The sequence below is a fragment of the Isoptericola sp. S6320L genome, from assembly GCF_023015685.1.
Taxonomy (GTDB): domain Bacteria; phylum Actinomycetota; class Actinomycetes; order Actinomycetales; family Cellulomonadaceae; genus Isoptericola; species Isoptericola halotolerans_A.
In genome coordinates, this window is the sequence record NZ_JALKAT010000014.1 from 1 (window position 1) to 56,976 (window position 56,976).

The window sequence follows — 56,976 nt, forward strand, 5'->3', positions numbered from 1 at the left end:
GCCGTCGGACCTGGTGTCCGGCGGCGGCCGTCGTGCGCCTGCGGGCGTCAGTTCTGCTGCTGGCCGTCGGACGCGGCGGCGATCTGCGCGCGCACCTCGTCCATGTCGAGACCCTTGACGGCCTCGACGACCTGCTTGAGCTGGGGAGCGGGCAGGGCGCCGGCCTGGTTGAACACCAGCACGCCCTCGCGGAACGCCATGAGCGTCGGGATCGCCGTCACGCCGGCGGCCGAGGCGATCTGCTGCTCCGCCTCGGTGTCGATCTTGGCGTGCACGACGTCGGTGTTCGCCTCGCTCGACGCCTCGAACACAGGCGCGAACTGGCGGCAGGGCCCGCACCAGGAGGCCCAGAAGTCGACCAGCACGATGTCGTTGTCCTTGATCGCCTGCTCGAACGTGGTGTCGGTCAGCTCGACGGTAGCCATGCGTAGTCCTCTCGTGGGGGTTTCCTCTCTGGCACAGCGCACGCACCCGCCCAGGTATTCCGCCGTCACCCGGCTGCCGCGCGCCGGGGCGGGCCGGCGTGGTCCACGTCACCACCACTGGCCCGCCAGCGCACGCCGCGACCGCCGTCAGGCTGGTAGAAACGAAGGGTGACCGACACCGCCGAGTTCCCTCCGGACGACGAGAACGACCACCCGACCGGGCCGGCCGGGTGGCTGACGCCCGAGGAGATCGCCGCCGTCAGGGCGCAGCTGCCGCTGGTGTACGTCGACGCCGTGCCCGTGCGGGTCGACGAGTCGGGCGACGTGGTCTCGGTCGGGCTGCTGCTGCGCGCCAGCCCGCTCGGCAGCATGACGCGTGCGCTCGTCACCGGCCGCGTCCTGTACCACGAGCGCGTCCGCGACGCCCTGCTGCGCCACATCGAGAAGGACCTGGGCCCCGTCGCCCTGCCGCAGGTGCCGACCTCGCCCCAGCCGTTCACCGTCGCCGAGTACTTCCCGACGCCGGGCATCACGCCCTTCCACGACCCGCGCCAGCACGCGATCTCGCTGGCCTACGTGGTGCCCGTCAACGGCGACTGCCGGCCCCAGCAGAACGCCCTCGACCTGGCCTGGCTCACCCCCGAGGAGGCGTGCAGCGACACCGTGCAGGCCGAGATGGTCAACGGCCAGGGCGCGCTGGTCCGTCAGGCGATGGCCCACGTCGGGCGTCTCGACTGACCACGTCGAGGTAGCGCACGGCCCGTCGAGGTAGCGCAGGGCACGTCGAGGTAGTGCTCACCCCAGGTCGAGGACGGGCCAGGCGGCCAGGTCGGCGCGCATCCGGCGGTCGTGCGTGGCGACCACGACGGCCGCCGACGTCCGCTCGAACGCGATCGTCAGCGCGTCGACCAGGTCCACCGACAGGTGGTTGGTCGGCTCGTCGAGCACCAGCAGGTGGGGCGCGTGCAGCAGCGCGAGCGCGATGTCGAACCGGCGGCGCTGGCCCACGCTCAGCTCCCGCAGGGGGCGGTCCAGCTCCTCCTCGGTGAGCAGGCCCAGCGCCGCCACGGGGACCAGGTGCTCCGGGTCCAGCTCGCCCCGGTCCAGCAGCGCGAGCGCCTCGGCCGCGTAGGCGTCGAACCCGGACTCCGACGAGCGCCGGGCGTCGGCGCCGCCGTCGGGCACCCTGCCCTCCTGCCCGACGACGCCGATCCGCACCCCCTCGCTGGAGGTCCTCGTCCCCCGCGCCAGAGGCAGGGTGCCGGCGAACGCACCGAGCAGGGTCGACTTGCCCGTGCCGTTGGGGCCGACGACGAGCAGCCGGCCCGACGGCGGCACCGCGAGCCGCGTGCCGGGCAGGTCGAGCCGCACCCCGCCGTCGGGCGACTCCACCCGCGGCGAGCGCAGGTCGACGAGCGGCTCGGCCGGGTCCCAGCCCGGCGACAGGGCGGGCAGGTCCGGGAAGGCGAGCTCCAGCGGCGGGGGCGGTACGTCGACCGCTTCGGCCTTCAGCTTCTCGACGAGCCGGTCGGCGGCCTTGACGTGGATGCGTGCGCGCGTCCCGCGGCGGTGCTTCTGGGACCCCTTGGGCGGACGCCACTCGTCCGAGAGGCCCTCGTAGGACCGGTCGAGCCGGAACGCGAGCTCGTCGGCGCGCTGCTGCTCGGTCCGGTAGCGCTGCTTCCACCGCTGCAGGGCCTGGTTCTTCGCGAACCGGTAGGAGAGGTAGCCGGGCTGCCCGTACAGCACCGGCACCCCGTCCATCGACGGGTCGAGGTCGAACACCGCGGTGACGACGTCGTCGATGAGCTCGCGGTCGTGCGTGACGAGGACGACGCCGCCGTGCCACCCGACCACCGTCTCGGTGAGGTAGTCCAGGCCGGAGTCGTCGAGGTGGTTGGTCGGCTCGTCGAGGAGCAGCAGGTCGGCCCGCTCCGCGAGCCGGCAGGCCAGCCGGACGCGGTAGCGCTGCCCGACGGACAGCGTCTCGAGCGCCCGGTCCCGGTCGCGGACGGCGCCGAGCCGGGTGAGCGCCTCGTCGACGCGGCGATCGGCGTCCCAGGCGGCGAGGTGCTCGGCGCGCGAGAGCAGCGCGCCGAGTGCGGCCAGGTCGCCCGACTCGTGGTCGAACGCCGCAGCGGCGGCCTCCAGGTCGGCGGCGAGCCGCCGTAGGTCGGCCAGCGTGGCGTCGACCAGGTCGCCCACCGTCACGCCCGGCGGCGCGGTGAGCTCCTGCTCCACCATCCCGACGGACCCGGTGCGTCGCACCTCGCCCGACGACGGTACGAGGTCGCCGGCGAGCAGGTGCAGCAGCGTGGACTTGCCGGACCCGTTCTCCCCGACCACGCCGAGCCGGACGCCCGCCGAGACCCTGAGGTCCACCCCGGCGAGGACGGGACGGCCGGGGTACGCGAACGCGAGATCGGTGGCGACGAGATGCACCGCACCAGGTTAGGCGCGGTCGACGTCCCGACCCGACCACAGGTCTCCGCACTCGACAGCCAGCGCGCCGTGGCCGGCCAGGTATCGGCCCGCTCCGGTGTCGCCGGCCAGCACGGCGCGTACCCCCGCCCAGTGCGCGCGACCCAGCAGCACGGGGTGTCCGGGGCGCCCGCCGTACACGGCGCGGGCCAGGACGTCCGCCGGCGTGGTCGCCACGCGCGCGGAGCGGTCGAGCACGCGCCGCACGGCTTCCGGCGACGCGTCGGGAGTGTCGACGGGCGTGAGCACCAGGGCGTCGGTGTCGCTCGTGGCGGCGGCGTCGAGGCCGGCGCGCAGGGTGGCGGCGAGCCCGTCGGCCCAGTCCTCCACGCCGAGCGCGCGGGCCGGCGGCGGCACCAGGGCGGCGACCTCGTCCCCGCGCGCGCCGACGGCCACCAGCACGTCGTCGCACCCGGCGTCCTGCAGCATCCGCACGGCGCGGAGCACCCAGGGTTCACCCGTCGTCGTGCGCGCCAGGCCCTTGGGTCCGCCGAACCGGGACCCTGCTCCCGCGGCGAGGACGAGCCCTTTCACCCGCACGGGCTCTCCCTTCGTTGCCGCGTCATCGCAGCGTAGCCCGCCGGAAACATGCTCTCGGCACACTTCAGTCCATGCTTGACATGGCGCGGGACCTGCTCCCCCTCGTGCGATCCGGGACGGCGGTCGCCACGGTGACGGTGGCACGCGTCGCCAGCAGCGCCCCGCGCGGGGTCGGCGCGGCGATGGCGGTCACCGGTGACGGCGCCGTGCTCGGGTCGATCTCGGGCGGCTGCGTCGAGGGCGAGGCCGTCGTGCTCGCCCACGCGGTCCTCGCCACGGGCCGGGCGCAGACCGCGCGGTTCGGGTTCGACGACGCCACCGCCCACGCCGCGGGCCTCGCCTGCGGCGGGCAGGTCGACGTCGTCGCCCAGCGGCTCGACCTCAGCGACACCCGCACGATGCGGGCGCTGGAGGACGCCGCGGCCGACCGGCACGCCGCCGTCGCCGTCGTCGTCTCCGGACCCGAGACCGGCCGCACGCTCGACGTCGCGACGGCCATCGACGCGACGGCGGCAGCCGCGCTCTCGGACCGCGCCAGCAGGCTGCTGCCCGGCGCGTCCCGGGGCGAGGACCTGCTCGTCCTGCTGCACGCACCCCGCGCCCGCCTGATCATCCTCGGCGCCGGTGAGCACGCCGCCGCACTGTGCCACGTCGGGGCGGCGGCCGGGTTCGCCGTGACCGTCTGCGACCCGTGGGAGACGCTGCTGACCACCGCGCGCTTCCCGGCCGCGGACCAGCTCGTGACCGCCCTGCCCCACGAGTACCTGGACCGGCTCACCGGGTCGGAGACCGACGCCCGCACGGCCGTGTGCGTCCTGACGCACGACGAACGCCTCGACGTCGCCGCGATCCGGCGCGCCCTGTCCCTACCGGTCGGGTTCGTGGGGGCGATGGGTGCCCGCGCCACGGTCGCCCGCCGCGCCGCACGGCTGCGGGACGCCGGTATCGACGACGTCGACCTCGCACGCCTGCACTCACCGCTCGGCCTGGACCTGTCCGGCTCCTCACCCGAGGAGACCGCGCTGTCGGTCCTGGCGGAGATCGTCGCCTCGCGGCACGGCGGCTCCGGCCGTCCGCTGCGCGAGGCGACCGGGCCGATCCACCGCGACCGGGTGACCCCGTCCCCCGCCGGCCCCGTCCCTCGCGACGGCGCGCTCCCCGACGGCTCCGCGCCGTCCTGCACCGGAGGTACCCGCCCATGACCCGCACCGTCCTCGAGAACGGCTACGTCGCCACCGTCGACGCCGCGCGCACCGAGCACGCCGTCGGCCACGTCGTGCTCGACGGCGGCGAGATCGTCGCCGTCGGTGCCGGCCGGGCGCCGGAGCACCTGCGGGCGGGCGCCGAGGTCGTCGACGCCTCCGGTTGCCTGGTCACGCCGGGGCTGGTCAACACCCACCATCACCTGTACCAGTGGCTGACCCGGGGGTACGCCCAGGACTCGATCCTCTTCGACTGGCTGACCGCGCTGTACCCGCTGTGGTCACGCATCGACGCCGGGCTGACCGGCACCGGCGCGGCTGGGGCGATGGCCGTGCTGGCGCGGTCGGGCTGCACCACCGTGGGAGACCACCACTACGTGTTCCCGCAGGGTTCCGGCGACATCGTCGGCGCGATCGTCGAGGCCGCGTCCCGCGTGGGCGTCCGGCTGCACGCCACCCGGGGGTCGATGGATCTCGGCGCGTCCCAGGGCGGGCTGCCGCCGGACTTCGCCGTGGAGACGACGGACGCGGCCCTCGCCGCGTCCGCCGAGGCCGTCGAGCGGTACCACGACGCCTCGCGGGACGCGATGGTCCGGGTGGCGATCGCCCCGTGCTCGCCGTTCTCGGTGACGCCGGACCTGCTGCGCGAGGCCGCGGTGCTCGCCCGGTCGCTCGGCGTGCGCCTGCACACCCACGCCTCGGAGACCGTCGAGGAGGACGCCTACTGCCTCGAGCACTTCGGTACGTCGCCGACGCAGTACCTCGAGGACCAGGGCTGGCTCGGCCCGGACGTGTGGATGGCGCACTGCGTGCACCTCGACGCCGCGGCGATCGGGCGGTACGCAGCCACCGGTACCGGCGTGGCGCACTGCCCGTCGTCGAACGGCCGGCTCGCGGCGGGCATCGCGCCCGTGCGGTCCCTGCTCGACGCCGGGGTCGCGGTGGGCCTCGGCGTGGACGGTGCCGCGTCGAACGAGTCGGGACAGCTCGGCGTCGAGATCCGCGAGTCCGTGCTCATGAACCGGCTGCGCACCGGAGCAGACTCGATGAGCGTGCGCGACGGGCTGCACGTCGCGACCATGGGCGGCGCCCGCGTGCTGGGTCGCCAGGACGAGATCGGCTCGCTCGAGGTCGGCAAGCTCGCCGACGTCGCCGTCTGGCGGGTCGACGGGGTCGAGCACGCCGGCATCCTCGACCCCGTCGCCGCGCTGGGACTGGGTGCCCTGCCCCCGCTGAAGCGCCTGTACGTGGGCGGACGCACCGTGGTCGAGGACGCCACGCTCGTCACGACCGAGGAGCCGAAGCTCGCCCACGAGGTGGCCCTCGCCTCGCGCGAGCTCGCCGAGCGGCTCTGATGGACATCACCTCCGTCACCGGGTTCCGCACGGCCCGCACCCGGGACGACCTCGCCCTCGCCCCGGGCGAGGTGTTCCTCGGTGGCGGCACCTGGCTGATGAGTGAACCGCAGCCCGGCACCACCGGGTTCGTCGACCTCACCACGCTCGAGTGGCCCGCCCTGGAGGTCCGCGACGAGGGCCTGCGCATCGCGGCGACCTGCACGATCGCGACGCTGCGCGCCTGGGCCGAGGGACGCGGGCCCGTCGCTGTCCCGGCCGACTGGTCGGCGGTGTCGATGATCCCCGTCGCCGCCGACGCCCTGCTGGCCTCCTTCAAGATCTGGAACACCGCGACCGTCGGCGGGAACGTCTGCCGAGCGTTCCCCGTGGCCGCGATGGTGTCGCTGGCCGTCGCACTCGACGGCGTCGCGGAGGTCTGGGCGCCCGACGGCCGGAGCCACCGCCTGCCGGTCGCCGAGCTCGTCACCGGCGCCGGGCGGACCGCGCTGGGACCCGGCGAGGTGCTGCGCGCGATCGAGCTGCCCGCCCACGCCCTGCGGTCCCGCGCCGGGCTGCGCAAGATCGCCCTGGCCGAGCTCGGACGCTCCGGCGCCGTCGTGACCGGCCGCCTCGACACGGACGGCGCCGCCGTCTTCACCGTGACGGCCGCCGTCGAACGCCCCGCCGTGCTGCGCTTCGCCGCGCTGCCCGACGCCGACACGCTCGCCGCCGCCGTCGGCGGCCTCGCGGGTTACTACTCCGACTCCCTCGGCGCGGCGGACTGGCGCCGCGGGGTGAGCGTCGTGCTCGCCGCACGTCTGCGGCGAGAGCTCGCCGGCCCCTCCGCCGACCACGACACCGAGGACCCCGAGGACCACGCATGAAGATCGACGTCAACGGCACCGTGCACGACACCGCGCCCCGTCCCGGGCAGTGCCTGCGCACCCTGCTGCGCGAGCACGGGCACACCGAGGTCAAGAAGGGCTGCGACGCGGGCGACTGCGGGGCCTGCGCCGTGCTGCTGGACGGCTCCCCGGTGCACTCGTGCGTCGTACCCGCCCCGCGGGCCGATGGCGCCCGCGTCACCACCGCCGCGGGCCTCGCCCCGGGTGGCGAGCTGCACCCCGTGCAGGAAGCGCTGATCGAGGAGTTCGGCTTCCAGTGCGGGTTCTGCACGCCCGGCATGAGCGTCACCGCCTCCTGCCTCACCGCCGACGACCTGCCCGACCTCGACCGGCGGCTCAAGGGCAGCCTGTGCCGCTGCACCGGCTACCGCCCGATCCGCGCGGCGATCCGTCACGCGCTGGGCGACGGCGGCGCGACCCCGCCGGGCGCGGACGGCCGGGCCGCGCAGGAGGGCGGGGCCGACGACGGCGGTCCCGCGGCCGGCGTCGGACGCTCCGTCTCCCCCGAGCCCGCCCGGCGCGTGGTCCAGGGGCGCGAACCGTTCACGTTCGACACACCGGAGGCCACCGGCACCCTGGTGCTGCGCGTCCTCGGGTCGCGCCATGCCCACGCGCGGATCAGCGCGATCGACACCGCCGCCGCCCGCGCGCTGCCCGGCGTCGTGGCCGTCCTCACCCATGCCGACGCTCCGCAGAAGCGGTTCTCCACGGCGCGCCACGAACACCGCACCGACGACCCCGACGACACCCGGGTGCTCGACGACACGGTTCGGTTCGTCGGCCAACGGATCGCCGCCGTGGTCGCCGAGACGGCCGAGATCGCCGACGCCGCGCTCGGCCTCATCGACGTGACCTACTCCCCGCTGCCGTCCGTGCTCGACCCGGAGGAGGCCCGGCGACCCGACGCCCCGGTGATCCACCCCGACCGACCCGCCGAGGCCCTGGCCGACCCCGACCGGCCGAACGTGCTCGGGAGCCTGCACGCCGGCATCGGCGGCGACGTCGGGGCGGCCCTCGCCGCGAGCGCCGTCACCGTCGGCGGCACCTGGCACACGGGCCGCGTGGCGCACGCCCAGCTCGAGACGCACGGTGCGCTCGGGCGGCTCGACGACGACGGACGGTTGGTGATCCGTTCCAGCACCCAGGTGCCGTTCCTCACCCGTGCCGAGATCGCCCACGTCTTCGACCTGCCGACGGAGCGCGTGCGGGTGTACGCCGCCCGGGTCGGCGGCGGGTTCGGCGGCAAGCAGGAGATGTTCGTCGAGGACCTCGTGGCGCTCGCGGTGCTCACCACGGGCCGGCCGGTGTCGTACGAGTTCTCGCGCACCGACGAGTTCCGGCGCGCGGCGCTGCGCCATCCGTTCCGGGTGGAGGTGACGCTCGGGGCGACGGCGGACGGGGTGCTGACCGCGATGCAGGTCGACGTGCTCAGCAACACCGGTGCGTACGGCAACCACGGCATCGGCGTGCTGTTCCACTCGGTGGCCGAGTCGATCAACGTCTACCGCTGCGCCGTGAAGCGCGTCGACGCCGAGTCCGTCTACACGAACGCGGTGCCCTCGGGAGCGTTCCGCGGGTACGGGCTCGGACAGGTGATCCTCGGTGTCGAGTCGGCGATGGACCTGCTCGCCCAGCGTCTGGAGATCGATCCGTTCGAGCTCCGCCGCCGCAACGCGGTCCGCGACGGTGACCCGCTGCTCACGGTCGACGACGAGCCCGAACCAGACCTGCGGTGGGGCAGCTACGGGCTCGACCAGTGCCTGGACCTGGCCCAGGACGCGCTGCGGCGCGGCAACGGGGTGGAGGCGCCGGCCGGCTGGCACGTCGGCGAGGGCATGGCGATCGCGTTCATCGCGGGCGCGGCCCCGGGTGGCCACCACGCGCACGCCTCGGCGTCGCTGCGACCGGACGGCACGTTCGCGCTCTCGGTGGGCACGGCCGAGTTCGGCAACGGCACCAGCACGGTGCACCGGCAGATCGCGGCGTCGACCCTGGCCGCGACGCCGGACCGGATCGAGCTGCGCGCCTCGGACACCGACCTGGTGGAGCACGACACGGGCGCGTTCGCGTCGGCGGGCACGGTGGTGGCGGGCAAGGCGCTCTCGCGCGCCTGCACGGCGCTTCGCGGTCTGATGGTCGACGTCGCCCGGCAGGTGACCGACGACGGTGCACCAGCAGCGGGGGCGGAAGCGCGGGCGGAGCTCACCGCCGAGGGCGTCCGGGTCGGCGAGCGGCTGGTCGGCTTCGCCGAGATCGTCGCTGCGGCGGGCGGCCCGGGCCACCAGGAGCTGACGACCCACGGCAGCGACGACGGCAAGGAACGCAGCCTGGCGTTCAACGTGCACGCGGTGCGGGTCGCCGTCGACCCGGACACCGGATCGGTGCGGGTGCTGCAGTCGGTGCAGGCCGCTGACGCCGGGTTCGTCATGAACCCCGCCCAGTGCCGCGGCCAGGTCGAGGGTGGCGCCGCGCAGGGTCTCGGCAGCGCCCTGTACGAGGAGGTGCTGCTCGACGAGTCGGGCGCCGTGGCCAACCCGGCGTTCCGGACCTACCGCGTCCCGCAGTCGGCGGACGTCCCGGACACCGAGGTCTACTTCGCGGACACCTTCGACGCGATCGGACCGTTCGGGGCGAAGTCCATGAGCGAGTCGCCGTACAACCCGGTGGCTCCTGCCGTCGGCAACGCGATCGCGCGGGCGATCGGCCGACGGCCGTACCGCCAGCCCTTCACCCGCGAGCGGGTGTGGCGGCTGGCCCAGGAGGACGCGGACATCCACGCCACAGGGTGAAGTGATCGCTTAACCGACCGGTAACGCCGTCACGCTCGGGGCGAAACGTCGGCTGGCTACGTTGCCGTTCGTCCCTGTCGGTCGAGGTCGAGCGGAGTTCCACCCCATGGCAGTTCACAGCACCCCTGCACGACGTGCCCGAGCCGGTGCCGTCGCCGCGATCGCCGTCGGCGCCCTCACGCTCGGCGCCTGCGCCGGCGAGGAGCCGGCCGCGTCCACCGCCGAGGGCGACGACGTGTCGTACGGCGAGATCAGCGTCCAGTACTCCTGGATCAAGAACGAGGAGTTCGCCGGCGAGTTCTACGCGGAGGAGAACGGCTACTACGACGAGGCCGGCTTCGACGAGGTCGTGGGGATCTCCGGCCCGGACACCGGCGTCGCCAAGCTCCTCTCCGGCACGGTCGAGGTGGCTCTCAGCGACGCCGCCTCCATCGGCGCCGCGATCGCCGAGCAGGAAGCGCCGCTGAAGATCATCGGTGCCACGTTCCAGAAGAACCCCTTCACGATCCTGTCGCTGGCCGAGGGTGCCGACATCTCCTCCCCGGAGGACCTGGTGGGCAAGACCATCGGCGTGCAGGACTCCAACGCCTCGGTGTTCGCCGCGCTGCTGAAGGCCAACGACATCGACGAGAGCGAGGTCACGGTCGTCCCCGTCGACTTCGACCCGACGCCCCTGATGAACGAGGAGGTCGACGGGTTCATGGCCTACCTCACCAACGAGGCCCTGACCGTCGAGCTCGCCGGCTACGACGTCACCAACCTCGCCTACGCCGAGAACGGCGTGCCGTACGTCGCCGAGACCTTCAGCGTCACCGACCAGTACCTGGCGGAGAACCGCGATCTGCTCAAGGCGTTCCTGACCGCCGAGATCAAGGGGTGGACGGACGTGTTCACCGAGCCGGCCGACGACACCGTCGCGCTCGTCGAGAAGTACTACAGCGCCGCGGCCAGCGAGTCCGAGGACGGCCTGGAGGCCGTCTTCGGTGCCCTCGACCCCGAGAAGACGGCGATGGGCCTGGAGGCCGAGAAGGAGCTCATCTCCACCTCCGAGACCGAGGCGAACGGCCTGTTCACCATCTCCGAGGAGCTCCAGCAGGAGACGGTCGACTCGCTCGCCGCCGCCGGGTGGGACGTGAGCACCGACGAGCTCTTCGACACCTCCATCATCGACGAGATCTACGCCGAGCAGCCCGACCTCGTCGACTACCTCCCGTAGGGAACCATGAGCCACGACACCACGTCGAGCGCCCTCTCCCCGGGGCTGCCGCAGGAGCCTGCGGCAGCCCCGGGGGGCACGGGCATCCACATCGACGGCCTGACCAAGACGTTCCGCACCGGTCGCCGCGAGGCCGTGACCGCACTGCAGGACGCCCACCTGCACACCGAGAAGGGCTCGTTCCTCGCGCTCCTCGGGCCGTCCGGGTGCGGCAAGTCGACGATCCTGCGGGTGCTCGCCGACCTCGAGCACCCGACGTCCGGCGAGGTGTTCGTCGACGGCAAGACCCCGGCACAGCTGCGGCGGGACAGCGAGCTCGGCATCGCCTTCCAGGACCACGCGCTGCTGCCCTGGCGCAGCGTGCTGACCAACATCCGCCTCGTCTTCGAGATCGCGGGCCGCACGGTCGACAAGGCCTACGTCGACGAGCTCGTCCAGCTCGTCGGGCTGACCGGCTTCGAGAAGGCCAAGCCGGCCCAGCTCTCCGGCGGCATGCGCCAGCGGGTGTCCATCGCCCGCGCCCTGGCGCTCAAACCGTCGGTGCTGCTGCTCGACGAGCCCTTCGGCGCGCTGGACGACATGACACGGCAGAGCCTCAACCTCGAGCTGCTGCGCATCTGGACCGAGAAACCGGCCACCACACTCCTGGTCACGCACGGCATCTCCGAGGCGATCTTCCTCTCGGACCGTGTCGCGGTCATGTCGGCCCGCCCCGGGCGCATCAAGGAGATCATCGAGGTGGACCTCCCCCGCCCCCGCACGCCCGAGATGATGCGGACCCCCGAGTTCCACGCGCTCGTCGACCGGGCGTCCGAGATCCTGTTCGGCACACGCGGCGCTGCTGCGGAGGTCTGATGCCACAACGCACCCGCATCCCCGGCTGGCTCGCCGGTCTCATCGGCGCCGTCGCCCTGATCGGCGCCTGGTGGGTCTTCTCCGCCACGATCTTCCAGCCCCCGCCCGGGACCACGTTCACGCCGGTCCCCTCGCCGTGGGTCGTGTTCGCCACGATCGCCGACGACGGCCTGGCTGCCTACCGCGGGGTGTTCTCGGTGACGATCACCGAGGCGCTCATCGGCTTCGCGTGGGGCAACGGCGTCGCGCTGCTGCTCGCCGCGACCGTGCTGCTGGCGCCTCGCATCGAGACCGTGGTCACCCAGATCGCCGTGGTCAGCTACTGCCTGCCGGTCGTGGCCGTCGGCGGCATCGCGATCGTCGTCCTCGGCGGGGCACCGCGGCCCGGCGAACCCAGCGCGACGGCGATCTTCCTCGCCGCGCTCGCCGTGTTCTTCACCACGGTCGTCGGCGCGCTGCTCGGCTTCAAGTCCGCGGACTCCGCGAGCCTCGACGTCGTGCGGGTGTACGGCGGCACCCGGTTCACCCAGCTGCGCAAGGTACGGATCGTCGCCGCGACCCCCGCGATCCTCAACGCTCTGCAGATCGCCGTCCCCTCGGCGTTCCTGGGCGCGGTGCTCGGGGAGTACATGGGTGGGATCGACCAGGGAGTCGGCATCACGCTGATCCGGCTCCAGGGCGAGCTCGACTCGCCCCGCGTGTGGGCCGTGTTCCTGCTCACCGCCGCCGTCGCCCTCGTCGGCTACGGCATCGTCGGCCTGATCTCACGACTGGCCACCCCGTGGGTGGCGGGACGGAGCACCTCATGAGCGCCGTGTCCTGGCGCCCCGTCGGCCGCGCCGTCGTCAACGCCCTGCTGACCTTCGCGATCGTCCTGGCCCTCTGGTGGGCCGTCGTGAACCTCACGGGGATGTCGCCCTACGTCGCGAAGGGACCGGGGCAGGTGTGGGAGTTCCTCGTGGCGGGCGAGGACGCCGCGGCGAACCGGGCCGACCTGACGCCCCTGCTCGTGCGCACGCTGCAGGACGCCGCCCTCGGCTTCGTCGCGGGCATGGGGGTCGCCGGCGTGCTCGCCGTGACGTTCTCGCTGTCCCGCACGGTCGAGGCGGGCGTGATGCCCCTGGCTCTCCTGCTGCGCGCGATCCCCCTCGTCTCCATCGCGCCGGTGATCATCCTCATCACGGGCCGCGGGACCCAGGCCTCGGTCGCCGTCATCGGCTCGATCGTCGTGCTGTTCCCCGCCCTGGCCTCGATCCTCTTCGGTCTCAACCGGGCGAGCGGGCAGAGCCTCGACCTCGTGCACGTCTACGGCGGCACCCGCCTGACCGCGATGCGCAAGGTCAACGTCCCCGGCGCGCTGCCGTCGCTGTTCGCCGCGGCGCGCGTCTCCGTCCCGGGAGCGGTCACCGGTGCGCTGCTCGCCGAGTGGCTGTCCACCGGCACCGGCATCGGCGGGTCCATCGTGAAGTTCACGGCGTCCGCCCGCTTCGACGACCTGTGGGCCTCCGTCGCGCTCATCACCATCGTGACGCTGCTGCTCTACAACCTGGTCCAGGTCATCGAGAACGTGGTGCTCTCCCGGATGGCGATGACGACGGCGCAGCGCTGACCTCAGCCGCGGGCGGCCGCGAGCTGCAGCACCGCCTCGGCGAGCGCCCGGGTGCCGGAGGCGACGTCCGCGGCGGAGACGTCCTCGTCCGGGTGGTGACTGATGCCGTCGGGGTTGCGCAGGAACAGCATGCCGACGTCGGCCACCGCGCCCAGGGCCATGGCGTCGTGGCCGGCTCGGCTGAAGATCGTGGCCGGGCCGTCGACGCCACGGTCCAGCGTGGAGACGATGCCCTCGCGCACGGCGTCCTGCAGCAGGGGCGCGCAGAACACCGCGGGGGCGCTGTGGATCTCGCGGGCCCGCCAGCGCAGACCGCGGCGTCCCATGATCGTGTCGAGCTCGCGCTCGATCGCGCCCCACACACGGTCCCGATCGCCGTCGAGCTCGCCGCGCAGGTCGAGGCTGAGGTGCGCCTCACCGGGGACCACGTTCACGGCGCCCGGGTAGGTCTCGAGCTGTCCGACGGTGCCGATCATGTGGTGCTCGGCGCGGCAGATCCGTTCGACCGCCAGGGCGGCCTCGCTGGCTCCCAGCAAGGCGTCGCGACGGCGGTCGTACGGCGTGCCGCCGGCATGGCGCGCTTCCCCTTCCACGACGAGCTGGAACCGCCGTGCCGACGCGATCGAGGACACGACGGCGAGGGACTCGCCGCGTTCGTCGAGCTCCGGTCCCTGCTCGATGTGGGCCTCGAGGTAGCCGGCGAGCTCCTCGGGGCGGCGCGCCGCCTCCCCGACGCGGGCCGGGTCGAGGCCGAACCCGACGAACGCCTCGTGCAGCGTGACGCCGTCGTCGTCCGTCAACGACCACCAGTCGGGGTCCCAGGTCCCCGCGACGGCGGACGACCCGAGCAACGCCTTGCCGAAGCGGGTGCCCTCCTCGTCCGAGAAGGCCACGACCTCGAGCGCGAACGGCAGCGGGGACCGCCAACCCGTCCCGTCGGGGCAGGGCGCGCGCAGCATGCGCACGACCTCCAGCCCCATGAGCACGCCGACGATCCCGTCGTACCGCCCGGCGTCGGGCACGGTGTCGAGGTGCGAGCCGAGCATCAGCGCGGGCACGTCGGGATCCGGTGTCCCGGACGGGGTGACGCGGTCCAGCCGCCCGACCTGGTTGCCGGCGGCATCCTGGCGCGTGGTCATGCCGACCTCGCGCATCCACCGCGCGGCGAGCCGGTTCACGCGGGCGTGCTCCTCGGAGAGGTAGACACGTTCGATGCCGTCGTCCGTGGCGGTCACCCGTGCCAGCTCGTCGCAGCGGTCCATGACCCGCCGGGCGGCGGCGGCGACGGCGCCCGGGTCGGTCCGCAGCAGCGCGGCCATCACGCCCCCCGGTAGACGTCGGCGGCGGCCTCGGTCCCGCCCCCGGCGGGCACGGTGCACCCGAACCTGCGCAGCACCACCTCGAGCGCGGCCAGCGTGGTCAGGACCGCGTCCTGGCGGGCGTTGTAGCCCATGGTGCCGATGCGCCACACCCGCCCGTGCAGCGGGCCGAACGACGTGCCGATCTCGATGCCGAAGTCGGTCAGCATCGCTGCGCGGGCGGCGTCGCCCGGCACACCCTCGGGGATCTCGACGGCGACGACGTTGTGCATCTTGTGCGCGACGTCGCCGAACACGTCCAGCCCGAGCCCCCGCACGCCGGCGAGCATCGCGTCGCCCGCGAGCCGGTGCCGCTCGACGACGGCGTCACGCCCCTCGCCGACGACGACCCGGGCGCACTCGCGTGCCGCGTACAGCATGGAGGTGGCCTCGGTGTGGTGGTTGAGGCGGCGCGGGCCCCAGTAGTCGAGGATCATGCCGAGGTCGAAGTAGTTGGACCGCACGAAGTCGGTCGCGTCCGGGTCGCCCTCCTCGCGGATGCCGGCCTCGACGCGCTTGCGCGACTGCACGACCTCGACGGCCCGCGGCGACAGCGTGATCGGCGCGGAGCCCGAGGGCCCACCGAGGCACTTCTGCAGGCCGGCCGTGGCGGCGTCGAGCCCCCACGCGTCCGCCTCGAACGGGTTACCGCCCAGGGAAGCGGTCGCGTCGGAGTAGAACAGCACGCCGTGCCGGGCGCACAGCGCCCCGATCTCGTCGAGCGGCTGGTTCATCGTGGTCGACGTGTCGCCCTGGACGAGCGCGAGCAGCGTCGGGCGGACACGCCGGATCGCCTCCTCGATCACCGAGACGGGGAACACCTGCCCCCACGGCACCTCGATGGTGTGCACCTCGGCCATCGCGCGCTCGGCGACCTCGGCGAGCAGCAGCCCGAAACGGCCGAACACCGGCACGAGCACCCGGTCCCCCGGACGCACCAGCGAGACGACGGCGGCCTCGATCCCGGCGCGCGAGGTGCCGTCGACGAGCACGGTGGCGTCGTTCGTCGTGCCCCACACCTGGCGGTACAGCTCCTGCGTCTCGGCCATCGACGCGGTCATGAACGGGTCGTACTGGCCGACCAGCGGCGCCGACATCGCGCGCAGCACGCTGGGGTAGGCGGACACCGGCCCGGGCCCCATGAGGAGACGGGTCGGGGGATCGATCGGCCCGGGCAGACTCGATCCGGGCACGCTGGTACCGGTCATGCGGGGAGACCTCCGGTCGTGGTGGTGGTGTCCGTGGCGGGGCCGAGGGCGCGGGCGAGGCGACGGGCCAGGCGGACGAGGGCGACGTCGGCCCCCGCACGCGCGACGAGACTCACGCCCACGGGGGCGGCGCCGAGCGGCGAGATGACGGTGAGCAGGGGGACGGACAGTGCCGGCAGGCCGGCGACGGCCGCCGGAGTGGTCAGGCGCAGGGTCGCGGCGCGGACGGCATCGACCTGGTCGCCGCCGCCGGCACGCGACGGCGCCGGGCCCGGCACGGTGGGCAGGAGGAGGACCGCGTCCTCGACGATCCCGCGCAGCAGGTCGCCCCGGGGCGTCAGGGCCGCCCGGGCATCGGCCTCGTCCTCGGCCGTGATCCGGGCGGCGGCACGGAACCGTTCGGCCACGGCGGGTCCGAGCGCCCCCGGGTGCTCCTGGATCCACGGGCCGTGGTGGCTCCACGCCTCGGCACCCTGGACGGTGCGGAAGGCCGTCAGGTAGGCGTCGGGGTCCCCGATCGAGACGGTGCCGAGCTGCGGCGCCTCGGCGGTCTGCGCGAGCGTGTCGAGCATCTGCTCGAACGCCGCGCGGGTCTCCGGCTCCGCCAGCGCGAGCAGCTCGGTGGGCACGACGAACCGCCAGGGCACGTCGTGGCCGGAGTCGCCGTCCACGCTCTCGGCGGCCCGCGCTCCGGCATCGCCCAGGCACCAGTCGACGACCCGCTGCAGCGCATCGCCGTCGCGGGTGAGCCAACCGACGGTGTCGAACGACGGCGCCAGCGGGAGCAGCCCCTGGCGTGGCACCAGGCCGTGCGTCGTGCGCAGCCCCCACAGGCCCTGGTAGGACGCCGGTACCCGCACCGATCCCGCGGTGTCGGTGGCCAGGCCGATCTCGGCCTGGCCGGTCGCGACGGCGGCTGCCGGCCCGCTGGAGGAGCCACCGGGCAGCGCACCGGGCAGCGCACCGTGGGGCGGGGTGCCGTAGTGGGCGTTGTCGCCGGCGATCGAGTACGCGAACTCGTCGGTCCGCGCGATGCCGCGCACCACCGCGCCGCCGCGCAGCAGGTCGCTGACCGCAGGAGCCGTCGAGGTCTCCGGGCGGCGGCCGTCCAGGTAGGTGGGGTTGCCGGCGCCGACGGGGTGGCCCGCGATCGCGAAGAGGTCCTTGACCGCCACGGCCAGTCCGGCCAGCGGGCCGTCCGACGCGCCGGGGACGAGCGGGTCGCCGACGGTGCGCCAGATCCGCCGGTCGAGCGCCGCCGCCCGGGGGGTGACGTGCGCGGCCGTGATGCGCCAGGAGCCGTCCGTGCGCTCCCACACCTGCGTCTGCAGGCCGGTGCCGCCGGCGTCGTAGCGCGACACGGAGACCAGCAGGGCGACGTCGGGCCCCAGCTCGCGGTACTCGATGCGCTCGATGTGTCGTGGCGGCACTCCCCCACGGGTGCCGCGGAACGCGGAGATCGCCGCATGGCCCACGAGCAGCCCGGCGCCGTCGCCGCGCATCGTGGCCTCCCCGGGGGCGAAGGCGGCGTCGAGGTGGTCGAGGTCGTTCGCGACGACCGCCGCCTCGTAGCGCGTGAACGCCGCGAACAGGTCGGCCGGCACGGCGTCGGCGCCCATGGTGCCGTTCACGCCCCGCTCCCGTCGCTCGGGTCTCCGGAGCGGTCGGCATCGCCGACGGGCACGCCGTCGAAGTCGGACTCGCGGATGCGGGCGTGGACACCGCAGACGACGTCGACCACCTGGGAGATGTCGAAGTCGGTCGCCGCGCTGAGATACGCGTAGGCCAGGTGCTCGTCGAGCCCCCACCGCGCCCGTAGCAGCGCGACGGCGGCACGCACGGCCCGGCGCATCGCCTCGTCGAGGTCCTCGTCGAGCCCGGTGGGCACGAGGTAGCCGCCGGCGCGCGCCAGCGGCCCGGTGACCTCCCCGAACTCTGCGAGCGCCTCCGCCCGCGGGACGACGTCGAACCGCAGCGTCGCGCGCAGCGACGCCTCGAGCGCGGTGAGCGCCACCTCGCCGTCGCCCTGGGCGAAGTGCGGGTCGCCGACGTAGACGAGCGCGCCGTCGACCTGCACCGGCAGGTACAGCTCGGCGCCCTCGACGAGCAGGTTGATGTCGATGTTGCCGCCGTGCGGGCCGGGCGGCACGGAGTGCGGCCGTTCGTCGCCGGGCACGGCGACGCCCATGATCCCCAGGAACGGCGCGAGCGGGAACTCGACGTCCCGCGGGCCGCCCTCGGTCACGGGCAGCGTGCCGACGAGCCGTCCGTCGCGCGCGGCGACGGGACAGAACACGCTGACGTTGCCTGCCCCGCGCGGCAGCTCGCCCGCGAGCGCCCCCTTGCCGTGCCGGTTGGAGACGACGCCGTAGGGCACCCGGGGTGCGAGACGTTCGACGGTGATGCGCAGCAGGTCACCAGGCCGCGCGCCGGTGACGTGGACGGGGCCGGTGACGAGGTGCGGGCCGTCTCGGTCCGGGTCGCGGGCGAGCTCGGTGGCGATCGTGACGGCGTCGTCCAGCACGGCCTCCGGCGGCACGCCGTGGGCGGCGAAGTAGGCGCGTGGATCCTTGCCCTGGTCCTCGAGGAGGCCCTCGTGGCTCACGGTGTCGAGACAGACCGACTCGCCGGGCAGGATCGTCAGGACGGGGGCGTCGGCCGCGCAGGGCAGTCGTCCCCAGGTCACCGTGCGGGGTGTGGCGGGCAGGTAGTGGTCGCCGGGCCGCTCGCCGTGGCCGGGCTGCAGGATCGGTGTCGTCATGCCGCGACTCCCGTCCGCGCGGTGAGCAGCCGTCCGGCCGGCGGGCCGGTGACGCCGTGCGCGTCGGAGTACACCTGCTGCCCGCGCAGCCACGTGCGGCGGACGCGGCCGCGCAGCGCCCGGCCGTCGTAGGCGGTGAGCGGGTTCTTGTGCAGCAGGGCGCGCGCGTCGACGACGAACCGGTCGTCGACGCCGAGCTCGGTCAGGTGGGCGGGCGCCCCGGGTGCGATCGCTCCGAGGCCCTCGAGCCCCGCGACGCCCGCAGGCCCGGTGGTGAACCAGGGCACCACGGTCTCCAGGTCGATGCCGCGGGTGCGGGCCTCGGTCCACACGGCCGACAACCCGACCTGGAGACCGGAGATCCCGCCCCAGGCGAGCCCGAAGTCACCGTCGCCGGCCTGCTTGCGCTCCACGGTGGAGGGCGAGTGGTCGGAGACGACGGCGTCGACGGTGCCGTCGAGCAGGCCCTCCCACAGCAGGTCGCGGTTGGCGGTGTCGCGGATCGGCGGGCAGCACTTGAACTCGGAGGCGCCGTCGGGGATCTCCTCGGCCGTCAGGGTGAGGTAGTGCGGGCAGGTCTCCACGGTGAGGTCCACGCCGTCGGCCCGGGCGGCGCGGATCGCGGGCAGGGACCCCGCGTCGCTGAGGTGCAGGATGTGCGCGCGGGCACCGTGGCGGCGGGCGGCGGCGACGACGGCCGCGACGGCGGCGGCCTCGCTCGCCGGGGGCCGGGAGCGCAGGAACCCGTCGTAGGCGCGGCCGAGCGCGCCGTCGCCGTGGATCAGGGCCGGATCCTCGGCGTGCACGATGAGTCGCGAGCCGAGGCGCGCGACCTCGGCCATGGCCGCGTCGAGCCCTGCGAGGTCGAGGTGCCCGAACTCCGCCACGCCGGACGGGGCGAGGAAGCTCTTGAACCCGTAGACCCCGGCCTCGTGCAGCCCGGTGAGCGAGCCGAGGTTCTCGGGGACGGCGCCGCCCCAGAAGCCGACGTCGACGAGCGCGGCGGGAGCCGCCACGGCCTGCTTGGTCGCGAGCGCCGCGACCGTCGTGGTGGGCGGCAGCGAGTTGAGCGGCATGTCGACGATCGTGGTGACACCACCGGCGGCCGCGGCGGCGGTGGCCGTCCCGAACCCCTCCCACTCCGTGCGGCCCGGGTCGTTGACGTGCACGTGGGAGTCGACGAGCCCCGGCAGCAGCACGGCGTCGCCGGGCACGCGGAGCTCGTGCGCACCCGGCACGGCGGCCTCCTCGGAGAGCACGTCGACGATCCGACCGTCCTCCACGACCACCGCCGCGGGCCGGAACGCACCTCCGACGAAGGCCCTCTCGGCGCGGACGACCTGACGAGGTCCGGTCATGGCGGCGTTCGTGGCGACGTTCATAGGGCCACATCGTGCCGTGAAGTTATTGCTTAACTTCGGCGTCCGGGTTTCGAGCCGGTAACACCGCAGGCCCTGCACCCCCGGGAGAGGCCTCGACCGTGAGCCAGAGCGCGACCGCCACCACCCCGGTGTCGTTGACGACCCGGTGCGGGCGGGTGGCGGCGAACGACAGCGAGCCCCCCGGACCGAGGCGCACCGCACCGTCGGTGAACTCGAACACGAGCTCCCCGGCCACGACGTGACCGCTCTCGTACCCCGCGTGCACCAGCATCGAACCGTCGGCGCTCGACGACGAGCCGGGCGGGTACGTCGACTCGAACCAGGTCACTCCCCGCAGTGGCGCCGGCGAGAGCCTGCGATACGTGACCCCCTGCTCCAGCTGGGCCGGGGTCGTGTCCTCGCCGTGCGCGACGAGCACCCCGGGAAACGGCTCGGCCACCTGCGCACCGTCGTCGTCGGGTCGCCCCACGACCACCTCGACGTCGTCGAAGATGGCCGACATCGGCACCCCCAGCACGCCGACCAGCTCGACGAGGCGCGAGACCGACGGCTTCATCACCCCGGTCTCGATCTGGGACAGCGCGCTCGAGGAGATGCCCAGCTCCTGGGCCACCGAGGCCAGGGACCGGCCGGACGCGGTGCGCAACGCGCGCAACCGGGCACCGATCTGTCTCGGCAGGGGCGGGTCGTCCACGTGGCCTCCAGTCGTCACGGGTGCCGACATCGTAGGCATGGCCCGCGCCGTCAGTGACCACTTCACGAGATGGTGACACGGATGTCACCTCCCGCGTGATCGCCCCGACTTCAATGAGGCCGTCGCCCGCACCCGACGCGAGGAGCAGTGTGCACATCGACGAGTTCGACCACCTGACGGCCACGGCAGCCCGGTCCGACGTGGCCGTGTGGGCAGCCGTGCCCACCTGGGTCGACGCCGTGGTCGCGGGCCGCCCGTACGGTTCGGTCCGCGCGCTGGCCGCGCACGCCGAGGAGCTCGCCGCCCGGTGGGGCCGGACCGAGCTCGACGCAGCCCTGGCCCACCACCCGCGCATCGGCGAGAAGCCTGCCGGGACCGGCGCGGAGGCCGCGGCGTCCCGCCGTGAGCAGGCGAGCATGGCTCACGCCGGCACGGACGTCGAGTCGCGGATGGCCGCCGGCAACCGGGCCTACGAGAAGCGGTTCGGGAGGGTCTTCCTCGTCCGGGCCACAGGCCGCACGCCGGCCGAGATGCTCGCCGAGCTCACCCGTCGGCTCGAGAACGACGAGCCCACCGAGGTGGCCGAGGCCTGCGACCAGCTCGCCCAGATCGCCCTGCTGCGCCTGCGGGCCACCGTCAGCGACACCCCCGAGGCCTCCGAGGAGCACCCGTGAGCCACCTGACCACCCACGTGCTGGACACGACCGCCGGGGTCCCGGCGTCCGGCGTCGAGGTCGTGCTGACCGACTCCGGCGGACAGCACCTCGCGCACGCCACGACGGACGCCGACGGCCGCACGGGGCTCGGCCCCGAGCCGCTGCCGGCCGGGCGCTACACGTTGACCTTCGCCACCGGCCCGTACTTCGCCGAGCGCGACGTGGAGACGTTCTACCCCGAGGTGACCGTCACGTTCGTCGTCGCGGTCGCCGACGACGGCACGAGCCGGCACCACCACGTGCCGCTGCTGCTGAGCCCCTTCGCCTACTCCACCTATCGCGGGAGCTGACCACCGTGAAGATCATCGTCATCGGGGCCGGCGTCGGCGGGACGAGCGCAGGCATCGCCCTGCAGCGGCTCGGCCACGACGTCGTCGTGCACGACCGCATGCGCGAGAACAAGCCGGTCGGCGCGGCGCTGTCGCTGTGGTCCAACGGTGTCAAGGTGCTCAACTGGCTCGGTGTGGGCGACCAGGTCGCCGCGCTCGGAGGCGCCATGGACGACATGGCGTACCTGGACGGGCCGTCCGGCGAGACCCTGTGCCGGTTCAGCCTGGCCCCGGTCACCGAGGCCACGGGGCAGCGGCCCTACCCCGTGGCGAGGGCCGACCTGCAGCAGCTGCTCATGGAGACGTTCGGCACCGAGAACATCCACCTGGGCAAGCAGCTGGTGGCGGTCGCCGACGGCGGCGAGCAGGTCACCGCGACGTTCGCGGACGGCTCCACCGATACCGCCGACCTGCTCCTCGGCGCGGACGGTGCCCGGTCCGTGGTCCGCGAACACGTCACCGCCGCGACCGACGGCGGGGCGCGTCCCCGGCGCACGTACTCGGGCTACACCAACTACAACGGCCTGATCGCGGCGGACGCCGCCGTCGGCCCGCCGAACCAGTGGACGACGTACGTCGCCGAGGGCAAGCGTGCCGCCGTGATGCCCGTGGCCGACGATCGCTTCTACTTCTGGTTCGACGTGCCGCAACCGTCCGGGCTGCCGTACGGACCCGCCGACGGCACGAGCCCGCTCGTGGACGCGTTCGGGCACTGGGCCCCCGGCGTGCAGCGCCTCCTCGCGGCGATCGAGCCCGAGCGGTCGCTCAACCGGGTCGAGATCTGGGACATCGACCCGTTCCACACGTGGGTCCGCGGCCGCGTCGCGCTGCTCGGCGACGCGGCGCACAACACCGCCCCCGACATCGGCCAGGGTGCCTGCCTGGCCCTCGAGGACACCTTCGCGCTCGCCATCAGCCTCGCCACGAACACCGTGAGCGTCGAGGACTCCCTGCGACGCTACGAGCGCAGCCGCACCGGACGAGCCGCCGACCTGGTGCAGCGGGCTCGCGCCCGCGGCCACGAGACCCACGGCTACGACCCCGCCCGGACCGCGAGCTGGTACGAGAGCCTGCGCGGCACCGACGGCACCGACATCCTCCGCGGCATCATCGGGAACATCACCGGCAGCCCGGTCAACCTGGGCGTCGGCACCCTCTGACACCCACCGGTCCCGGACGGGACGGACGGGGTTCCCTGCGGAGCGGGGAACCCCGTCCGTCACCGGGACTACTCGGGAGCAGGCGCCTCCACCCGCGCGGCCGGGTAGCGGATGCCCTCGACCATCTCCTGGACGTGCTCCGACGGTGGCGCGGTGAGCTTCGACACCACCACGGTGACGATGATGTTCACCAGCGCACCGATCGCACCGATGCCCTCGGGCGAGATGCCGAAGACGTGCTCGTGCGCCGACGTCCCGAACACGTCGAGCGTGTAGATCATGTACGACGCGGTGAACACCAGGCCGGAGATCATGCCGGACGCGGCACCGATCGCGTTGGCACGCTTCCAGAAGATCCCCAGCACGAGGATCGGGAAGAACGTCGACGCGGCCAGTCCGAACGCGAAGGCGACCACCTGGGCCACGTACGCCGGCGGGTTGATGCCGCCGTAGATGGCGACCACGACGGCGAGCCCCATGGCGATGCGGCCCACGAGCAGGCGCCGCGACTCCGAGGCCTCCTTCTTGACGACCCGGAAGTAGAGGTCGTGCGAGACGGAGGACGAGATGACCAGCAGCAGGCCGGCCGCCGTCGACATCGCGGCCGCCAGGCCACCGGCGGCGACCAGTCCGACGATCGGCGCGGGCAGCCCGGCGATCTCCGGCGTGGCCAGCACGAGGATGTCGTTGTTGACGATGAGGTCGGCACCCGACTCCGGGTCGTTGCTCAGCGAGGTGATCGTCGACGCGCTGTCGGAGACGGTGACCAGGCCGGTCGCGGCCCAGTTGTTCACCCAGGCAGGCAGGGAGGCGACGGCCACGCCGTCGACCGACTGCATGAGGTTGAGCTTGGTGAACGCGCCCACGGCCGGTGCCGTGGTGTACAGCAGGCCGATGAAGAGAAGCGCCCAGAACGCGGAGAAGCGCGCACCGCGCACCGACCTGGTCGTGTAGAACCGGATGATCACGTGCGGCAGGCCGGCGGTGCCGATCATCAGCGACATCGTCACGAGGAACACGTCGAGCTGCGGCCGGGCGGCGAACGCGTCGGTGTACTGCGACAGCCCGAACTGCTCGCTCAGCGCGTCGAGCTCGGCGAGGATCTGGCCGAACGTCACCTGTGGCACGGGGAAGCCCGTCATCTTCTGCGCGATGGTCCACGCCGGGATGAGGTAGGCGATGATCATCACCGTGTACTGGGCCACCTGGGTCCAGGTGATGCCCTTCATGCCACCCAGCACCGCGTACAGGAAGATGATGGCCGCGGCGACGGCCACGCCGCCCTCGATGGACAGGTTGAGGAACCGGCTGAAGACGATGCCGCCACCGCGCATCTGCCCGACCACGTAGGTGAAGGACACGATGATCGCGGCGACCGCGGCGATGAGCCGCACGTACTCCGAGTACCGGTCACCGACGAACTCCGGCACGGTGAACTTGCCCCACTTGCGCAGATAGGGCGCCAGCAGCAGGGCCAGCAGCACGTAGCCGCCGGTCCAGCCCATGAGGTAGACCGAGCCGTCCGACCCCATGAAGGCGATGAGCCCTGCCATGGAGATGAACGACGCCGCGGACATCCAGTCCGCCGCGACGGCCGCACCGTTGGCGACGGCCGGGATGCCCTGGCCGGCCACGTAGAAACCCTTGGTCTCCTTGACGCGGCTGCGCCACGCGATGGAGAGGTAGATCGCGAACGACAGCCCGACGAAGACGAGGGACCAGACCTGGATCTCGCTCACAGCCGATTCCCCTCTCCGTCGCGCTCGGCGACGCCGTACTCGTCGTCGAGCCGGTCCATGCGCAGCGTGTACACCAGGATCAGGATGATGAAGGTGTAGATCGAGCCCTGCTGGGCGAACCACAGCCCGAGCGGGAAGCCGAGGATCACGATGTTGTTGAGCTGCTCGATCAGCAGGATCCCGCAGACGAACGAGACCACGAACCAGATGCTGAGCAGCACCACCATCAGCCGGAGGTTCTTCTTCCAGTACTCCTGCCGCCAGCCGTTCGCCGGCGGCGGCCCCGGATCTGGTGAGCTCTCGCGCACGCTATCGGTCATCGGACGCTCCCTTCATCGCGTTCACCCCGGGCGCCGTCGCCCGGAGAACGTCCCCGTACCGGTCGAGCGAATCGCACCGTTCGTGCTGCTCACAAGGTTTCGCCGCCCGACGGCGGGGACCGTCCCGCGAGCGGCTCCCCACGCCCCGTGACCGGTACGAGGCCTCCTGGTGACCGTTCGCGGGGCGTGACGGACCGCTCGCCGGACGAACGGGACCGTTCGCCGACCTGCGGGGTCGCCGAGGGGCGGGCGCGCCTACAGTCGGTCCATGGCCTCGACGACGAGCACCCCCCTCGGCAACCTGCTCCGCGCAGGCGGCCGGGCCGGGAAGCCGCGCAAGCAGATCCTGCACCCCGGCAGCGTCGGGCTCCTGGTCGGCGCCCTGACCGTCATCGTCGGGAGCATGCTGCCCTGGGTGATCACGCCCGTCGGGACCATCAACGCCCTGGCTGGACCTGGCTGGTTGACCATGTGCGCCGGCTTCATCGCCGTCGCGGGCGCCCTGATCCCCCGGCGCTGGGTCGCCCTGTCGCACAGCTTCATGGCCGGCGGCACCGCCGCCTTCGTGGCGGGCTGGCAGCTCCTGCGGCTGGTGCAGGTCAGCGAGGCGACGGACGCCTGGGGGCAGGCGATGCCGGGCATCGGGCTGGTGATGACCGTCGGTGGCGCCGTGATCCTCCTGACCACCGGCGTCCGGCTGGTCCGGACGCCCGCCGTCGCGCCGTCGTCGTGAGCGGACGCCCGCCGAGCGGGGGGCCCGGGGCGGGTGCGGGACCCGACGTACCCCTGTCGGCGGGAGCCCAGGCTCCGTAAGGTGCTTGTCCATGGACGACGACGTCGATGCCCGGCACACGCCGGCAGAGGTGGACGCCACCTTCCGCACGCTCCGGCGCGTGGCGGTGGGCTACTTCGTCGTGTTCCTCCTGGGTGTCGCGGCCTTCCCCGTGCTCTCGCTGACGCTGGACTGGTGGTCGCAGGCCCGGCTCGTGGGCGGCATGAGCCCCGGGTTCCTCGTCGCGGCGTTCGGCCTCTACCTGTTCTTCGCCGTCCTCGGCATCGCGGTGTCGCGCCTGACCTCGGCGGTCGAGCACCGCATGCTCGACGACACGCGCGACGAGGGCTTCCCTGTCACCCTCGAGCCGCCCGGCGAGGTCCCGTGACCGGACCGAGCGCGCTGACCCTCGCCGCGGTGCTCGTCCTGCTGACCGTGGTGGCCGTCGTCATGCGGCCGCGCGGCGCCTCGACCGTCGACTTCTACCTGGCCGGGCAGCGCGTCGGCGTGGCGACGAACGCCTGGGCCATCTGCGGGGACTACTTCTCGGCGGCGTCGTTCCTCGGGGTGGCCGCCGCCGTCTACGCCACCGGCCTCGACGGCGCCTGGTACGCCGTGGGGTTCGCCGCCGGGTTCGTGCCGGTGCTGCTCTTCGTCGCGGCGCCGCTGCGCCGGTTCGGCGAGTTCTCGATCCCGGACTTCCTCGGCCGACGGCTCGGCTCGGAGAAGGTCCGGCTGGTGGCCGTCGGCGTGGTCCAGCTCGTCATCCTGTCCTACCTCGTGCCGCAGGCCGTGGGATCGGGCATCACGTGGGAGCTGCTCGTGGGTTCCGGCCTCCTCGGGCTCTCGCCGTACGCCACCGGGATCCTCGTCTCCACGGCGGTGGTCACCGGCCTGGTCGCGTTCGGCGGCATGCGCGGCACCACCTGGACGCAGGCGGTGCAGTTCCTGCTCCTGCTCGGCGCGCTCGTCTGGCTCGCCGCCACCGTGCTGGGCGAGGGCTTCCACTACGGCGACGCCGTCGCCGACCTCTCGACGGAACCCCTGGTCAACCCGGCGGACGACGGCGGCCTGGCCACCGAGCAGAACGCCCTGCACCCCGGCGACGCCGCCGTCTTCGGCCAGCCGGGCGCCCGCTACGGCGGTCTCGGACAGTTCGCCCTCATCGTGACCCTGGCGATGGGCACCGCCGGGCTGCCGCACGTCATGAACCGCTACTTCACGTCCCCGACCGGCGCCGCCGCCCGCACCACCACCGTGTGGGTGCTGTGCCTGGCCGGAGTCTTCTACTCCCTGGCGGTCATGCTCGGCACGGCGGCACGCGAGATCGTGCCGGCCGCCGTCGCGGACCACCCGTGGCTCGCCGAGCTCACGGTGGACGGGGTGCTGCGCGTCCCGGAGCACGCGCTGCCGGTGCTGGGCCGGATCTACGGCGGCGACGCCGGCCTCGGCGTGGTCGCCGCCGGTGCGCTCATCGCGGTGATGTCGACCATCGCGGGGCTGCTGCTCGCCGCCGCGGCGTCGTGGGGGCACGACGTCTACGAGCGGCACATCAACCCCCGGGCCACCCAGCGCCAGGCGGTCCTCGCCGGCCGGATCACCACGCTGGTCACGGCGTGCGCCGCCGCCTGCCTGGGACTGGCGCTGCGTCCCGAGACCTTCGCCGCCGCCACGCCCTCGATCGTCGCGACCATGGTGACGTGGGCCTTCGCGGTGGCCGGGTCGGCCCTGACGCCGGTCTTCCTGCTGGCGATCTGGTGGCCCCGCACGACGGCCCGGGGGGCGGTCGCCGGCATGATCACCGGCATGGTCGTCGCGGTGGCAATGTTCACCGCCGGTCTGTCCGCAGACGGCGGGCTGCTGCGCGACGCGCTGGTCACCCCGACGCTCGTCGCGGCCCCGCTGGCCGCCGCCGTCACCGTGCTGGTCTCGCGGCGCACCACGCCGCCGCCGGACGTGGAGAAGTCGTGGCTGATCATGCACGGCACGGCCGCCGACCGGCACGCCGAGCGCCTGGCGCGGCTCGTCGTGGCGGAGAACCGGCGGCGACGTGACGCCCGGAGGACGCGGCGTGCGCGGGGGTAGCGCGCTGCTGGCCGGTGTCCTGGTCGCGGCCTGGGCAGCGGTGTACCTGATCACGCAGGTGCTGGTCGCTCCCCCGCTCGGGGTGCTGCCGACCCTGGCGTCGGGTCTGGTGGTGAGCACCGTCGTCGTGCTCGGCTACCCGTCCGCGCTGCGCGGACCGCGGGGCGGCCCGCTCGGCGGCTCCACCGCCCGCACCCCGTCGTGGCTCCCTGCCCGCCGGCCCCGGGACCCGCGGGGCATGCGCGACGGGCTGACCATCGCGGCCGCCGGCCGGTCGATGCCGCTGCGCAACGGGCTCACGCCCGACGCCGCCCGCCGCACCGCCCAGCTCATCCGGCCGCTGCTCGGCGGCGACGCCATCGCGATCACCGACACCGAGCAGGTGCTGGCGTTCGTCGGGCCCGGGTCCGACCACCACCACGTGGGCGGCACGCTGCAGACCCGGGTGTCCCGCCTAGCCCTCGGCAAGAAGCGCACCGTCGTGGTGCACGCCCGCGACGGGATCGGCTGCCCGGAGCCGGGCTGCCCGCTGCGCACCGCCGTCGTCGCGCCGCTGGCCGTGGCCGACCGCGTGGTGGGCACCCTGAAGGTCTACCGGGTGCACGACGAACCGGCGCCGCGCGTGCTCGTCGACGACATGGCCTCGATGCTCTCCCTGCACCTGGAGCTGGCCGAGATGGACCGCGAGCGCCACCTCGCCTCCGACGCCAAGCTCGACGCCCTGCGTGCGCAGATCAACCCGCACTTCCTGTTCAACATCCTCAACACGATCGCGTCGAAGTCACGCACCGATCCCGACGAGTCCCGTCAGCTGCTGCTGCGGCTGAGCGACTTCTTCCGCTACGCGGTGCGTCAGGACGGTCACTTCGCGGAGTTCAGCCAGGAGTACTTCTTCGTGCGGACGTACGTCTCGCTGGAGCAGGCCCGGTTCGGCGACCGGTTGCGGGTGCGGTACGACCTGGACCCGCAGGTGCTCACGTCGCGGGTGCCCGTGCTGGTCATCCAGCCCCTCGTGGAGAACGCGATCAAGCACGGGATCGCGGACTCGGTCACCGGGGGCACGGTCCAGCTGCGCGCCCGCGTCGACCCGTTGACGCGCACCACGTCGATCCGGGTCAGCGACGACGGCGTCGGCATGGCCCCGGAGGTCCTGGACCGGCTGCTGGCGGGCAAGCGTCCCGGCACCGCCGGTCCCCGGCACTCGGGCGTCGGGCTGTGGAACATCTCCCAGCGGCTCGACTCGCTGTTCGGCGACCGCTACTCGTTCGACGTCGCCTCGACCCCGGGGAAGGGCACCACCGTGGACCTGCAGATCCCGCTAAGGTGACGCCCGATGCGACCCAAGGCCCTGATCGTCGACGACGAGGCCCCGGCACGGGCCGAGCTGCGCTACCTGCTCGAGGAGATCGGGCAGGTCCAGGTCGTGGGCGAGGCCACGAACGGCGAGGAGGCCCTGCTCCTGCTGGGCTCGCTCGACTACGACCTCGTGCTCCTCGACGTGCGCATGCCCGGCGGGTCCGGCCTGGAGGTCGCCGCGGCGCTGCGCCGGCAGCCTGACCCCCCGAAGGTCATCTTCACCACGGCCTACCCGGACCACGCCGTCGACGCCTTCGACCTCGCCGCGGCGGACTACCTCCTCAAGCCGTTCGACGCCGACCGCCTGCGGCGGGCGCTCGAGCGCGCGCTGCGCCCCGACGACGGCACGTCGGCCGGTGCCGGCCCCGGCAGCGCGGCGTCCGCCCCGCCGTCGGGCGGCGCGGTCCCGGGTGGCGACACCGCGGGCTCCGCCGCCGGCGCCGCGGGCTCGGCCGGGACGGCGGACACCCCGACGCGGGGCGACGTCGAGCCGTTGGTGCGCATCCCGGTGCAGAAGGACGGGCGCACGGTGCTGGTCGACGGTGCGTCGATCGTGTACGCCAGCGCGGCGCGCGGGTACTCCTACCTCAAGCTGGCCGACGAGCGCCTGCTGGTGACCATGTCCCTCAACGAGCTGGAACGACGGCTGCGCGGGCACTTCTTCCGGGCGCACCGCTCCTACCTGGTCAACCTGGACCACGTGCGCGAGCTGGTGCCCGACTTCCAGGGCGCGCTGGTGGTCGTCATGGCCGACCGGCAGCGCTCGCGCGTGGAGGTCTCGCGACGGCACGCCCGCGAGCTGCGCCGCCGCTTCGGCATGTGATCCCCCCACTCCGCCCCCGGTGCCGAGCGTCGAGGTCCGGACCGTTTTGCGGGCCCATTGCGGGCCGAACCTCGACGTTCGGCGGGCCCGGATAGGGTGTGGCGCATGACTTCCCCTCGTTCTGACGGCCGCACGCCCGACCAGCTCCGCCCCGTGACCTTCGCCCGCGGCTGGAGCGAGAACGCCGAGGGCTCCGTCCTCGTGGAGTTCGGCAAGACCCGCGTGCTGTGCACCGCCTCGTTCACCGAGGGCGTGCCGCGCTGGAAGAAGGGCTCCGGCGAGGGCTGGGTCACCGCCGAGTACGCGATGCTGCCCCGCGCCACCAACTCCCGCAGCCAGCGCGAGTCCGTCAAGGGCAAGATCGGCGGACGCACCCACGAGATCTCCCGGCTCATCGGCCGGTCGCTGCGGGCCGTCGTGGACGTCACGGCGCTGGGCGAGAACACCATCGTGCTCGACTGCGACGTGCTGCAGGCCGACGGCGGCACCCGGACCGCGGCCATCACCGGTGCCTACGTGGCCCTGGTCGACGCCGTCGCCTGGGGTGCCCGCCACGGGCACGTCAAGGGTGGCAAGCAGGTGCTCACCGACTCCGTGGCCGCCGTGAGCGTCGGCATCATCGACGGGGTGCCGATGCTGGACCTGCCCTACGTCGAGGACGTCCGCGCCGAGACCGACATGAACGTCGTGACCACCGGCTCCGGCTCCTTCGTGGAGGTCCAGGGCACGGCCGAGGGCGTCCCCTTCCACCGCAGCGAGCTCGACGCGCTGCTCGACCTCGCCACGGCCGGCACCGCCGAGCTGACCGCGCTGCAGCAGGCGGCGCTCGCCCAGGAGCTCTGAGCGTGGCCACCGTCGCGGTCCCGCCGTCGGCCCGGGTCGTCCTGGCGACCCACAACCGCAAGAAGCTCGTCGAGCTGCTGGCGATCCTGCGGGCCCAGCCCGGGCTGGACACCCTGCCGGACGACGCGGTGGTGACCGCCGGCGACGTCGGAGCGCCCGAGCCGGTCGAGGACGGGGTGTCCTACGCCGAGAACGCACTGATCAAGGCGCGGGCGCTGGCGAGGGCCACCGGGCTGCCCGCCGTCGCGGACGACTCCGGGCTGAGCGTCGACGTGCTGGGCGGGGCCCCGGGGATCTTCTCGGCGCGCTGGGCCGGCCGGCACGGGGACGACGTCGCCAACCTGGGCCTGCTGCTCGCCCAGCTCGGCGACGTGCGCGACGAGCACCGAGGAGCGGCGTTCGTCTGCGCGGCGGCGCTGGTCACCCCGGACGGTCACGAGGAGGTGTGCCTCGGCGAGATGCCGGGCGTGCTCGTGCGCGAGCCGCGCGGGACGAACGGGTTCGGCTACGACCCGATCCTCGTCCCCGCAGAGCAGGAGCCGGGGCCGGACGGCCGGCCCGGCACGCGCACGTCGGCCGAGCTGACGCCGGAGGAGAAGAACGCGATCAGCCATCGCGGCAAGGCGTTCCGTGCGCTGGCCCCGGAGATCGCCGCCGCGCTCTGACCCGCCCCCGCCCGCCCGCTCATCGCTGTGGGCGCGATTCTTGGGCTCGATACCCGTACAGAACGGACATCACGGGCCAGAGATCGCGCCCACAACGCTCAGGGGCGACGGCGGGCGAGCCTGGCTACCAGACGCCAGCCGAGCATCGTCACGCCGAGGAACACCGCCGTCACCAGGGCGAAGGACCACGCGAACCCGCCGCCGAACAGCGGCCGCAGCGCCAGCCCCAGCAGCACGGTGGCGAACCAGACCACCACACCGGTCGGCCAGGGCCGCGCCGGCGTCCGCCAGGCGCGGCTCGCCGCCCACCCGGCCGCCAGCCCGACGCCGAACGGCGCACCGACCGCCAGCACGTGCGCCGCGGAACCACCCGAGTCGTGGTTCGCCGTCCCCACGAGGGCGAACACCAGGACGCAGGCGACGTCGGCGACCACGGCGGGCCAGACGCGCAGCCGCCGCGCGGTCACGGCACGCTCGGGCGACGTCACAGCTCGTAGACCACGCCGGTGCGGGCCACGTCCAGCGGCCCGTCGTACTCGCCGCGCGCCTCGGCCAGGGTGTCCGCGGAATCGGTCCAGACCGTCAGGTGGGTCAGCAGCAGCCGCCCCGCCGCGGCCTCGGCCGCCACCTTCCCGGCGCGGCGCCCGGTCAGGTGGATCCCGCTCACCCCGTCGTCGCGACCCTCGAGGAACGCCGCCTCGCACAGCAGCAGGTCGGCGCCCCGGGAGGCCTCGACCAGCGCGTCGCAGTGGTCGGTGTCCCCGGAGAACACCAGGGTCGCCCGCTCCCCCGGGCGGTCCGACGACGGGCCGGTCACCCGCATCCCGTACGCCTCGACCGGGTGGTTGACGGCGAACGGCTCGATCGTCAGCGGCCCGACGTGCACCGGCGTACCGGGCTGCCACGTCCGGAACGCGTACTCGGCGTCCATGTTCTCGCCGCTCTCGAGGCCGTACATCGCCGCCGCGCGCTCCCGCGTGGTCGACGGTCCGTGGACGGCCAGGTGACGCGGCTGCCCGGTGCGGTGCGATCCCCGCTCCGGGTGGTACCGCAGGTAGACGTACAGCCCGGACAGGTCCGCGCAGTGGTCGGGGTGCAGGTGCGAGATGCCCACGGCGTCCACGTCCAGCGGGTCGACGTAGCGCTGCAGCGCACCGAGCGATCCCGAGCCGAGGTCGAGCACCACGCTCCAGTCCCGCTCGCCGTCGTGCGCCTGGACCAGGTAGCAGGAGGCCGGGGACTCGGGTCCGGGCAGGGAGCCGGACACGCCGACGGGTACCAGCCTCATGCCGCCTCCACGAGGTTGACCTCGGGCCCGAGGAACCGCCGCGCGAGCTGCTCGAACTGCTCCGGCCGGCCCGTCGTGGCGAACCGGTGCACGGGCGCCGGGGCGTCCAGGGTGCGCTCCAGGTCGTGCGCCACCAGCTTGCGGTAGACGTCCATGGCGGTCTCCTCCGCCGAGGAGACCAGCGTGACGTCCTGGCCCATGACGTAGGAGATGGGTCCCGACAGCAGCGGGTAGTGCGTGCATCCCAGCACCAGGGTGTCCACGCCGGCCGCCTTGACCGGCGCCAGGTACTCCGCGGCGATCTCCAGCGCCTCGGGGCCCGACGTCGTGCCCTCCTCGACGAGACGGACGAACTCGGGGCACGCCTTGCTCGTGAGCTCCAGCCCGGGGGTCACGGCGAAGGCGTCGTCGTACGCCAGCGAGTCCACGGTGGCCTTCGTGCCGATGACGCCGATGCGTCCGGACCGCGAGGCGACGACGGCGCGGCGCGCGGCCGGCAGGATCACCTCGACCACCGGGATGCCGCGGCGCACGGTGTACCGCTCCCGGGCGTCGCGCAGCGCCACCGCGGAGGCCGAGTTGCACGCGATGACGAGCATCTTCACGCCGTCGTCGACGAGCCGGTCCATGACCGCGAGCGCCATCGCGCGCACGGCGGCGAGCGGCTTCGGCCCGTAGGGGCCGTTCGCCGTGTCGCCGATGTAGTGCAGCTGCTCGTGCGGGAGCTGGTCGAGCACCGAGCGGGCGACCGTCAGACCGCCCACCCCGCTGTCGAAGATCCCGATGGGGGCGTCGTTCACGGCTGGCAGCCTAACGGCGCAGGGCGCTGAGCACCGGGTTCGTGATCCGGGACACGCGTGGTGAGGGCCACAGCCTCACTCGTCGGCACCGCGGCCACGGGCCCGCAGCTCGGCCAGCAGCTCGTCCATCAGCGACTCCTGGGCGAACCCGGCGGCCACGAAGACCCCGCCCCAGTACGAGCGCTGCTCGGCGTCCAGACCGGCGGCGTCCGTCTCGTCCGGGTCCGCACCCTCGGCGTCGTCCACGATCCCCAGCCCCGTGAGCACCTCGTGGTGCAGGTGCTCGATGTCGGCGTCGTCGTCGAGGCCCAGACGTTCGCCGAGCACCAGCCGCACGTCCGTGAGGGCCCCGGCGAACTCCTGGGCGGTGTCGCGGGCGACCACCACCTGACCGTCGGACGACGCGGCGCCCGCACCGCCGTCGTCGGCGGCGGCGTCCACGGTGTCCGCGAACGCCCGCAGGCGGGCGACCTTGCCGGCCGCGAGGTCCGTCTGGGTCAGGTGCCGGAACTCGGCCGCGACGTCCGCGTCCTCCCGGTGCGCGTCCGGCAGGAGCCGCTGCACCGCCGGGTCCCGGGGGACCCGGGCCACCCCGGTGAACGCCACGCCGGCGTCCGCCACCTCGGCGTCGGTCACGTCGTCCGGGAGCCCGGCGTCGGCACGCAGCAGGTCGGCGACGTCGCGGGCGACCCGCGCCAGCACCTCGCGCTCGACCGGCTCCCAGCGGGCGACGAAGCCGGCCGGGGTCGAGCGGAACGGCGTCATGCGCCCGCCTCCGTGCCCGACGCGCCGGACTGCTGCAGCGTGGCCCACAGCCCGAAGCCGTGCATCGCCTGCACGTCCACCTCCATGCGCTCGCGTGGCCCCGTCGAGACGACGGCCCGGCCTTCCTCGTGCACCTGCATCATGAGCCGGTGCGCCTCCGCCTGCGGGTGGCCGAAGTAGCTCTCGAAGACGAAGGCGACATAGCTCATGAGGTTGACCGGGTCGTTCCACACGATCGTCACCCAGGGGTCGGCCAGCCCCGGCACCTCCTCGGTCCGGGTGTCCTCCTGCGTCGCCGAGCTCGTCATCGCCACGGCACCAGCCTAGGTGCTCGTGCTGCTCCGGGGCCCGCCGCACCCTACGGTAGGGGCATGAACGACGCGATCCGGGGCAAGGGCGCCTCGCCGCCCGAGTCCCTCGCCTCCCCGCTGTCGCTGCCGGCCGCCCCGCTGCCGACGCTGCGACCCTCGCTGGCGCTCCTGACCGACCGGTACGAGCTGACGATGCTGCAGGCGGCGCTGGCCGACGGCACGGCCCACCGGCACTGCGTCTTCGAGGTGTTCACCCGGCGCCTGCCCGCCGGGCGGCGGTACGGCGTGCTCGCCGGCACCGGCCGGGTGCTCGAGGCGCTGCCCGCCTTCCGGTTCGGGGAGACCGAGCTCGCGTACCTCGAGCGCGCCGGCGTCGTCGACGACCGGACGCTCGACTTCCTGCGCGGGTACCGGTTCACCGGCACCATCACCGGCTACCCCGAGGGCGAGACGTTCTTCCCCGGGTCCCCGGTGCTGCAGGTGGAGGGCACCTTCGCCGAGGCGGTGCTCCTGGAGACGCTCGTCCTGGCGATCCTCAACCACGACTCCGCCATCGCCTCGGCCGCGTCCCGCATGACGAGCGCCGCCGTCGACCGGCCCGTGCTCGAGATGGGCTCGCGCCGCACCCACGAGCAGGCGGGGGTCGCCGCCGCGCGCGCCGCCGTCGTCGCCGGGTTCGCCGGCACCAGCAACCTCGAGGCCGGCTTCCGCTACGGGCTCGACACCATCGGGACCGCGGCGCACGCCTTCACCCTGCTGCACGACGACGAACCCGCGGCCTTCGCGTCCCAGGTCGAGGCGTTCGGGCCCGGCACGACGCTGCTGGTCGACACCTACGACGTGCCGCGCGGCGTCGAGCGCGCCGTCGAGGCCGCGGGCACGGGACTCGGTGCCGTGCGGCTGGACTCCGGCGACCTGGGCGCGCTCGCGGTGGAGGTGCGCGAACAGCTCGACGCGCTCGGCGCCACGGACACCAAGATCGTGGTCACCTCGGACCTGGACGAGCACGCGATCGCGGGTCTCGCCGCCGCCCCGGTGGACGTCTACGGGGTCGGCACGTCCCTGGTGACGGGGTCGGGCGCGCCGACCTGCGGCATGGTCTACAAGCTGGTGGCCCGCACCGACGGTGCGGGCCGGATGCAGCCGGTGGAGAAGGCCTCGACGCGCAAGTCGAGCCAGGGCGGACGCAAGGCGGCCGCCCGCCGGCTCGACCGCGACGGCCGTGCGGTCGAGGAGGTGCTCGTCACCGGCCCCGACGAGCAGGTGGTCACCTGGGAGCCGGACGGCAGCGAGGGCGGCGCCGAGGACGGCCGGCTGCGACGCCTGCACGTGCCGCTCGTGACCGACGGCGCCGTGGACTCCCGCTGGGTGGGCGCCTACGGCGTCGCCAACGCCGCCACCCAGCACCGGACGTCCCGGGCGGAGCTGCCGCGCGGGGCACGGCGCCTGTCCCACGGCGACGCGGCGATCCCGACGGTCACCTGGCGTCTGTGAGGGACACGGGCACCCTGCCCCGCGCGGCGGCGGAACCTCAGTTCCGCAGCGTCAGCAGACCCGGGCGGTACGGGAGCAGCCCGTAGTCCACCCCGTCGGAGTTGGGGTCGCGTCCCTGGTAGAGCAGCTGCAGGTGGCACGGGTCGACCGTCATGGTCTGGTCGGCGCTGGTGCGCAGGAGCTCGCCGTGGCTGATGTCGTCCGTCCAGGTGGCGCCGCTGTTCGCCCGGCCGGCGAAGGGCTCGGCCTCCGTGGCGGCCTGCGGGGTCCACTGCCCGTCGAGGCTGTCGGCCGTGAAGGACCGGAAGTAGCGGCCGTTCGCGCCGATCGCCTCGACGATCATGAGGTACTCCCCGGTCCCCTCGACCCGGTAGACCTGGACCGCCTCGAACAGGTTGTTCGTGGTGTCGCTCATGACCACGTCGTACGACGACCCGAAGTTCCCCGGGAAGTCCCCGATCGGCATCCGGGACCGGTAGATGTTGCCGTTGTCCCCGGCGAAGAACAGGTACATGTGGGTGTCGTCGGCGATGAGCGCCTGGTCGATCGGGCCGGTCCCGGAGTTCTGGATGGACCCGGTGAAGAGCGGGGCGGGCTGCGACCAGCCGTTGGCGTCCGTCGGGTCGTCCGACGTCCGGTAGATGAAGGGCCAGGCGCCCCACTGGTAGGCGAGGACCCACGTGTCGGCCGGCTCGAAGTAGAACAGCGACGGCGCCACCGTCGAGGACTGCATGCCGTGCTGCGCGGCGGAACCCATCTGGGACCAGTCCCCGAAGACGTCGAAGTTCATCGAGCCCCAGGAGTCACCGAAGTCGTGGGTGGTGGCGTAGACGAGGTGACCGCCGTCGTAGGGGGCCGTGGTGAAGTCCTTGAGCGACGCCCACCCGGGACCCGGCTGCGCGAGCGGTCCGGTGGAGGACCAGTCATAGGACGACGGGAGCTCGCACGTGGATCCCCCGCCGCCGTCCCCGACGACCTGCAGGTCGTCGATGCGGAAGTCGTCGGTGCCGCTGGTCGTCTCGACGTAGAGGGACGCGGACTCCAGCGATCCCGTCCAGGACACCGTGGCCTCACCGGTGAGCTCCGCCCAGCCCCCGGGGCTGACGGCGCCCTGCGCGAGGGTGACGTAGTCGGTCGTCCCCCCGGCGGTGACGCTCAAGGTGACCTTGCCGTCCGGCGTCCCGGTCTCCGTCCGCATCCAGAGGCTCGTGGAGTAGGTCGTGCCGTTCGACAGGGCGGCCGTCACGTCCTGGGCCGGGCCGTTCCAGGAGGCGGTCCGTCCCGTGGACCGCAGCGCCATGCTCCCCCCGTGCACGGGCCACCAGCCGGGGTCGACCGAACCCGCCCCGAAGGCGGTCCAGCCGTTCGTGCCGTCCTCCATGTCGCCGTTGGTGACGAGGCTCTCGGCGGCCAGGGTCGTGGGTGATCCGGCCACGGCCGGATCCCCGGCGTACGCCACCGTCGGGGTCAGCGCCAGCGCGGCGACCACCCCCAGGGCGAGGCGGCGGGCGATGGACTTCTGCATGCTGTGCTCCTCTTCTCACGCCGATGTGATCGCTCACATCCTGCGGGGAGCACGGTTCCGTCGCCATCTGGTGAAACGTTTACGTGGTGGTCAGGCGCCCAGTCCACGGGCGCCGTCACTACTTCTTGCCGACGAACCAGCCCCGCACCATCTCGACGCGCTCGTCGAGCTGGGCGGCGGTCGCCAGCGGGACCTCCGGACCACCGCAGCGCCGTCGCAGCTCGGTGTGCACCGACCCGTGCGGACGCCCGGACTTGCGCGCCCACGCCGAGACCAGCTTGGAGAGCTCCTTGCGCAGCGCCGCCGCGCGACGGTGCTCCTGCTCGGACTGCTCGAGCGCCGCCTCCGACGCCGTCGCCCCCGATCGCCCGCTCGTCTGGGCGGCCTGGTGCTGGCGCAGCAGCGTGGTGACCTGGTCGGCGTCGAGGAGGCCGGGAAGGCCGAGGAAATCCTGCTCCGCCGCCGAGCCGATGTCACCACCGGTGCCGAACTCACCGCCGTCGAACAGGACCCGGTCGAAGGTGGCCTGGGCCTCGAGCGCCTCGAACGAGCCGGTGAGCTCCCCCGACGCCTTCTCCTCCTTGTTGGCCGCGGCGAGCAGCGCCGCCTCCGGGTCGTACTCGATGCCCTGTTCCTCGGCCGTCTGCGGGCGGTCCAGCGCGTGGTCGCGCTCGATCTCCATCCCGTTCGCCAGCTCGAGCAGCAGGGGCACGCTGGGCACGAAGATGGACGCCGTCTCGCCGCGCTTGCGGGCGCGGACGAACCGGCCCACGGCCTGGGCGAAGAACAGCGGCGTGGACGTGCTGGTGGCGTAGACGCCGACGGCGAGGCGCGGCACGTCGACGCCCTCGGAGACCATCCGCACCGCCACCATCCACCGCTGCGTGCCCGCCGCGAACTCGTCGATGCGGGCGCTCGCGCCGTCGTCGTCGCTGAGCACCACGGTGGGGCTCTGGCCGGTGACGCGGGCCAGGTGCCCGGCGTACGCCCGGGCGTCGGTCTGGTCGGAGGCGATGACCAGCCCACCGGCGTCGGGCACGGACCGGCGCACCTCCGTCAGGCGCTTGTCCGCCGCGGCGAGCACGGACGGGATCCACTCGCCGTTCGGGTCGAGCGCCGTGCGCCACGCCTGGGCGTGCATGTCCTTCGTCATCGCGTCGCCGAGCCGCGCCGCGACCTCGTCGCCCGCCCGGGTGCGCCACCGCATCTCGCCCGAGTAGGTCATGAACAGCACGGGCCGCACCACGTGGTCGCGCAGCGCCTCGCCGTAGCCGTAGGTGTAGTCCGCCCGGGAGCGCCGGATCCCCTCCCGGTCCGCCTCGTAGGTGACGAACGGGATCGACGCGGTGTCGCTGCGGAACGGCGTGCCCGTCAGCGCAAGCCGCCGCGTGGCGTCCTCGAACGCATCGCGGACGGCGTCACCCCAGCTCAGCGCGTCGCCGCCGTGGTGCACCTCGTCCAGGATGACGAGCGTCCGGGCCGCCTGCGTGCGGGCGCGGTGCAGCGCCGGCTTGGCCGCCACCTGGGCGTAGGTGAGCGCGACGCCGTCGTAGTGGGACCCGTGGCGGCCCTGGGAGTTCTTGAACGACGGGTCGATGCGGATGCCGACCCGGGCCGCGGCGTCCGCCCACTGGTGCTTGAGGTGCTCCGTGGGCGCGACGACGGTCACCCGGCGCACGATCCCGGCGTCCAGCAGCTCGGTGGCGACCCGCAGCGCGAAGGTCGTCTTGCCGGCGCCCGGCGTCGCCACCGCCAGGAAGTCCCGCGGCGACCGCTCGTGGTACAGCGCGAGGGCCTCCGCCTGCCAGGCGCGCAGGTTCGACGCGGTGCCCCAGGGCGCCCGGCGCGGGAACGCCGGGCTGAGCTGGGACGCCGCCGCCACGGACGGTGACCGCGGCAGCGGCTTGGCCGCCTCGTGCGGCTCGGAGGCGGCTTCGAAGAGGTCGACGGACTCGGGCTCGGGAAGGGACGCGCTCACGTGGTGGAGTCGCCGTCGCCGTCCTGCGGCGCGCGCAGGCCGTCGTAGATCTCCTTGCAGACGGGGCACACGGGGAACTTCGAGGGGTCGCGTCCCGGGACCCAGACCTTGCCGCAGAGCGCGATCACCGGCTTGCCGGACATCGCCGACTGCATGATCTTCTCCTTGCGCACGTAGTGCGCGAAGCGCTCGTGGTCGCCCGGTTCCGCCGACTGCTCCCGCGTGTCGGGGCGCTCGAGGACGCTGGTACCCGGTCCGGTGTCCTGCGAGGGAGGGGTGGAGAGGGGCTCGCTCATGGCCTCCATCTTACGTGCCGGCCACCGACACCGACCGCGCGGCCGGCCGCTACAGACCCTGCCAACCAGGCTTGGACGCGTACGTCTGGCGGTAGTACCCCGCGAGCTGCAGGCGTGACGCCGCGGCCTCGTCGACCAGCACCGTCGCGTGCGGGTGCCACTGCATCACGGTGGCCGGCCACAGCGCCGAGACCGGGCCCTCGACGAGCTGGTGCACCGCCTCGGCCTTGTGCTTCCCCGTGGCCAGCAGCACCAGGTGCCGGGCCTCCATGATCGTGCCCAGCCCCTGCGTCAGGCAGTGCCGCGGCACCTGGTCCACGTCGTCGTCGAAGAACCGCGCGTTGTCGACCCGGGTCTGTTCGGTCAGCGTCTTGATCCGGGTGCGCGAGGCCAGGGACGAACCCGGCTCGTTGAACCCGATGTGACCGTCGGTCCCGATCCCGAGGAGCTGGAGGTCCACGCCCCCGGCCGCCGCGATCGCCTCCTCGTAGGCGGCGCACGCCGCCGGCAGGTCGTCGGCGAGGCCGTCGGGGCCCGTCACCTGGTCGGCCGGCCAGTCCACGCGGTCGGCGATCTCGGTGGCGATGACGTTCCGGTAGCGCTCCGGATGATCGGCCGCCAGCCCCACGTACTCGTCGAGCATGAACCCTCGCGCCCGGGCGAACGACAGCCCTTCCGCGTCGTGTCGCCGGGCCAGCTCGTCGTACACCTTCAACGGGCTCGACCCGGTGGCCAGGCCCAGCACCGCGTCCGCCCGGCGTCGCAGCAGCGCCTCGATCGCGTCGGCGGCCAGGACCGCCAGCTCCTGGGCCGGAGCAATGACTACCTCCATCGCCCTCTCCTTCCTGTTCGTCGCCGTCGGCCACCACGGGCCGACGGCGGCCGGTCACTCGTCCTCGACGTCGCCGTCGAGCATGGGGGTCATGATGCCGTCGTACTTCTCGGCGAGCGCGGGGACGCTGCCGCCGCGGGCGATCTCCTTGAAGAGCTCCTCGTAGATCCCGCGCGACTCGATGTCCGCCCAGCCCGGGGCGGGCGGCGTGAGCTTCGACGCCTCCGCGGTCGCCACGAGGGTGCGGCCGAACTTGTCCCCCGCCATGAGCTCGGTGAACTCGGTGTTGGCCGGGCCGAGACCGGACTCGGCGAGCATCGTCTGGTAGTCGTCGGAGTAGACGATCCTCAGCAGGTCCTCGGAGAGGTCCGCGTTGCGCGTCAGCGCGGAGACCGCCATGTTGGACCCGCCGGCGAACACCGGCGCGACGCCGCCGTCCACGCCGGGCAGCGCGAAGATGCCGAACCGGTCGGTGTCCGCCATGCCGTCGCGCACCTCCTCGTTGTTCTCGTCGCGCACGAGGTCGCCGATGGACCAGCGGGCCCAGGACGGCGCCATGATGGTCGCCGCCGCGGGCTCGCCGCCCCCGACCCCGTCGTTGAGGAAGTCCCAGTAGGCGACGTCGACCTCCGTGGCCGGCAGGTAGGAGGCGTTCTGGTAGATGTCCTGCCAGGCCTCCAGGCCCGCGACGGTGTCCGGGTCGGACAGCGTCGAGACCCAGGCGCCGCCCTCCTTGACCGCCAGCTCGCCACCGTGGGCGAAGACCCACGAGATCCCGTTGCGCCAGTCCTGCCCGCCCATCGCGAACCCGGCCTGGTTGCCGTCACGGAGCGCCTTGACGGTCTCGCCGAACTCGTCGAGCGTCTTCGGCACCTCGGCGCCGGCCGCCTCCCAGACGTCCTTGCGGTAGAAGACGTAGCGGGAGCCGAAGTAGTACGGCAGGGCGTACACCGTGCCGTCCACCGAGCCCGCCTCCACGAAGGACTGCAGCAGGTCGTCCCCGCCGAGCTCCTCGTACAGCTCCGGGGAGATCTCGCGGAACGCGCCGTCGCCGGTGAAGGTCGGCGCCTGGGTGTTCCCGAGCTCGACGACGTCGGGCGTCGCCGCCGGGTCGCCGAGGGAGGCCTCGAGGTCCTCGACGAGCGTAGGCCACTCCTTCTGCTCGATCGTCAGCGTCGCACCCGGGTTGCGCTCCTCGAACGTCTCCACGAGAAAGCTGCGCAGGTCGTCACCGGTGTCCGCGCCCACCAGCCAGAGGACGATGTCGTCGGACGACTCGGGGACGACCTCCTCGGGACCGCAGGCGGACAGCACGGGAGCGAGCGCCAGGGCCGCCGTCAGGGCGGCGGCGCGTCGTCGGATCACAGGGGGGTTCCTCTCGGTCGTGGCGGAAGCGTGTGCCGGGGCGCGCGGGATCCCGCCGCCGGGCCGCGGGCGGGTGGTCAGCCGGCGAGGTCGCGGGCGTGCGCGACGGCGCCCCGCCCGACCACCGCGGCACCCACCGCGCCGACGGCGACCCGGCCCGGTGCGAGCCGCACCCGACCGGGCAGGTCGAGCGAGCGCAGGAACCCGGACGCCGCCGACTCGTCGACCAGGGCGTCCCGGACGACGTCGAGGAGCGGCTGCCCGAGCTGGGACACGCCGCCGCCGAGCACCACGTGCTGCACGTCGACCGTGAGCACGAGCATGCGCACGGCCGCGGCGACGGCCCGCGCGTAGGTCGCGCGCGCCACGAGGGCGTCGGGGTCGCCCGCGGCGGCCGCTTCGAAGAGCTCGACCGGGGCGGGGCGGCCCGTGGCCGTCGGCCACAGGGCCGTGACCGCGGAGCCGGAGGCGTACAGCTCCAGGCAGCCGCGCTGGCCGCACGCGCAGGGTGGGCCGGCCGGGTCGACGGGCACGTGCCCGATCTCCCCGGCGGCGCCGTGGCTCCCCCGCCGCAGCCGCCCGTCGAGCACGATGCCGGCCGCGAGCCCCGTCCCGAGCGCCAGGAACGCGAGATCGGTGGGGGTGCGGTCCCCCGCCTCGGCCTCGACCAGGTGCGCCGCACCCACCGCGGCCACGTTCAGGTCGTTCTCCACCCCGACCCCGACGCCCCCGAGGCGTGCCGAGAGCAGGGTCGAGAGGTCGAGCGCGGCGCCGTCGAGCCCGAGGTTGACGGCGTGCCGGACCGTACCGGCGCCGGCGTCCACGAGGCCGGGCACCCCGACCCCGACCCCGGTCACCGCGTCGAGCGTGACGCCGGCCTGCCGGACCACGCCCTGGACGGCGCGGGCCGCGCCGTCGACGACGCCCACCGGGCCGAGCGCGGTGCTCAGCCGGGACTGGGCCAGGACCTCGCCGTCGTCACCGAGCAGGACGGCCAGCGTCTTCGTGCCCCCGATGTCCAGGCCCACGCTGAGGCGGGGCGACGCCATGGGCGTCGCCGCTGCGATGTTGCTCACGTCAGCCCTTCACCGCTCCCGAGACCAGTCCACCGGTCATGCGGCCCTGCACGAAGAGGAAGAAGATGATGACGGGGATGGCGACGAGCACGGAGCCGGCCATCAGGGCGCCGTAGTCCGTCGCCTTGGTGGCCTGCTGGAAGGTCCGCAGCCACACGGGCAGCGTCATCGACTCCGGCCTGGACATGATGACCAGGGCGAGCACGAACTCGTTCCACGCCTGGATGAAGGCGAACACGCCGGTCGAGACGAGCCCCGGCGCGAGCAGCGGGAAGGTGACCTTCCAGAAGGCCCGGGTGCGCGAGCAGCCGTCGATCATGGCGGCCTCCTCGAGCTCGACCGGCACGGCCGTCACGAACCCGCGCAGGGTCCAGACGGTGAAGGGCAGCACCATCGCCACGTACAGGATGGTCAGGCCGAGCACCATGTTGAGCATGCCCCAGCCGTCGATGAGCTGGAAGTACGTCAGCAGCATCGCCTCGCCGGGGATCATCTGGACCACGAGGATCGCCACGATGAACTGCTTGCGTCCCCGGAACCGGTACCGGCCGATGGCGACCGAGGCGAGGAACGCGATGACGAGCGCGGCGACCAGGGTCAGGAACGTGACCGTGAGCGAGGTCTGGAGCGCGGGCACGAAGTCCGCACGGGTGTCGTCCGTGACGGCCCGGACGTAGTTGTCGACCGTGAAGTCGGAGCCGGGGAAGAAGGTCGGGACGGTGGCCCGGACGAGGTTCGTCGGCAGGAACGACGAGGAGACCATCCAGTAGACCGGGAACACCGAGCAGACGAACACGACGACGGCGACGACGCCGAACAGGACGTTCGCCACGACGCGCTGCGGCGGGACCGGGCGCTTGGTGCTGACGACGACGGGGGCCGGCGTCGTGGTCGGGGCGGGGAGGGTGGAGGCAGCCATGGTCAGTCGTCCTCCTTGAGCGTCTGGCGCACGTAGTACAACGAGATGAGGAGCATGATGAAGACCATCACCACGGCTGCTGCGGCCGCGAAGCCGAAGTCACCGCTGGCGGTGCCCTTCTGGTAGATCCACACGCCCAGGGTGGAGGTCTTCTCGTAGAGCCCGCCGATGCCCTGCAGGGCGTAGACCTGGGCGAAGACCCGCAGGTCCCAGATCACGGACAGGACGATCAGCACGATGATGATGCTGCGGACGAACGGCACCTGGATCTGGAAGAAGCGCTGGCGGGCGTTGGCGCCGTCGAGCTGCGACGCCTCGAGCGTCTCGGCAGGGACCTGCGTGAGCCCCGCGTACATGGTGAAGGCGATGAACGGCACGCCCATCCAGACCACGATGAGGCCGAGGACGAGGAAGAACGAGAGCGGCTCGATGAGCCACGAGTGGCCGGCCCAGTCGGAACCGGTGATCTGGGTCAGCAGGTAGTTGACGACGCCGTAGCGGGTGTCGAACATCCAGCCCCAGACCATGACGGTCGACAGGGCGGGCATGGCCCAGGCCAGCAGCAGGCCGACGGTGACGAGCATCCGCATCGCCTTCCCGAGGCGGATCATCAGCAGGGCGACGAGCGTCCCGAGGGTCATCGTCAGCACCACCGCCACGATCATGAACGCGACGCTGCGGCCGAGGACGGCGTAGAACTCGCCGGAGGTCAGGACCTCGGCGTAGTTGTCCAGGCCGACCCACTCGGGCGGGGCGCCGAACGCCTGGGCACGGCCGTACTCCTGGAAGGACGTGACGATGAGCTTGAGGATCGGCCAGGCGACGAGGATCGCCAGCACGGCGAGCGCCGGCGCGAGCAGCGCGTAGGGGAACGGCGAGGACTTCTTGGTCCGCAGCTCCTGCGGTGGCCGGACGAAGGCCTCCGGAGGCGCCTTCGGCGCGGCAGGGGTGGTGGTCACGGGGTGCTCCGGGGTCGAGCGGGTGGGGAGAGGGGGGACGGTGCCGGTGGCCGTGAGGTCACCGGCACCGTCCGGCGTGCTGACGGGTGTCAGCCGTTGAGCGTCCCCTCGATCGCGGCGTCGAGCTCGGCCGCGATGGTGGCGACGTCCTCGCCCTGGGCGAGCTTGACGAACGAGTCCTCGAGCACGCCGGAGGCCTCGACGTCGGCCCACATGGGCGACGCCGGGGTCAGCTGCGCCGCGGCGGCCGCAGCGGCCGACGCCTGGCTGAAGGCGTCGTCGGCCATGAACTGGGCCTGCGACACCTTGGCCGGGACGAGGCCGTTGCCGGCGAGGATCTCCTGGTAGTCGTCGGAGAGGATGATCTCGAGGGCGCTCCGGGCAAGCTCCGGGTTCGGGGCGTTCGCCGGGATGGCGATGTTGGAACCACCGGCGAGCACCGGGGCGTAGGTGCCCTCCTCGGCACCGGGGATGGCGAACGCGGAGAGCTTGTCCTCGGCGCCGTACGTCTCGACGCAGCCGGGCACCTCGGCGTCCTCGGGCGCGGCGATCGACCAGCGCACCCAGCTCGGGGCGGTGAGGTAGCCGATCTCACCGGCGCAGAACGGGACCTGGGGGTCCGTCTCGTCCGAGTCGGCCGGGGCGTGGTTCGCGTTGAGCATGATGTCCTGCAGCTGCTCGAGGCCGGCGATCGACTCGGGCGAGGAGAAGCCGCCGGTCCAGGTGCCGGCGTCGTCGACGGTGGCGATGTCGCCGCCGTTGGCCCACACGAAGACCATGCCGTTGCGCCAGTCCTTGCCCGGCGTGTAGAGCCCGGAGACCTTGTCCGTGGCCAGCGACTTGATGTTCTCGACGTACTCGTCCCAGGTGGCCGGCACCTCGAGGTCGCCGGTGACCTCGGTCGAGTAGATGCCCACGCGGGCGCCCGAGTAGTAGGGAGCGGCGTAGAACTTGCCCTCGTAGGTCCCGGACTCCACGAAGCCGGGCAGCAGGTCGTCGCCGCCGAGCTCCTCGTAGCTGTCGGTGAGGTCGAGGAACGCGCCGGCCGAGGTGAAGGCCGGGGCCTGGGTGTTGCCGATCTCGACCAGGTCGGGGCTGTCGGAACCGGAGAGCGCGGTCGTGTACTTGTCGACCAGGCCGGTCCAGGACTGCTCCTCGATCGTGAGCGTGGAGCCCTCGTTCTCGGCCTCGAACGTGGTCGTGAGGTACTCGCGCGCCTCCTCGGGGGTGTCCGTACCGACGAGCCAGACACGGATGTCGCCCGCGGGAGCTTCTTCGGCCGCGGTCTCACCGCTCTCGTCGGCGGGGGTCTCGGAGTCACCCGAGGCGCAGGCGGACAGGGCGAGGGCCAGGGTGATGGTCGACGCCGCGGCGACGACGTTGCGTGTTCTCTTCACTGCTTCGGTTTCCTTCCAAATAGGGGTAAGCGGGGGCCGGTACCAGGTGGCACCGGCTGTTGTCGGTCGGTGGTCGGTCGGTGGAGCTCGTCAGGGACTGCTGGTGGGAGCCGGGTCGGGAGTCATGTCAGGAGACTCCGAGCTGGGCGCCGAGGACGAGCACGGCAGCGCCGGCGAGGACGACGTCGTCGTCCAGCGAGGCCATGCGGAGGTTGAGGCCGGCGGCGGTGGCCGGCATGGTGCGGGCGACGAGCGTGTCGTGCGCGGCGGTGCGCAGCGACCCGGCGAGCAGCTCCGGGGGCCCGGAGAGCAGCACCTCGGCGAGGTTCAGCGCTCCGACGACGGGGGCGAGGGCCTTGCCGAGGGTGCGCCCGACGTCGGCGAGGACGGCGTCCGCCGCCTCCCGGTCGAGGCCCTCGACGGCGCGCCGCAGCGCGGGGGTCGACAGGACGGTCTCCAGGCAGCCGCGACGCCCGCAGGCGCAGGGCTCGCCGTCGTCGACGGCGGTGACGTGCCCGAGCTCGCCCGCCGCGTCGGCCGCGCCGTGCACCCGCGCGCCGTCGACCATGACGCCGGCACCGACACCCTGGCCCACGGTGAGCACGAGCATCGAGTCGGCCGCGCCGCCGTAGGTGTACTCGGCGAGCGCCGCGGAGTTCGCGTCGTTGGCCACGTGCACCGGCAGGCCGAGCCGGTCGGTCAGGATCGCCGCGAGGGGCAGGTCGCGCCACTCGACGTTCGGCGCCTCGACGACGCGCCCCGAGTGGTCGACGACGCCCGGCGAGCCGATGCCCACGCCGATGACGGGACGGGTGGCCGCTGCGATGAGGCGTCGGGTGAAGCGTGCCAGCAGCTCGACGAGCTCGTCACCGCGACGGCTCCCCACCTCGAGCGACCGCCGGTCGACGGCCTCGCCCGTGAGGGTGAGCACGGCACCGCGCATCACGGTGTCGTCCGAGAGGTCGACGGCGACGATCTGGTAGGCGTCCGTGCGCATCCCGACGAGGATCGCCGGCTTGCCCACGCGGCGCCCCGGTTGGGTGCCGAGCTCCTCGACCAGGTCCTCCGCGAGGAGCACCCCGACGAGGTCGGAGATGGTGACGCGCGTCAGGCCCGTCGCCCGGGCCAGACCGGCGCGCGACGTCGGCCCCTCGTGGAAGAGGTGCTGCAGGACGAGCGACCGGTTGTGCGCCCGTGCGTGCTCGGGGAGCACCTTCGAGGTGGCCCGCAGGCCGCCGCCCAGTCCTCGCTGGCTGGCGCGCGTCGTCGTCGTGGTCATGTTTGTTAGTAGAGCGTCTTAACAGACGTGGTGTCCATCACCCGTCCACCTTCGTTACCTGATCGTTACCGGCGTCCCGTCCCACTCTCCGGGACCGAGGTCACGGTCGCGCCACGGTCCCATCACGATCTCGATCACGGCGCGCGTCCGGCCAGGTCAGCCGCCTAGAGTCGTGGCCATGCCGATCCGATCCCTGCCTCGCCGCGCCGCGGCTGCCGCCGTCGCCGCGGTCCTGACCCTCGGGCTCGCGGGCTGCTCCGGCTCCGGGGCGGACAGCGCCGGGGAGGCCGACGCGGGCGTGTCCGCCGCGGAGGATGCGGCCGGCGAGGCCGCCGCCGTCGCCGACGAGACCGCCGCCACGGACGGCGAGGCCTCCACGGTCGTGGACCGGGAGGTGGTCGTGACCGGCCACGTGACGCTGGTCTCGGAGAACCCGTCGACGACGTCGGCCGAGCTGGTCCGCCTCGTGGAGCAGGCGGGCGGGCACGTCGAGGAGCGGCACGAGAGCCCGGGCGAGGAGGGCTCCTCGGGGTGGGCCGAGCTCACGGTCCGGGTGCCGGCCGACCGCACCTCGAGCGCCGTCGACGCCCTGCGCGATCTCGGCACGGTGCAGGACATCGAGATGTCCAGCGCGGACGTCACGAGCCAGGGCCAGGACCTCGACGCCCGCATCTCCGCCCTCACCACGTCCACCGACCGGCTCAGCGAGCTGCTGGCCTCGGCGGGGTCCACGGAGGACCTGCTCGAGGTGGAGCGCGAGCTCTCGCAGCGCCAGGCCGAGCTCGACTCGCTCGCGGCGCAGCGCGACGCCCTGAGCGACCAGGTCGCCATGTCCACGCTGTACGTGCGGATCGACGCCCCGGCGGCACAGCTCACCGCCCCCCGCGGCGGCTTCACCGGCGGACTGGCCACCGGGTGGAACACGCTGGTCGCCAGCGTGGAGACGATCGTGCTGGTGCTCGGGTTCCTCCTGCCGTGGCTGGTGGTCGCCGCCGTCGTCTTCACCGGGTACCGGCTGGTGCGCCGCCGGCGGCGCACCGACGCCCCGCCGAGCGGGCCCGCCGGGGGCACCGGCGGACCGGGCTCCGGACCCGACGGCGACGCCGACGGGCCCACGAGCGAGTCGCGGCGCGAGCCCCAGCTGACGCGCTGACCCGATCAGGCGCCCGCCGAGGTCACCGCGAAGGCATCGATCTCCACGAGCATCTCGGGTCGCGGCAGACCGACCATCACCGTGGTCCGGCTCGGGAGCACGCCCGACGGGCAGTGCTGCGTGACGAACGCGCCGTACGCCTCGTTCATCGCCGCGAAGTCCTCGCGCGACGTGAGGTAGACGCGCAGCATGACGACGTCGTCGAAGGTGGCGCCCGACGCCTCGACGATCGCGCGGACGTTCTCCAACGTCCGCGTCGTCTGTGCCGCGACGTCGCCGGGGTGCAGGTACTCCCCCGTCGCCGGGTCGACCGGTCCCTGGCCCGACACCTGGACGAACGGCCCCTTGCGCACCCCCTGGTGGAAGGTGTGCGCCGGAGCGGGCGCGTCCGGCGTGCTGATCGCCGTCTTGGTGGTGGTCATCGATCCTCCGTGAGCTCGAACGTCAGGGTGCCGACGACGTCGTCGCCGTCGGTGAGCAGGCCCGTGCGGTACTTGTCGAACGTGGTGCACGGGTGCGAGATGCCGAACCCGACGACGTCGCCCGGAGCGAGATCGTCGTCGGGCACGTGCAGGTACGCGTGCTGGTCGTCCAGGGCGGTCACGCGGGCGTCCAGCGCCCGCGCGCGCCCGAGCCGGCCGACGGCGTCCGTCCCGCGGGCGACCAGCGGCAGGGGCAGGTCGAGGTCGAACGACACGTCCCGGCGCCCCATCCCGCACACCGCCAGGCCGGGTTCCGGCGCGGAGAGCACCGACGCCCACACGGTGATCGCCGGGCGCAGCGGCGCGACCCCGAGCCGGGTCCAGGGGTCGGCATGCGCGTAGTGCCCGTGGTCGTGGGCGACGTAGGCACCCGAGCGGACCACGACGCGCGCCCCCGGCGCCGTGGTCAGCCGGCGCACCACGACGTCCGCGAAGGCGCTCCCCCCGGCCGACAGGACCACGGGGCCGTCGACCCGGTGCGCGACGGCGGCGCCCGCCTCCCGCAGCAGCCCGCACCAGCGGGCGACGGCGTCCAGCTCGGCCGGGGTGGTTCCCGACGCGACCGGCCCCTCGTAACCGCTGACGCCCACCAGCCGGAGCCCGGCGTCGGCGACGGCTGCCGCGAGCGCCGCCACCCCCTCGACCGTCCGGACCCCGGTGCGCCCGCCGTCGACCCCCAGCTCGACGAGCACGCCGAGCCGGCGGTGCGTGGCGCCGGCGAACGCGGCGGCCAGCACCTCGACGCCGCGGGGCGAGTCCACGCAGACCCAGACCTCGTCGGCCTCGCCCGCGTCGAGCGCGGTGCGCAGCCGTGCGGCGTCGCGCGGGTCGACGAGCTCGTTGGCCAGCAGCACGCGCCGCGCCGTGCCCCACGCCAGCACGGTGCGCAGCTGGGCCGGCGTCGCGACCGTCGCCCCCCATGCGCCCGCGGCGCGCTGGCGTTCCCAGAGCTCACGGGACATGTGCGTCTTGACGTGCGGGGCGTGCTCGACGCCGGCCGTCGCCAGCGCCGTCGCCACGGTGGCGACGTTGTGCTCGACGGCGGCACGGTCGAGCGTGAGCAGCGGCCAGGACAGGTGCGGGTCGTCGATCCTCATGGTGCTGTTCTCCCTCGGGTGGGCCGCAGGCCACGGCCGGGCCGGGCACCGGTGAGCTCGCCACCGGCCAGGACGGGGACCCCGACGGCGGGCGTGCGCGGGGCGTCGTACGTCGCGGTGTCCGTCACGGTCGCGGGGTCGACGAGCACCAGGTCGGCGAGGGCGCCCGGGGCGAGCCGGCCGCGGTCGGCCAGCCCGAACCGGCGTGCGGCGCGGGCCGACAGGTGCTCGGCGGCGTCGTGCCACGTCCAGTCACCGGTGGCACGCACCTGCTGGGCGAGGAACCGGGCGAACGCGCCCCAGCCCCGCGGGTGCGGCCGTCCCTCGTCCGTGGCGGCGCCGACGGGCTGGTAGATCGCGTCCGAGCCCGCGAGGTGGGCGCGGTGCCCGGCCAGCAGACGCACCGACTCGGCGGTCCCGGTCGGCGGCTGGGCGAACACGCAGCTCGCCCGCAGGCGGGAGGCCCGTAGGACGCGCAGCGCGGCCTGCGCGGGCGGCACCTGCCACCGGGCGGCCACGTCCACCAGCCCGTGGCCCGCCACGTCGCCCTCGTGCGGGTCGAGGCCGGGCACCCAGGCGAGGGTGACGCGCGGCCACAGCTCGTCCAGGCCGGCGAGGTGGACGCGCAGCCGCTCGCCGTGCTCCGGGTCGTCGATCAGGGCGAGGGTCGCGTCCGGGTCGGCGAGCGGCAGCCACGTGGGCAGCGCGACCATCGCGAGGATCGAGCAGCCCCGCAGGTAGGGATAGGAGTCGAAGGTGACGTCGAGACCGTCGGCCCGGGCGGCATCGAGCGCGGCGACGATCGGCGCGGCGGGTCCGTGCAGGTGGGAGACGTGGGTGGCCACGCCCGTCGCGGCGGCCAGCCGGAACAGCTCGGCGAGCGCCGGACCGGCCTTGTCCTCGTAGCCGCGCATGTGCGAGACGTGCGGCAGCCCATGCTCCGCGGCGACGGCGGCGAGCGCCACCAGCTCGTCCTCCTCCGCCCACGCCGCCGGGACGTACTCCAGGCCCGTGGACAGCCCGACGGCCCCGTCGGCGAACCCCTGGCGGGCCAGCGCGACCATCTCCGCCGTCTCGGCAGCGGTCGCGGCGCGCTGCGCCGTGCCCATCACGGTGCGGCGCAGGGTGCCGTGCGGCACCAGCGCGGCCACGTTCACCGGGGTCGCGCCGTCGTAGGTGGCGAGCAGCTCGGCCATGCCGCCGCCGTCGAACCCGGGGTGGGCCCCGTCGATCCCGGCGAAGTACCGGGCGGCCCACGCGGCACCCTCGGCGGACGACGGCGCGTACCCCACGCCGTCGGACCCGGTGACGATCGACGTCACGCCCTGGCGCAGCAGCGCGAGCTGCACGGCGGGGTCGAGCACGGCGCTGCCGCCGTGGACGTGCGCGTCGACGAACCCCGGCAGCGCGAGCCGGCCCCCGGCGTCGAGGACCCGACCCCCCACGTGCGCGGACGACGGCTCGACGGACCGCACCGCGCCGCCCTCCAGCAGCACGTCGTGCGGTCCGCTGAGGCTGCCGTCCGGGCGGGGCAGCAGCACCCCGCGCACGGCGTCGAGCGGCCCGTGGCTCATGCGGGAACCTCCGGCTCGGCGCCGTCGCGGCCGGCGACCCAGCCGCCCGCACCCTCCCAGCCCGCGGCCGCCCGTTCGGCGGCGAGGTCACGGGCGTGCCCGGCGATCCCGGGGCGCGTCTGCCACGGGTGCGGACCGCCCGGCGGACGGAACTCGACACCCGCGGCGGCGAGCCGCGGCAGGTGCGCGGACTCGAGGCGGGCGAGGAACGCGGTACCGGCCCGGCCGCCCACGTCGCGGGGCGCGGGGTCGGTCGTCCACACCGCCTCGGCGAAGGCCGCCAGCCGCGGGAACGCCGCGTAGTCGATGCGGCGTGCGGAGTCCAGGTGCTCGGTCCACACCTGCGCCTGAGCGCCCAGCAGGCTGCCCGGCAGCTCCGCGGGCAGGTCGGGCCGGGCCTCGCGGGCAGCGGCGGGCAGCGGCTCGAACGCGTACACGTCGGCAGTGGTCCGCACGAACCCGACCGGGATCGGCTCGTCCGGCCCGTCGGCGGCGCGGTGGTCCAGGTAGACCTCCTGCTCGGGTGCCATCACGACGTCGTGCCCGGCGGCCATCGCGTCCAGCGCCACCGCGTGCCCGCGCCAGCAGACGACGACGGCGTCGCGCGGCAGGTCCGGGCCGAACGCCTCGTCCCACACCACCGCGCGGCGGCCCCGCGTGCGCAGGTGGTCCGCGAGACGGGCGACGAACCAGCCGTGCAGACGGGCGACGTCCGGGGTGCCGTCGTCGGCGACCAGGCCCAGCGACGCGGCACGGTCGACGATGTCGGGCCGCTCGCTCCAGGCGGTGGTCGGCACCTCGTCGCCGCCCAGCGCCACGAACGGCGCGTCGAAGATGCCGCAGACCTCGTCCAGGACGTGGCGGAAGAACTCCAGGGCGTGCTCGGACGGGTCCAGCACGTCGGCGCTGATCCCCCAGGACGTGGAGACCTCGTGGGACCCGCGGCGGGCGGCCAGGTCGGGGTAGGCCGCGAGCGCGGCCTGGACGTGGCCGGGCACGTCGACCTCGGGGACCACCAGCACGCCGCGCTCGCGGGCGTAGGCGACGATCTCGCGCAGGTCGTCGGCCGTGTAGTACCCGCCGTGCGGGCGACCGTCGGGGGTGCCCGTGCGCCAGGTGCCCACGGTGGACTCGCGCCGCCAGGCGCCCACCTCGGTGAGGCGCGGGTACCGGTCGATCGCGAGGCGCCAGCCCTGGTCGTCGGTGAGGTGGAGCTGCAGCACGTTGAGGTGGTGCGCGGCGGCGAGGTCCACGAACCGCAGCACGTCCGCGGTGGGCAGGAAGTGGCGCGCGACGTCGAGGAGCACGCCGCGCCAGTGGTGACGGGGCGCGTCCTCGAGGTGCACGGCCGGCAGCACGAGCGGTGCGCCGGCCGACCGCCGGAACGCCTGGGCGCCGGCGAGCTGGCGCAGGGTCTGCGCGGCGGCGAAGGCACCGGGCAGGTCCGCGGCGCCGACCCGGACGACGGCGCCGCTCACGTCGAGCGAGTAGCCGCCTCTGGCCAGGGCGTCGTCGAGGGCGAAGCGGACGGCGGGTGCCGGGGCACCGTCGTCGCCGTCGTCGTGGTGCTCGCGGTCCGCGAGTGCCGTCGGGACGAGGTCGATGCCGAAGCTCTCCTCCGTGATCCGGCGCCACCAGCGCGCCGCCGGCGCGAGCGTGGGGTGGGCGGCCACGCGGGCACCGTCCGGCAGGGCGAGCTCTCCCGGCCGCAGCAGGGCCGAGGCGGGGGCGGGAACGGTGGGGACCGTCGTCGTCGACGGTGTGTCGTACGGCACGCCGTCACCCTAGCCAATTGGAAAGCACTCCTGACAATCAGGACTGGCCGTTGGTCTCCTCGCCTGCCCCCTCCTCGACCGGCACCAGCGGCTCCTCGGCCGTCTCGCGGTTGCGGCCCCGGCCCGCCACCTTGGGCCTGCCCCGTTGCTCCGCACGGTCCCGCTTGGCCAGCACGCCCGCGAACTGAGCCTCGATCGCCGCGCGTCTCTCGGTCGACAGCGCCTTGATCATGCTGATCATCATGAGGAACACGAGGACGAAGATGGGCAGACCGATCACCGTGATGACCTGTTGGAGTGCTGCCAGGCCGTCGGCATCGGTGACACCCCCGAGGATGATGAGCGAGGCAGCGAGCGCACCCTCGCTCACGCCCCAGAAGACGCGCTGCCGGGTGGGCCCGGCGTCCGGGGTGCCGGCACAGAGCATGTCGACCACCAGGGACGCCGAGTCCGACGACGTCGCGAAGAACAGCGCGACCACCACCACGGCGATGCCCGAGATCAGGGTCGCCGCCGGGAACTGTTCGAAGAAGGTGAACATGGCCAGCGCGACGTCCTGCGAGACCGCCTCGGAGATCACGCCGCCCGACCCGCCGATGCCGTCGATCTCCATCGCCGACCAGCCGAAGACGACGAACCACACCACGGTGAACAACGTCGGCGCGAGCAGCACACCGGCCACGAACTGGCGGATGGTCCGCCCCCGGGAGATCCGGGCGAGGAACACGCCCATGAACGGCGCCCAGGTCACCGTCCAGGCCCAGTAGAAGACCGTCCAGTCACCCTGCCAGCCCCAGCCGCCGTCCTTGGTGAAGGGGGACATCGCGTCGTTCCAGAACGCCAGGCCGGTCAGGTCCTGCAGGTAGACCCCGATGCTCTGCGGGATCTGACGCAGCAGGAACACCGTGTCACCCGAGATGAGGATGAAGATCATCAGGCCCACGGCCATGAGGATGTTGATGTTCGACAGGCGCTTCACGCCCTTGTCCAGCCCCGCGACGATCGAGGTCACGGCCACCGCCGTGAGCACCGTGATGATGCCCACCTGGAGCAGGGTGCTGTTCTCGACGTTCGGCAGGAGGTGGTTGATGCCGGCGCCGATCTGCGAGGTGCCCAGGCCCAGCGACACCGCCAGACCGAACAGCGTGCCGAGCACCGCGAAGATGTCGATCGTCCGGCCGATCGGGCCGTAGATTCGTTCCTTGAGGAACGGGTAGAACACCGAGCTGACCCGCAGCGGCAGGTCGTGCCGGTACACGAAGTAGCCGAACGCCAGACCGGGCAGCGTGAAGATCGTCCAGGTATGCAGACCCAGGTCGTACAACGAGACGGACATCGCGTCCTCGGCCGCTTCCGCCGAGTACGGCTCCACCCCGGCGAACGGCGGCGTCCCGAAGTGGGAGATCGGTTCGGCGACGCCCCAGAACATCAGCACCGTGCCGATGCCGCCGGCGAACAGCATCGCGAACCACGACAGGTTCCCGTACTCCGGCCGGGCGTCGTCCGGCCCGAGGCGCAGGTGGCCGTAGCGGCTCAGCGCCACCCAGACCAGGAACAGCAGCCACACGGTCACGCCGAGGATGAAGAACCAGCCCAGGTTGGTGACGATCCACTCGCGCGCGCTCCCGAACGCCGACCCGATCGGCGCAGGGAAGATCATCAGCACGACGAGGAACAGCACCATCAGTGCGGCAGAGACGAAGAAGATGATCGGGTCGGTCCGTAGCCCCAGCCGCCTCGCGACGACGTCGAGCTTTCCCTCGGCCATGGCTGCCTCTCCCCCTGTGATGGACGTGACGTCCACCTTGCCGACGTCGGTGGCGATAGTCCAGCATCCACCCATGCTCCGCGCGTCGCGAGGCGCAGAGCGACCTGTCGACCGCCTGCGGCGGCCTCAGCCGCGCGAGGCCTTCTTCGTCCGGGTCGTCGCAGCGGCGGCCGCAGGGTCCTCGGGCCACGGGTGCTTGGGGTAGCGTCCGCGCAGCTCGGACCGCACCTGCGGGTACCCGGTGCGCCAGAACCCGGCGAGGTCCGCGGTCACCGCGGCGGGTCGGCGCGCCGGCGAGAGCAGCTCCAGGACCAGCGGCACGCGCCCGTCGGCCAGGGCGGGCGCCCCCTGCCAGCCGAAGACCTCCTGGAGACGCACGGCCAGCGTGGGCCGGTCCGGGTCGGCATAGTTCACGCGCACGGCCGAGCCGGTGGGAACGGTGACGCGCTCGGGGGCGAGCACGTCGAGCCGGGCGGCCTCGGGCCAGGGCAGCAGCCTGCGCAGCGCCGTCGTCGTGTCCAGGCGGCGCAGGTCCCGGCCGGTGCGCACCCCGTCGAGGTCCGGCCCGAGCCACGCGGGCACGCTGGCCTCCAGCGCCGCGTCGGACACGTCCGGCCACGGCTCGCCGAGGGCCTCGTGCAAGAAGGCCAGCCGGCGGCGCAGCGAGATCGCGGCCGGGGGCCACGGCACCAGGTCGAGCCCTTCGGTGCGCAGGCCGTCCTGGACGGCGGCGGCGACCAGGTCGGCCGGCGGGCGCGGCAACGGCTCCGCCGACAGCTCGATCGCGCCCAGCCGCACCACCCGGCGCGACACCAGCCGGCCATCCCGCCACGCGACGTCGTCGGCCGTCCCCAGCAGGCTCGCACCCGCCTCCCGGGCGGTGGCCTCGTCGATCGGGACCGCCGACCGGACGAGCGCGTCGGGCTGCCCGGGCGACCGGGTCGCCTCCGCGACGGCCAGCCACTCGCTGCCGGCGAGCGCGCCCCCGGGGAGCCGCGCCCCGGCTCCCCCGGCCATGAGATACCGGTCGGACCCGGGCCGCTTGCGGGCGATACGGTCGGGATGGGCCAACGCCGTCACGATCCCCACGGCGAGGTCGAGGCTGACCCCGTGGGTCCCGCCCGACGTCGCGGCCTGCTCGTCGCGCGGGCTCTGGTCCCGTCGCGCGACGATCCGCTCCCAGCGGTCCGCCTCTCGCCGCCACGGGCTGCCCCGACCCGCGGTCGAGCGCCGGCGGCGCAGGGCGGCCGCCAGGTCGACGTCGTCCGGGCCG

53 protein-coding genes (1 of these 53 only partly in view) are annotated in these 56,976 nt (G+C 73.6%); 21 read left to right on the top strand and 32 right to left on the bottom strand.

Annotation, left to right across the window (positions count from 1 at the left end):
* Positions 1-47: 47 nt before the first annotated feature.
* Complete coding sequence (gene trxA / locus MWU57_RS09760) at positions 48-425, bottom strand: thioredoxin (protein ID WP_106266591.1); 378 nt, start codon at positions 423-425, stop codon at positions 48-50.
* A 168-nt stretch (positions 426-593) separates the two neighbouring features.
* Here trxA and MWU57_RS09765 point away from each other — a divergent pair, with 168 nt between their 5' ends.
* Positions 594-1,163: an NUDIX hydrolase family protein gene (locus tag MWU57_RS09765; protein ID WP_106266593.1), complete on the top strand. Its 570-nt coding sequence runs from the start codon at positions 594-596 to the stop codon at positions 1,161-1,163.
* 57 nt (positions 1,164-1,220) lie between these two features.
* Here the strand turns inward: MWU57_RS09765 and MWU57_RS09770 are convergent, their stop codons facing one another.
* Together MWU57_RS09770 and MWU57_RS09775 are read right to left on the bottom strand one after the other, a co-directional pair.
* The gene (locus MWU57_RS09770) at positions 1,221-2,867 is read right to left on the bottom strand and encodes an ATP-binding cassette domain-containing protein (protein WP_246908979.1); all 1,647 of its coding nucleotides are present in this window, start codon (positions 2,865-2,867) and stop codon (positions 1,221-1,223) included.
* Positions 2,868-2,876: 9 nt separating this feature from the next.
* A complete protein-coding gene (locus tag MWU57_RS09775) occupies positions 2,877-3,446 on the bottom strand; it encodes an NTP transferase domain-containing protein (RefSeq protein WP_246908981.1) in 570 nt (189 codons plus the stop codon).
* Between the two features lie 71 nt (positions 3,447-3,517).
* On the opposite strand from MWU57_RS09775, the gene MWU57_RS09780 reads away from it, so the two are divergent.
* From MWU57_RS09780 to MWU57_RS09815, 8 genes are all read left to right on the top strand, one after another.
* Positions 3,518-4,648 carry an XdhC family protein gene (locus tag MWU57_RS09780; protein WP_246908983.1) on the top strand — a complete coding sequence of 377 codons (1,131 nt, stop codon included), beginning with the start codon at positions 3,518-3,520 and terminating at the stop codon, positions 4,646-4,648.
* The gene (locus MWU57_RS09785) at positions 4,645-6,003 is read left to right on the top strand and encodes an 8-oxoguanine deaminase (RefSeq protein ID WP_246908985.1); all 1,359 of its coding nucleotides are present in this window, start codon (positions 4,645-4,647) and stop codon (positions 6,001-6,003) included. Before MWU57_RS09780 ends, MWU57_RS09785 begins: the two co-directional genes overlap by 4 nt.
* Entirely contained in the window at positions 6,003-6,869 is an 867-nt protein-coding gene (locus MWU57_RS09790; protein ID WP_246908987.1) for an FAD binding domain-containing protein, read from the top strand. Before MWU57_RS09785 ends, MWU57_RS09790 begins: the two co-directional genes overlap by 1 nt.
* A complete protein-coding gene (locus MWU57_RS09795) occupies positions 6,866-9,679 on the top strand; it encodes a molybdopterin cofactor-binding domain-containing protein (protein ID WP_246908989.1) in 2,814 nt (937 codons plus the stop codon). The genes MWU57_RS09790 and MWU57_RS09795 overlap by 4 nt, the downstream gene beginning before the upstream one ends.
* 106 nt (positions 9,680-9,785) lie before the next feature.
* A complete protein-coding gene (locus MWU57_RS09800) occupies positions 9,786-10,895 on the top strand; it encodes an ABC transporter substrate-binding protein (RefSeq protein WP_246908991.1) in 1,110 nt (369 codons plus the stop codon).
* 6 nt (positions 10,896-10,901) lie between these two features.
* Complete coding sequence (locus MWU57_RS09805) at positions 10,902-11,750, top strand: ABC transporter ATP-binding protein (RefSeq protein WP_246908993.1); 849 nt, start codon at positions 10,902-10,904, stop codon at positions 11,748-11,750.
* The gene (locus MWU57_RS09810; RefSeq protein WP_246908995.1) at positions 11,750-12,559 is read left to right on the top strand and encodes an ABC transporter permease; all 810 of its coding nucleotides are present in this window, start codon (positions 11,750-11,752) and stop codon (positions 12,557-12,559) included. The genes MWU57_RS09805 and MWU57_RS09810 overlap by 1 nt, the downstream gene beginning before the upstream one ends.
* A complete protein-coding gene (locus tag MWU57_RS09815; protein WP_246908997.1) occupies positions 12,556-13,359 on the top strand; it encodes an ABC transporter permease in 804 nt (267 codons plus the stop codon). Before MWU57_RS09810 ends, MWU57_RS09815 begins: the two co-directional genes overlap by 4 nt.
* A gap of 2 nt (positions 13,360-13,361) precedes the next feature.
* Here MWU57_RS09815 and MWU57_RS09820 read toward each other — a convergent pair whose 3' ends face one another.
* The 6 genes from MWU57_RS09820 to MWU57_RS09845 are packed head-to-tail and all read right to left on the bottom strand — an operon-like array spanning position 13,362 to position 20,780.
* On the bottom strand, positions 13,362-14,678 hold the full coding sequence (locus tag MWU57_RS09820) for a Zn-dependent hydrolase (protein ID WP_246908999.1): 1,317 nt from the start codon (positions 14,676-14,678) through the stop codon (positions 13,362-13,364).
* Entirely contained in the window at positions 14,678-15,925 is a 1,248-nt protein-coding gene (locus MWU57_RS09825; RefSeq protein ID WP_246909001.1) for an alanine--glyoxylate aminotransferase family protein, read from the bottom strand. Before MWU57_RS09825 ends, MWU57_RS09820 begins: the two co-directional genes overlap by 1 nt.
* Positions 15,922-17,556, bottom strand: a complete 1,635-nt coding sequence (locus MWU57_RS09830; RefSeq protein ID WP_246909002.1) for an AtzH-like domain-containing protein — start codon at positions 17,554-17,556, stop codon at positions 15,922-15,924. The genes MWU57_RS09825 and MWU57_RS09830 overlap by 4 nt, the downstream gene beginning before the upstream one ends.
* Positions 17,553-18,686, bottom strand: coding sequence for an acetamidase/formamidase family protein (locus MWU57_RS09835; protein ID WP_246909003.1), 1,134 nt, complete (start codon positions 18,684-18,686; stop codon positions 17,553-17,555). The genes MWU57_RS09830 and MWU57_RS09835 overlap by 4 nt, the downstream gene beginning before the upstream one ends.
* Positions 18,683-20,068 (bottom strand): allantoinase AllB, encoded by a 1,386-nt coding sequence (gene allB, locus MWU57_RS09840; protein WP_246909004.1) that lies wholly within the window; start codon positions 20,066-20,068, stop codon positions 18,683-18,685. The genes MWU57_RS09835 and allB overlap by 4 nt, the downstream gene beginning before the upstream one ends.
* 22 nt (positions 20,069-20,090) lie before the next feature.
* On the bottom strand, positions 20,091-20,780 hold the full coding sequence (locus MWU57_RS09845; protein ID WP_165799967.1) for a helix-turn-helix domain-containing protein: 690 nt from the start codon (positions 20,778-20,780) through the stop codon (positions 20,091-20,093).
* A gap of 131 nt (positions 20,781-20,911) precedes the next feature.
* Between MWU57_RS09845 and uraD the strand changes: the two genes are divergently transcribed.
* The 3 genes from uraD to hpxO are packed head-to-tail and all read left to right on the top strand — an operon-like array spanning position 20,912 to position 22,967.
* On the top strand, positions 20,912-21,436 hold the full coding sequence (gene uraD, locus MWU57_RS09850; RefSeq protein WP_246909005.1) for a 2-oxo-4-hydroxy-4-carboxy-5-ureidoimidazoline decarboxylase: 525 nt from the start codon (positions 20,912-20,914) through the stop codon (positions 21,434-21,436).
* The gene (uraH, locus tag MWU57_RS09855) at positions 21,433-21,768 is read left to right on the top strand and encodes a hydroxyisourate hydrolase (protein ID WP_106266622.1); all 336 of its coding nucleotides are present in this window, start codon (positions 21,433-21,435) and stop codon (positions 21,766-21,768) included. Before uraD ends, uraH begins: the two co-directional genes overlap by 4 nt.
* A gap of 5 nt (positions 21,769-21,773) precedes the next feature.
* Positions 21,774-22,967, top strand: a complete 1,194-nt coding sequence (hpxO, locus tag MWU57_RS09860) for an FAD-dependent urate hydroxylase HpxO (RefSeq protein ID WP_246909006.1) — start codon at positions 21,774-21,776, stop codon at positions 22,965-22,967.
* Positions 22,968-23,035: 68 nt separating this feature from the next.
* Here hpxO and MWU57_RS09865 read toward each other — a convergent pair whose 3' ends face one another.
* Positions 23,036-24,706 carry a sodium:solute symporter family protein gene (locus MWU57_RS09865; protein WP_246909007.1) on the bottom strand — a complete coding sequence of 557 codons (1,671 nt, stop codon included), beginning with the start codon at positions 24,704-24,706 and terminating at the stop codon, positions 23,036-23,038.
* On the bottom strand, positions 24,703-25,026 hold the full coding sequence (locus MWU57_RS09870; RefSeq protein WP_106266628.1) for a DUF4212 domain-containing protein: 324 nt from the start codon (positions 25,024-25,026) through the stop codon (positions 24,703-24,705). Before MWU57_RS09870 ends, MWU57_RS09865 begins: the two co-directional genes overlap by 4 nt.
* 268 nt (positions 25,027-25,294) lie before the next feature.
* Here MWU57_RS09870 and MWU57_RS09875 point away from each other — a divergent pair, with 268 nt between their 5' ends.
* From MWU57_RS09875 to rdgB, 7 genes are all read left to right on the top strand, one after another.
* Positions 25,295-25,759, top strand: a complete 465-nt coding sequence (locus MWU57_RS09875; RefSeq protein WP_243400868.1) for a hypothetical protein — start codon at positions 25,295-25,297, stop codon at positions 25,757-25,759.
* 91 nt (positions 25,760-25,850) lie between these two features.
* Positions 25,851-26,186 carry a hypothetical protein gene (locus MWU57_RS09880; RefSeq protein WP_246909009.1) on the top strand — a complete coding sequence of 112 codons (336 nt, stop codon included), beginning with the start codon at positions 25,851-25,853 and terminating at the stop codon, positions 26,184-26,186.
* On the top strand, positions 26,183-27,883 hold the full coding sequence (locus MWU57_RS09885; RefSeq protein WP_246909011.1) for a cation acetate symporter: 1,701 nt from the start codon (positions 26,183-26,185) through the stop codon (positions 27,881-27,883). Before MWU57_RS09880 ends, MWU57_RS09885 begins: the two co-directional genes overlap by 4 nt.
* Positions 27,870-29,210, top strand: coding sequence for a histidine kinase (locus MWU57_RS09890; protein ID WP_246909013.1), 1,341 nt, complete (start codon positions 27,870-27,872; stop codon positions 29,208-29,210). Before MWU57_RS09885 ends, MWU57_RS09890 begins: the two co-directional genes overlap by 14 nt.
* A 6-nt stretch (positions 29,211-29,216) precedes the next feature.
* Positions 29,217-30,062 (top strand): LytTR family DNA-binding domain-containing protein, encoded by an 846-nt coding sequence (locus MWU57_RS09895; RefSeq protein WP_246909015.1) that lies wholly within the window; start codon positions 29,217-29,219, stop codon positions 30,060-30,062.
* Positions 30,063-30,167: 105 nt separating this feature from the next.
* Complete coding sequence (gene rph, locus MWU57_RS09900; RefSeq protein WP_106266638.1) at positions 30,168-30,905, top strand: ribonuclease PH; 738 nt, start codon at positions 30,168-30,170, stop codon at positions 30,903-30,905.
* 2 nt (positions 30,906-30,907) lie between these two features.
* On the top strand, positions 30,908-31,570 hold the full coding sequence (rdgB, locus tag MWU57_RS09905; protein WP_246909017.1) for an RdgB/HAM1 family non-canonical purine NTP pyrophosphatase: 663 nt from the start codon (positions 30,908-30,910) through the stop codon (positions 31,568-31,570).
* A gap of 98 nt (positions 31,571-31,668) precedes the next feature.
* On the opposite strand, the gene MWU57_RS09910 is transcribed toward rdgB, so the two are convergent.
* The 5 genes from MWU57_RS09910 to clpS form a co-directional block, all read right to left on the bottom strand.
* Positions 31,669-32,058 (bottom strand): DUF3054 domain-containing protein, encoded by a 390-nt coding sequence (locus MWU57_RS09910; protein WP_246909018.1) that lies wholly within the window; start codon positions 32,056-32,058, stop codon positions 31,669-31,671.
* On the bottom strand, positions 32,055-32,858 hold the full coding sequence (locus MWU57_RS09915; RefSeq protein ID WP_106266642.1) for an MBL fold metallo-hydrolase: 804 nt from the start codon (positions 32,856-32,858) through the stop codon (positions 32,055-32,057). Before MWU57_RS09915 ends, MWU57_RS09910 begins: the two co-directional genes overlap by 4 nt.
* Positions 32,855-33,658, bottom strand: a complete 804-nt coding sequence (murI, locus tag MWU57_RS09920) for a glutamate racemase (RefSeq protein WP_106266644.1) — start codon at positions 33,656-33,658, stop codon at positions 32,855-32,857. The genes MWU57_RS09915 and murI overlap by 4 nt, the downstream gene beginning before the upstream one ends.
* A 75-nt stretch (positions 33,659-33,733) precedes the next feature.
* On the bottom strand, positions 33,734-34,423 hold the full coding sequence (locus tag MWU57_RS09925) for a DUF2017 family protein (protein WP_246909019.1): 690 nt from the start codon (positions 34,421-34,423) through the stop codon (positions 33,734-33,736).
* Positions 34,420-34,731, bottom strand: coding sequence for an ATP-dependent Clp protease adapter ClpS (clpS, locus tag MWU57_RS09930; protein ID WP_246909047.1), 312 nt, complete (start codon positions 34,729-34,731; stop codon positions 34,420-34,422). The genes MWU57_RS09925 and clpS overlap by 4 nt, the downstream gene beginning before the upstream one ends.
* A gap of 63 nt (positions 34,732-34,794) precedes the next feature.
* Here clpS and MWU57_RS09935 point away from each other — a divergent pair, with 63 nt between their 5' ends.
* Positions 34,795-36,228: a nicotinate phosphoribosyltransferase gene (locus tag MWU57_RS09935; protein ID WP_106266650.1), complete on the top strand. Its 1,434-nt coding sequence runs from the start codon at positions 34,795-34,797 to the stop codon at positions 36,226-36,228.
* Between the two features lie 37 nt (positions 36,229-36,265).
* Here MWU57_RS09935 and MWU57_RS09940 read toward each other — a convergent pair whose 3' ends face one another.
* The 10 genes from MWU57_RS09940 to MWU57_RS09985 form a co-directional block, all read right to left on the bottom strand.
* Positions 36,266-37,753 carry a non-reducing end alpha-L-arabinofuranosidase family hydrolase gene (locus MWU57_RS09940; protein ID WP_246909020.1) on the bottom strand — a complete coding sequence of 496 codons (1,488 nt, stop codon included), beginning with the start codon at positions 37,751-37,753 and terminating at the stop codon, positions 36,266-36,268.
* Between the two features lie 118 nt (positions 37,754-37,871).
* Positions 37,872-39,653, bottom strand: coding sequence for a DEAD/DEAH box helicase (locus tag MWU57_RS09945; RefSeq protein WP_281495534.1), 1,782 nt, complete (start codon positions 39,651-39,653; stop codon positions 37,872-37,874).
* Between the two features lie 74 nt (positions 39,654-39,727).
* On the bottom strand, positions 39,728-40,027 hold the full coding sequence (locus MWU57_RS09950; RefSeq protein ID WP_106266945.1) for a DUF3039 domain-containing protein: 300 nt from the start codon (positions 40,025-40,027) through the stop codon (positions 39,728-39,730).
* Positions 40,028-40,076: 49 nt separating this feature from the next.
* Entirely contained in the window at positions 40,077-40,859 is a 783-nt protein-coding gene (nagB, locus tag MWU57_RS09955) for a glucosamine-6-phosphate deaminase (RefSeq protein WP_246909021.1), read from the bottom strand.
* 54 nt (positions 40,860-40,913) lie between these two features.
* The gene (locus MWU57_RS09960) at positions 40,914-42,224 is read right to left on the bottom strand and encodes an extracellular solute-binding protein (protein WP_243400866.1); all 1,311 of its coding nucleotides are present in this window, start codon (positions 42,222-42,224) and stop codon (positions 40,914-40,916) included.
* A gap of 77 nt (positions 42,225-42,301) precedes the next feature.
* Positions 42,302-43,300, bottom strand: a complete 999-nt coding sequence (locus tag MWU57_RS09965) for an ROK family protein (protein ID WP_243400865.1) — start codon at positions 43,298-43,300, stop codon at positions 42,302-42,304.
* A 1-nt stretch (position 43,301) separates the two neighbouring features.
* Complete coding sequence (locus MWU57_RS09970) at positions 43,302-44,219, bottom strand: carbohydrate ABC transporter permease (protein ID WP_246909022.1); 918 nt, start codon at positions 44,217-44,219, stop codon at positions 43,302-43,304.
* Between the two features lie 2 nt (positions 44,220-44,221).
* Positions 44,222-45,178, bottom strand: a complete 957-nt coding sequence (locus tag MWU57_RS09975; protein WP_106266659.1) for a carbohydrate ABC transporter permease — start codon at positions 45,176-45,178, stop codon at positions 44,222-44,224.
* An 89-nt stretch (positions 45,179-45,267) separates the two neighbouring features.
* A complete protein-coding gene (locus tag MWU57_RS09980) occupies positions 45,268-46,575 on the bottom strand; it encodes an extracellular solute-binding protein (protein ID WP_246909023.1) in 1,308 nt (435 codons plus the stop codon).
* A gap of 127 nt (positions 46,576-46,702) precedes the next feature.
* Positions 46,703-47,854 (bottom strand): ROK family protein, encoded by a 1,152-nt coding sequence (locus tag MWU57_RS09985; RefSeq protein ID WP_246909024.1) that lies wholly within the window; start codon positions 47,852-47,854, stop codon positions 46,703-46,705.
* A 178-nt stretch (positions 47,855-48,032) separates the two neighbouring features.
* Between MWU57_RS09985 and MWU57_RS09990 the strand changes: the two genes are divergently transcribed.
* The gene (locus MWU57_RS09990; RefSeq protein WP_246909025.1) at positions 48,033-49,007 is read left to right on the top strand and encodes a DUF4349 domain-containing protein; all 975 of its coding nucleotides are present in this window, start codon (positions 48,033-48,035) and stop codon (positions 49,005-49,007) included.
* A 5-nt stretch (positions 49,008-49,012) separates the two neighbouring features.
* Here MWU57_RS09990 and MWU57_RS09995 read toward each other — a convergent pair whose 3' ends face one another.
* The 6 genes from MWU57_RS09995 to hrpB all read right to left on the bottom strand — a co-directional run.
* The gene (locus MWU57_RS09995; RefSeq protein WP_246909026.1) at positions 49,013-49,429 is read right to left on the bottom strand and encodes a RidA family protein; all 417 of its coding nucleotides are present in this window, start codon (positions 49,427-49,429) and stop codon (positions 49,013-49,015) included.
* Entirely contained in the window at positions 49,426-50,586 is a 1,161-nt protein-coding gene (locus MWU57_RS10000; protein ID WP_246909027.1) for an alanine racemase, read from the bottom strand. The genes MWU57_RS09995 and MWU57_RS10000 overlap by 4 nt, the downstream gene beginning before the upstream one ends.
* Positions 50,583-52,160, bottom strand: coding sequence for an amidohydrolase family protein (locus MWU57_RS10005; protein ID WP_246909029.1), 1,578 nt, complete (start codon positions 52,158-52,160; stop codon positions 50,583-50,585). The genes MWU57_RS10000 and MWU57_RS10005 overlap by 4 nt, the downstream gene beginning before the upstream one ends.
* On the bottom strand, positions 52,157-53,935 hold the full coding sequence (locus tag MWU57_RS10010; protein WP_246909031.1) for a beta-N-acetylhexosaminidase: 1,779 nt from the start codon (positions 53,933-53,935) through the stop codon (positions 52,157-52,159). The genes MWU57_RS10005 and MWU57_RS10010 overlap by 4 nt, the downstream gene beginning before the upstream one ends.
* A 37-nt stretch (positions 53,936-53,972) precedes the next feature.
* Positions 53,973-55,703 (bottom strand): BCCT family transporter, encoded by a 1,731-nt coding sequence (locus MWU57_RS10015; protein WP_246909033.1) that lies wholly within the window; start codon positions 55,701-55,703, stop codon positions 53,973-53,975.
* Positions 55,704-55,829: 126 nt separating this feature from the next.
* A protein-coding gene (gene hrpB, locus MWU57_RS10020; RefSeq protein ID WP_246909034.1) for an ATP-dependent helicase HrpB crosses the window boundary here: on the bottom strand, positions 55,830-56,976 show its 3' end. It continues 1,397 nt past the right edge of the window; 1,147 of the gene's 2,544 nt are visible here — the last part of the coding sequence; its start codon lies beyond the right edge, outside the window — the gene reads right to left on this strand; the stop codon is at positions 55,830-55,832.

Coding starts and splice junctions, on each gene's coding strand:
- MWU57_RS09870 (WP_106266628.1), bottom strand. CDS start 25,026: ATGACCGATAGCGTGCGCGAGAGCTCACCAGATCCGGGGCCGCCGCCG.
- MWU57_RS10000 (WP_246909027.1), bottom strand. CDS start 50,586: ATGAGGATCGACGACCCGCACCTGTCCTGGCCGCTGCTCACGCTCGAC.
- MWU57_RS09820 (WP_246908999.1), bottom strand. CDS start 14,678: ATGGCCGCGCTGCTGCGGACCGACCCGGGCGCCGTCGCCGCCGCCGCC.
- MWU57_RS09800 (WP_246908991.1), top strand. CDS start 9,786: ATGGCAGTTCACAGCACCCCTGCACGACGTGCCCGAGCCGGTGCCGTC.
- MWU57_RS09825 (WP_246909001.1), bottom strand. CDS start 15,925: ATGACCGGTACCAGCGTGCCCGGATCGAGTCTGCCCGGGCCGATCGAT.
- MWU57_RS09940 (WP_246909020.1), bottom strand. CDS start 37,753: ATGCAGAAGTCCATCGCCCGCCGCCTCGCCCTGGGGGTGGTCGCCGCG.
- MWU57_RS09815 (WP_246908997.1), top strand. CDS start 12,556: ATGAGCGCCGTGTCCTGGCGCCCCGTCGGCCGCGCCGTCGTCAACGCC.
- MWU57_RS09985 (WP_246909024.1), bottom strand. CDS start 47,854: ATGACCACGACGACGACGCGCGCCAGCCAGCGAGGACTGGGCGGCGGC.
- MWU57_RS09805 (WP_246908993.1), top strand. CDS start 10,902: ATGAGCCACGACACCACGTCGAGCGCCCTCTCCCCGGGGCTGCCGCAG.
- MWU57_RS09875 (WP_243400868.1), top strand. CDS start 25,295: ATGGCCTCGACGACGAGCACCCCCCTCGGCAACCTGCTCCGCGCAGGC.
- MWU57_RS09915 (WP_106266642.1), bottom strand. CDS start 32,858: ATGAGGCTGGTACCCGTCGGCGTGTCCGGCTCCCTGCCCGGACCCGAG.
- MWU57_RS09795 (WP_246908989.1), top strand. CDS start 6,866: ATGAAGATCGACGTCAACGGCACCGTGCACGACACCGCGCCCCGTCCC.
- MWU57_RS09925 (WP_246909019.1), bottom strand. CDS start 34,423: ATGACGCCGTTCCGCTCGACCCCGGCCGGCTTCGTCGCCCGCTGGGAG.
- MWU57_RS09785 (WP_246908985.1), top strand. CDS start 4,645: ATGACCCGCACCGTCCTCGAGAACGGCTACGTCGCCACCGTCGACGCC.
- trxA (WP_106266591.1), bottom strand. CDS start 425: ATGGCTACCGTCGAGCTGACCGACACCACGTTCGAGCAGGCGATCAAG.
- MWU57_RS09990 (WP_246909025.1), top strand. CDS start 48,033: ATGCCGATCCGATCCCTGCCTCGCCGCGCCGCGGCTGCCGCCGTCGCC.
- MWU57_RS09790 (WP_246908987.1), top strand. CDS start 6,003: ATGGACATCACCTCCGTCACCGGGTTCCGCACGGCCCGCACCCGGGAC.
- MWU57_RS09810 (WP_246908995.1), top strand. CDS start 11,750: ATGCCACAACGCACCCGCATCCCCGGCTGGCTCGCCGGTCTCATCGGC.
- MWU57_RS09835 (WP_246909003.1), bottom strand. CDS start 18,686: ATGACGACACCGATCCTGCAGCCCGGCCACGGCGAGCGGCCCGGCGAC.
- MWU57_RS09895 (WP_246909015.1), top strand. CDS start 29,217: ATGCGACCCAAGGCCCTGATCGTCGACGACGAGGCCCCGGCACGGGCC.
- clpS (WP_246909047.1), bottom strand. CDS start 34,731: ATGACGAGCTCGGCGACGCAGGAGGACACCCGGACCGAGGAGGTGCCG.
- MWU57_RS10015 (WP_246909033.1), bottom strand. CDS start 55,703: ATGGCCGAGGGAAAGCTCGACGTCGTCGCGAGGCGGCTGGGGCTACGG.
- MWU57_RS09880 (WP_246909009.1), top strand. CDS start 25,851: ATGGACGACGACGTCGATGCCCGGCACACGCCGGCAGAGGTGGACGCC.
- MWU57_RS09950 (WP_106266945.1), bottom strand. CDS start 40,027: ATGAGCGAGCCCCTCTCCACCCCTCCCTCGCAGGACACCGGACCGGGT.
- MWU57_RS09995 (WP_246909026.1), bottom strand. CDS start 49,429: ATGACCACCACCAAGACGGCGATCAGCACGCCGGACGCGCCCGCTCCG.
- rph (WP_106266638.1), top strand. CDS start 30,168: ATGACTTCCCCTCGTTCTGACGGCCGCACGCCCGACCAGCTCCGCCCC.
- nagB (WP_246909021.1), bottom strand. CDS start 40,859: ATGGAGGTAGTCATTGCTCCGGCCCAGGAGCTGGCGGTCCTGGCCGCC.
- MWU57_RS09970 (WP_246909022.1), bottom strand. CDS start 44,219: ATGGCTGCCTCCACCCTCCCCGCCCCGACCACGACGCCGGCCCCCGTC.
- MWU57_RS09780 (WP_246908983.1), top strand. CDS start 3,518: ATGCTTGACATGGCGCGGGACCTGCTCCCCCTCGTGCGATCCGGGACG.
- MWU57_RS10005 (WP_246909029.1), bottom strand. CDS start 52,160: ATGAGCCACGGGCCGCTCGACGCCGTGCGCGGGGTGCTGCTGCCCCGC.
- MWU57_RS09935 (WP_106266650.1), top strand. CDS start 34,795: ATGAACGACGCGATCCGGGGCAAGGGCGCCTCGCCGCCCGAGTCCCTC.
- allB (WP_246909004.1), bottom strand. CDS start 20,068: ATGAACGTCGCCACGAACGCCGCCATGACCGGACCTCGTCAGGTCGTC.